Origin of the sequence: Undibacterium sp. Ji83W (assembly GCF_049340385.1) — a bacterium.
In the GTDB taxonomy this organism is placed as follows: domain Bacteria; phylum Pseudomonadota; class Gammaproteobacteria; order Burkholderiales; family Burkholderiaceae_D; genus Undibacterium.
Genome location: NZ_JBMPOZ010000016.1, coordinates 57,672 through 115,342, shown reverse-complemented (window position 1 = coordinate 115,342; position 57,671 = coordinate 57,672). Strand labels below are relative to the sequence as shown.

Here is a 57,671-nt window from a genome sequence, read left to right as displayed (position 1 = left end):
AAAAATGATTAAAATTTGCTCCTTTAGTTTCAAAGTGTTAAAAGTGAGTAACTGATTTCGAAGCTAACTAACTGAATATAAAAGCAGTATAATTAATTATAAATTGACATTTTGAAATATGGGTAAAGACACTGCAATCGAATGGACGCATCATACGTTTAACCCTTGGTGGGGTTGCGTAAGGGTCTCTGCTGCCTGTGATCATTGCTATGCGGAAACTTGGGCAAAGCGTTTGGGCGAAGATGTGTGGGGGGCTAAAACAGAACGACGATTCTTTGGTGATGCTCATTGGAAAGAACCGCACAAATGGAATGCAGATGCTGTTGCACAAGGTATTAGAAAGAGGGTTTTCTGTGCATCAATGGCTGACGTATTTGAAAATAGGCCAGATCTTATATCGCATCGACTTAGACTTCTAGAGCTTATTGCTCAGACGCCACAGTTAGATTGGCTTCTGTTAACTAAGCGTATTCACCTAGTAAAGAAGCAACTTCCGAAAGGATATACGTTTCCCTCAAACGTATGGCTCGGAACTACTGTTGAAAATCAAGCCGAAGCCGACAAGCGAATTCGGCACTTATTAGAGTTTACTACCCCTGCTGTCAGATTTTTATCCTGTGAACCATTACTTGGACCAGTTGATTTACAAAAATATCTGAAACGTAACCAAGCTGGCATCCGAGTTGACTGGGTTATTGCTGGGGGCGAGTCTGGTCACGGTTCTCGACCAATGGAGCCTCAATGGCCCGATGAATTGCGTAAACAGTGTAGTGCCGCTAAAGTGGCATTTCACTTTAAGCAGTGGGGGCACTGGGCTCCAATAGAGCTCACTACCGATGTATTGACAAAAAAGACATTAATACATATTGTTCGCCATGGTGATTCCGAGATTCAGCTTGCTGCAGTGGGGAAAGGTAAGGCTGGGAGAGTGCTTGGTGGTCGGCATTGGGATCAGTTTCCGAAACTTCAAAAGAGTAAGTGAACCGTCATCGACTGAAAGGATTTATCCTTGGCGAAAGGCAAGCATTACGACTGGAGGGATGGTCCTGCTGAACTGGATCTTCACAGCCTGACCAAACATGATGTGTTAGTTGGTTACTTGGTTCGATATTTTGAACAGCGTACGCTCAAGGCAAGAGGAATGGAGCGATTTCGTTTGACTTTGGTTGATGGATTTTGTGGTGGTGGCCTATACACAATTCGCGGTACCTCTCAACAAGTACTCGGCTCGCCCCTACGAATGCTTAAAGCTGTCGAAGAGGCTACGACCTTAATTAATCGAGATAGAACGAAGAAATTGGATTTAGATATCCAGTATGTCTTTATTGATAAAAATAAGCATGCGATCGCGTATTTAATGCAGGTGCTTAAATTGCATGGCTATGGTGCCAAGATTGGCAATTCTATACATCTTTTATGTGAGGAATTTGCATCTGCAGCTTCTGCGACTATTGCCCAGGTTGCGCGACACACGCCTCGGGCCGGACGAGCCCTTTTCTTTCTTGATCAATACGGATACACCGATGTTCCGGCGCCGTTAATTCGTCAGATTTTTACAAGTTTGCCACACAGCGAGGTGGTACTTACTTTTCATGTCTCCTCATTTGCAACATACACTAACGATGAATTCGCGGAGCATGTTGGAAAGGCGCTTGCAATTGATGTCCATGAAGCACTTGGCGGCCAAACAATTGAAGACATCAAAGGCAACGATGCAGATTGGCGTCGCTTTATTCAAGGTGCACTATATCAAGCCTTAGTGAGTAAATGTGGAGCACAATTCTTTACACCTTTTTTTATTCGTGGGCAAGGGAGTGGTCATGGCGAATATTGGCTTGTTCACTTATCTCAGCATCACCGCGCTCAGGACGTTATGAAGCAAGTCCATTGGCAGTTTCAAAATCACTTTGTGCATTACGGTGGTGCGGGACTTGATATGCTTGCACCGCACACAATGGGCTTTCGTCAAGAGTTTACTGGAGGTTTTCAGTTTGATGACGTCGCTTTGCATCAATCAAATTCGGCACTAATCCAACAATTGGCCGTAAATATCGCATCAAGAACTTCGCCAGTGACTGTGGGAGAGTTGTTTTCTTCGACTTGCAATACGTCGCCTGCGACTGCGGGGATGTATAACACTGCGTTAGAAATGCTCATTGGTGAGAAAGAAATAGCTATTAAATCTGAAGATGGTAAGTCTAAACGGTATGCGCGATATATATGCGATAGCGACCTAATTCAGCGATGCCTACAAAAGAACCTTTTTCATTCCACAACATTGAGTACGCTTCGATGAGCTTTGTACTCGCGCATGATTCAGATCCCTATGCAGATTTGCCGATTGAACACGGCAGACAAGGCGACGGAGTTGGCGATTGGGTGCCAATGCAAAAGCATACTTACTTGGCAAAATATGTGGAAGGGACACGCCAAGCACGCAAAAAATTTCGTCATCGAATTTTTATAGATCTTTTTTGCGGCCCCGGTCGAATTCAAGTAAAAGGTGAAGCTATAACACGTCACGGCGGATCTATCGTTGCGTGGCAGCATTCTTTGCTTAGTAATGCAGGGTTTACCTCATGTTTAATTGGCGATCTTGACGTAGAGCGTGTCCGCGCTTGTGAGGTTCGTTTAAAAGCCTTTGGGGCACCTGTGAGAGCGTTTGAAGGTCCTGCTGAAAGCACCGTTGACCTAGTATTGAAAACAGTTCCAACTGGAGCGCTTTGTTTGGCATACTTAGATCCGTACAATTTGCAGTATCTAAGTTTTAATGTAATTGAGAAGCTTGCCAAGCTCGAGTATATAGATTTCGCAGTTCATTTTAGCACCATGGATTTGCGTCGCAATGTTTTGATGGAACGTCATCCAGAAAGAGCAAGATTTGATCTCACTGCACCCGGTTGGCGTGAACACATCGATCCGATGGCATTTGTTCGTGGTGATGCAGATGAAGAGTTTTTCGATTATTGGTGCGGGCTTGTAAAGAGCCTGGGGTTTAATATTAGCCAGCGTATGCCGCTGGTTCGGGATAATGGCAATAGGCCACTTTATCACCTCGTTTTCTTTAGCAGACATCCGTTCCCGAATCGTATTTGGGGAGATGTGGCGCAGGGCTTAAATCGAGAGTTGGATTTTGGGTAGCTGGAACAATCTGCGCAATACTTCCTGATCGTTCACTTGATTAAACAGTGAAGTGTTCGTTTTCTAGGTCAGTTTGATCCACATGCCACTTCTTGGCGAAGGCCGTTATTGAGCCATGCCTAATCCTCAAATCCAGTTCTTTCAAATTGAGATGAAGATGCCGTTGAATTGCATTTAAAAATATTTTTAGTGAGAATCTATGAAATCAGACAAAGAAATTGCAACTCAGGCGATTGATTTACAAAGGCGTGGACGTGATTACGCGCTTATTCAGATACCAGCTTACGAATTGTGGTCTAACAAAAAATTGGTAGAAGGGGAATCTGAAGCACTAATTGCACATCTTGATGCGACAAGTATGTGGTTATTACCAGAAGAGGTTCAATCCGTCACAGAATCGGACTTTGAGGAATTATTGAGTGATTTAAAAGAGTCACTCGGTGAGTAGGGGGATTTTTGTAACTTTCAACAAAAAACCCGCTAAAGCACAAGGCTATAAGCGGGTTCTTTGCATCTTGCAGATCGCTCTGCAAGAAAATTCTGGTGGTGATAGGTGGACTTGAACCACCGACCCCAGCATTATGAGTGCTGTGCTCTAACCAACTGAGCTATATCACCAAGAAGCCTGCGATTATGTCAGTTTGGCTTTTGGCTGTCAATATGCAAAACCAGATTTTGATGGGAACTGCGGCTATTTTTGCCTAAAAAGCAAAGCATTTCTGGTTTTGTGTCTGAATTATGCTGCGTATTGTTAAAAATGAGGTTCGCACTGAGAATCCCAGCCAAGCTCGTAGTGAGCTTGGCTGGGATTTACTCTGGGCTTGCCAATGCCTGCCTGACGCTGTCCATGATCTGCGCCTGGGCGTTGGCTGCGAGGCAGTCGATGATGATGCGGTTAGGCATGGATCTTAGCCAGGTGACCTGGCGTTTGGCGAGTTGGCGGGTGGCGATGATGCCTAGCTCGCGCATTTCTGCCAGGGTGGTCACTCCATCGAGATAATCCCAAGCCTGGCGGTAGCCTACGCAGCGTATGGATGGCAGGTTGGCGTGCAGGTCTGGTCTTTGTTTTAGGACCTTGACTTCGTCGATAAAGCCTTGCTGTAGCATGGTGTCAAAGCGCAGGGCGATGCGTTGGTGGAGTACGCTGCGCTCTGATGGTTCCAGTGAGATGGCGTGCATGTCGAAGGGTGGGGCGGCGCGCTCTTGTTTGGCCAGCAAGGCGGACATGGGCTGGCCAGTGATGGCGATGATTTCCAGGGCGCGTTGTATGCGCTGGCTGTCTTGTGGTTTGAGTCTTGCTGCGGTTTCCGGGTCCAGGGTTGCCAGTCTGGCGTGCAGGCCGGGTACGCCTATGCGGGCGGCTTCTGCATCGAGTTCTGCGCGTATGGCGGGGTCTGCGCCTGGCAGGTCATCAAGGCCATCCATCAGGGCTTTGAAATACATCATGGTGCCGCCTACCAGCAGGGGCAGCTTGCCTCTGGCTTGTATCTCGCTGACCAGTCTTTGCGTATCTTTGCGAAACTGCGCTACCGAGTAGGATTCTGCCGGGTCGATGATGTCGATGAGGTGGTGCGGCACTGCGGCCAGTTCTGCTGCATTGGGTTTGGCCGTGCCTATGTTCATGTCGCGGTAGACCAGGGCAGAATCGACGGAGATGATTTCTGCCGGGTAGTGGCGCGCAATTTCCAGCGCGGCGGCGGTTTTGCCTGAGGCAGTTGGCCCCATGATGGCGATGACTTTGTTAGCTAAGATATTCATACAGGTTGTTCTGCCGGGATCAGCGCAGGGAGGGCGCGGGCGGCGATAAAAATGAGGCTGCCCATGCTGCAGGCGATGATGGCGAGTGGGTAGACCGTGCCATTATGCGTGGCACCAACGATGCTGCCGACGATAAAGGCGACCAGCATATACAGCGCCCCCATGAGGCCAGCAGCAGTGCCTGCCTGTTGCGGGAAAGGCGAGACAGAATTGGATTGCGAAATAGGGAAGTTGATGCCATGCGCACCCATGGTCATGAACATGATGGGCGGTAGCATGGCCCAGTGCTGTACGCCCGCCAGTGTCATTGCCAGAAAAGTCGAGCCCGCTGCAAAAGACAAGCTGCTGCCCATGCGCATGGTGATTTTTGTGCCAAAGCGTGCATGCAAGCGGCGGCATACCACGGTGCCACTGAGGTAACCGGATACACCAAAAGCAAAACAATAACCAAACCAGGCTGTTGGCAAAAGCAGCACCTTGATCAGTACAAAGGATGCGCCAGAGATAAACACAAAGATGGAGCCATACGACAAGGCACCGGGCAAGGCATACACCCAGAACACCGGCGCACCCAGCACGATGCGGTAATTGCGCAGCAAGCCGCTGACATTGGTGGCTTTGGCATCTTTATACAGATTGGTTTCTGGCAGGCGCAAGATAACCATGATGAGCAAGGCTGCTGCCAGCAGGGCATGCACAAAAAATGCCGCACGCCAGCCCAGATTGACTTGCAAGAATGAACCCAGGATAGGCCCAAGCAAAGGTGCGGCAGATACCCAGCTACTGGCCTTGGAAATGACCTTGATGCTGTCTTGCGGATCATAAGCGTCGCGCACTATCGCACGTGCAATGATGACGGCAGAACAGCAACCCAGGGCTTGTAAGAAGCGCGCAATGATGAGCATGCCCATGCTTTGCGATGCGCCACACAACAGGCTGGCGAGCAGGTAAAGGCTTAACCCGGCGATGACGACGGGGCGGCGGCCAAAGCGGTCAGATAGTGGGCCTATGACCAGTTGTGCACCACCAAAGCCAGCGACAAAGATGGACAGTGTCAGTTGCACAGTGGATGCAGGCACATCAAACACCGCTGCCAGGCTGGGCAGGGATGCCAGGTACAGGTCAGTCGATAGCGGTTGCAGCATCAGGAATGCGGCAATCAAAAAGAACAGCGGCGCTGTCGAGAACTGGGCGATGGCCTGGGCTGGCTGGTTCATGCTTGCTTTTGAGTTAGTCACGCTATTGATCACGTTCTTAAGCACATCACTGCCCACGCAAGAACATCTTGTCGAGATCATTCAAACCCAGTTGCACCCAGGTCGGGCGGCCATGGTTGCACTGGTCTGAGCGTTCTGTATGTTCCATCTGGCGCAGCAGGGCATTCATTTCTGGCACGGTCAGGCTGCGGTTGGCGCGCACGGCAGTGTGGCAGGCCAGGGTGCCCAGCAATTCATTACGCCTGTCTATCAGGACGCGCGAGCCACCAAATTCGCGCACTTCACGCAAGACGTCACGTGCCAGTGACTGGGCGTCGGCATTCTTCAAGAGAGCTGGCACGGCACGTACGGCCAGCGTGGTTGGCGAGATGGCGGCCATGTCAAAGCCCAGTGCCTTGAGCGTGTCCTGATGTTCTTCTACCGTGCCAACTTCTACTGCGTCGGCAAAGAAGGTGATGGGGATCAGCATGGGTTGCACCGGCATGCTGTTTTCATCAAGGGCGTTTTTTAATTGTTCGTAGAGTATGCGTTCATGGGCGGCGTGCATGTCTACCAGTACCAGGCCCTTGCTGTTTTGTGCCAGCACATACACGCCATGCAATTGGGCGAGGGCAAAGCCTAATGGGTAGTCGTCATCTGGCAGGCTGTTGGCGACCTGGTTGGCGGGTGCATAGCTGGCACCTGCTTCATTGACGCCACTACCGATACCCGGGCTGAAGAAAGCGCCATAGTTTTCCATGCTTTGGGTGACGCCGCCATTGGGCTGTGGGCGATAGGGATTCTGGTAGGCATTGCCGTAGCCGCCTCCACCAGTAGCACCTCCTCCTACAGCATAGGGGGATGGGTTGGCAAACTGCGCTGCAAACGTGGTTTGCTCGCCGGATATCCACGGCGTGCTGCCATTTGCGGGTGCGGCTATGCCAGAGCCTGCAGACATGGGGCCGGGGACAGTGCCAAAGGCGGTCGCCGATGTTTGTGCCAAGGCGCGGCTGACGGCATGGAAGACAAACTGATGCACAGAGCGGCTATCGCGGAAGCGTACTTCTATCTTCGATGGGTGCACATTCACATCGACCAGTGCCGGGTCCAGGTCCAGCCCCAATACATAGGATGGATAACGGTCACCATGCAACACGTCTTGATAGGCAGCGCGCACGGCATGCGTCAGCAGTTTGTCGCGCACGAAGCGGCCATTGACATAAAAGAACTGTGCATCGGCGCGGGCCTTGGATGCCGTGGGCAGGCCGACAAAGCCGTGTATACGCAAGGGGCCTGCGCTTTCATCGAGGGACAGGCGGGCATTCGAGAATGCTTCACCCAAAATCTGTGCGCTGCGCTTGTCGATGGCGCTGACATTCCAGTGATCAACGGCTTTGCCATTGTGGCTTAAAGAAAACGAGACGTCGGGTCTGGCCAGGGCTATGCGGCGCACGATCTCGGCGCAATGACCAAATTCTGTCTGCTCAGACTTTAAAAACTTGCGTCTGGCCGGGGTGTTGTAATACAGGTCTTGCACGTCCACCGTCGTACCTTGCGCGCCGGATGCGGGTGAGACCTTGCCGTTTTCTATCTGCCAGGCATGTGGAGCATCTGCGGTGCGGGTGGTCAGCGTCAGCAGCGATACCGAAGCGATGGAGGCTAAAGCCTCGCCACGAAAGCCCAGGGTGGCGACATGTTCGAGCTCATCCAGGCTGGCAATCTTGGATGTTGCATGGCGGGCCACGGCCAGCGTTAACTGGTCTGGCGGTATGCCGCGGCCATTGTCGGTAATGGCAATGCGCTTGACGCCGCCTTCTTCCAGGCGGATGACGACATTGCTGGCACCGGCATCGAGGGCGTTTTCCAAAACTTCCTTGACGACGGCAGATGGCCTTTCCACGACTTCGCCAGCGGCGATCTGGGAAATCAGGTTATCGGGCAAGGCCAGGATGGGGCGATGGGTAGCAGGGTTCGAATTCATCTCATGATTATACCTGTCAGGCGTCTCAGACATTGCCGTCTGGTGTATGATTGCGGCGGCTTTATGTACAGACTATCTAGACCCTGGGACAATAATGGATTTTATGCAACTCCTCGACATGATTTTACATGTCGATAAAATGCTGGGCACCGTCATTCAGCAATACGGCACGCTGGTGTATGTCGTGTTGTTTGCCATCGTGTTTTGCGAAACGGCATTTGTGATTTTCCCATTCCTGCCTGGCGATTCGTTGTTGTTCATCGCAGGTACTTTTTGCGCCACCGGGTCTATGAGCGTGACGTTGCTCATCACCTTGCTGGTGATTGCTTCAATTACTGGTAACTCCATCAATTACTGGATAGGCAGCTTGATTGGTCATAAAGTGCTGGAAAAAGACTACCGCTGGATAGACCGCAAAGCCTTGATGAAGACCCATGAATTCTATGAAAAACATGGTGGCAAGACAGTCGTGCTGGCGCGTTTCATCCCGCTGGTGCGTACTTTTGCCCCCTTTGTCGCCGGTTTTTCTGAGATGACGCACAAAACCTTTCAGTTGTATAACGTGCTGGGTGCCTTGTTATGGGTATTCAGTGTGGTATTGAGTGGTTATTTTTTTGGTAACATTCCAATTGTTCGTGACCATCTGAATACCATCGTGCTGATTGGCGTTGGTGCTGCAGTCGTGCCTATTATTTTGGGCGCTTTGTGGAAATTGTTCCGGAGACCGAAGAAGGCATCCTGAAGAACCTGAAGGTATTGTGAAAGCACAGTCAACTTCATCCCATATCATCTGGCTGCATGCCAGTGCACCGTTGAAGCCTGCCTTGGGGCAGGCTTGTAATGGTTGTGGCGTTTGTTGTGCAGCAGAACCCTGCCCGGTGGCGCGGGTGTTTTTATGGCAGTTGCGCGGCAGTTGCCGGGCGCTGGAATGGAATGGGGATGTGCAGCAATATCGTTGTGGGATGTTGATCCAGCCCGCCAGCTATGTGCGCTTGCTGCCATTTGCCTGGCAGAGCTGGTTTGCCAGGCGGGTGAAGCGGTGGATCGCGGCAGGGACTGCTTGTGATTCGGATGCTAGTGTGGTGGAGTAGGTTTTGGATAGGGTTTGGTGAAATTGCTTTTGCAAAATTCCTTTTTCTTTCAATGCCGATTGAAGCGCCACAATTTTTTGTAGGTTGGGCCGGGCCTCGCTAGAGGCTACGGGGTATCCATTCGTAGGTTGGGCTACGATTTACCAGCCCAACACTCGGCGTTTAAATAACGTATACGTTTGTTAAGGCCCAGTGTTGGGCTGATACCCCGTAGCCCAACCTACGCTCCGTTTTTGAGTTGGCATGTGAATACCGCCTCCCCACCTACCTGAATATAACCGGCAATATACTCGCGCAGAACAGGGCTGCGGCGATATTGCACACAACCAGTTTGCGGGGGGCGCTTAAATCTGGTTTCAGGTCATCTGCACGCATTTTTTCTTCCAGGGCTTTGGCGATTTTTTCTGCGGTCTCTTCGCGGCTGCCCGAGCCGGCGGCAGGATTGCTTTCCAATACCCGACCTATCACAGAAATAAAATCAAACTTTTGCAGCAGCGAGCTAACGACCAGCTTGTTGACGGCGGATTGCTCACCCATTTTATTGAGTTGTTCGGTGATTTTTTCATGGATGGCCGCGCTGGTGCTGCCAGCGTTATGGGCCTTGTCCAGCAACTGCGGATAGCTGTCGGTCAGTTTGCCAACGACAAACTGGCTCAGGTCAGTACCATGACGTTCCGCCAAAAAATGCATGGCAGCAGCGACACCCTGCTTTTTACCCATGAAGAAATACAGGATGGGCGCCAGCAAGGTCGTCACACAAAGAAATAATAATGGCAAGCCGCTGTGGCCCCTGCCAGCCCAACTGGTAAAAAACAGCAATAAAACCAGGTTCAGGAATACCCCGAATGCTGTGTAGCCTATGAGGCGGGAAGTGATTTTTACGCCAGCCAGGGCGCTTACATTCAAGATGGTTTTGATTGCCATAGGGGCAGATATTTCCTGTGAGGGGACAAATTGTTTCCGGTGCTTGGGCTATGTCGGCAAATCATAGCATACAGATAACAGCACCCCCGGAAATGCAACTGCTAGCGCGTCATCAACAACAAGCGAAGGGCCAGCAAGGACAGCACAGCCGCCAGCACATTTGCCTGCAGCCTGGCGGCCTTTGTGTGGCGCATCAGGGCATGGCGTGTGACATGGCCAAAGCTGCCCAGCAAGGCATGAAAAACAGTGCTGATGATGGTCAGTGCCAATCCCAATATCAACAACTGCTGCGTGACCATGCCTGCTTGTGCATCGACAAATTGCGGCAAGAACACCATGAAGAATAACAAGGCCTTGGGATTGAGCAGGCTGTTGAGGCAGGAACGGGCAAACACAGTGCGTAGCGGCACGGTCCGAGCTGTAGTTTGTATTGCTGAAGCAGGACTACGTAGCGCCTTGTAAGCCATCCACAGCAAATATACTGCTCCTGCATAGCGTATCAGATCAAAGGAAGGCGGCCAGGCAATGATGATGGCGCTGATGCCGCAGGCTGTCAGTATAGTCAGCAGGATATCGGCAAGCCCTATGCCCAGCGCAGCAGCAACACCGCCACGCACACCATATTGCATGCCACAAGTCATGACAAAGGCCATGTTCGGGCCGGGTGAACATAGCAAGAGCAAGACGGCAATGCTGAAGGTGGCTAGGGTACTCAAGCTGATCATGGTGGCATCCTGGTGATTGCTGAAAAGATGCAGGCAGTGTAGTCTTTTGATCTAATACAGTAAAAAAATTGTTCTAGATACTCTCTCGTTGTTATTTTATGTTGTCATCCTATGGCCCTGGCTCGCTACAAATCCATCGTTGATGATTATGCTACCCGCATCCGCAACGGTAAATTGCGTCCCGGTGCGCAGTTGCCGACCCTGCGCAAGCTTATGCAAGAGCATGGCATTGCGCTGGCGACAGCGTCGCGTGTCTACACTGAACTGGAGACGCATGGCCTGGTAGCCTGTGAGATGGGGCGCGGCACTTTTGTGCGTGATACCAGCCTGCCGCGTGGCTTGGGTCTGGAGCAACAGACCTTGCAATCTGGTGCGGTGGATTTGATCTTTAATTATCCTTGCCTGCCTGGGCAAGATGAAATGCTGCGCGAAGGCTTGCGTTGCATCGCCAGTTCCGGTGACCTGGATGCCTTGCTGCATGCCGCACCCCAAGGTGGTCGCCCGCATGAACGGCAGATCATTGCCCGACATTTACGCAACCGTGGTTTGCGCCTGCCTGCTGAGCAAGTACTCATCGTCAACGGTGCACAGCAAGCGCTGGCGGTGACGGTGCAGGCCCTGCTGGCACCGGGCGATATCCTGGTGACGGATGCGCTGACCTTCCCCGGCATGAAAACACTGGCACTATCTGCGCGGCTGGATGTGGAAGCCTTGCCGCTGGCTGATGGTAAATTGAATTTGCCAGCCCTGGCTGCGCTATGCAAACTACGGCCAGTGCGTGCCGTGTATGTCATGCCCACCATGCATAACCCCATGGGTACGGTGATGACAGATGCAGAGCGCCAGCAGCTTGCGCAACTGGCGCAAAAGCACCAATTCCTGATCATAGAAGATGGGGCTTATGCCTTCCTGGCAGAACCTGCACCCAAGCCTGTGTTCACTTATGCGCCCGCGCAGACTGTGTATATTTCTGGCCTGTCAAAAAGTGTGGCATCGGGTTTGCGCATAGGCATGCTGGCTGCACCGCATGCATTGATACCTGCGCTGGAAACAGCGATACGCGTCACTTCCGGCAATACGCCGTCATTGATGATTGCCCTGGCTTGCCTGTGGATAGAAGCGGGAATCGTCGATGAGCTGGAAGTAAGAAAGCGCAAGGATGCCAGGCAGCGGCAACGCCTGGCGCGCACAGTTTTGCAGGGCTGCGATGTCAGATCGCATCCCTCATCTTATTATGCGTGGCTGAGTCTGGGCGAAGGTGTGCGGGCTGAACAGATCACGGCAGAGCTTGCGAAACAAGGCGTCATGGTCAGCACGGCAGATGCATTTTCTGCGGGTGCAAGTGCGCCGCAAGCCTTGCGACTGGCACTGGGTTCCATCCCGCTGGATGCGCTGGCACATGCGCTGCATAAAGTGCAAAAACTTTGCAGTTACTAAATGCCTGGATAGCACATCAAGCACACCATGCACATCAAGTCATGCGGTTTTTAGCCAGCGGCGGGTTCTTGGAAAAATATTTCTTGATGCCCTTCATGACCGCATCTGCCAGTTGATCCTGATAGGCATTGTCGGTCAGCTTGGCTTCTTCTTCCGGGTTGGAGATGAAGGCTGTTTCTATCAATATGCTGGGAATGTCGGGCGCTTTTAATACCGCAAAGCCAGCCTGTTCAACCGAACCCTTGTGCAGCCTGTTGATGCCGCTTATCTCGCTAAGCACGACCTTGCCCAGCTTCAGGCTGTCATTGATTTGTGCGGTTGTCGATAAATCCAGCAAGACGCTGGCAAGCTGCTTGTCATGCGTCTTGATATTGACGCCACCGATCAGGTCGGCAGCATTTTCTTTATCTGCCAGCCAGCGGGCAGCAGTCGAGCTTGCGCCTTTTTCTGACAAGACAAATACGGACGAGCCGCGTGCGCTGGAATTGACAAAGGCGTCGGCATGCACGGACATGAACAAATCCGCCTGCACGGCGCGGGCTTTTTGTACCCTGACATTCAGCGGCACAAAGTAATCTGAATCACGGGTCAGCATGACGCGCATATTCGGGTGCTGTTCTATCTTGGCCTTGAGGCGCTTGGCAATTGCCAGCACCACGTCTTTTTCACGGCTGCCGCCACGACCTATGGCCCCGGGGTCTTCACCGCCATGACCAGGGTCGATGGCGATGGTGATCATGCGGGTCAGTTGTACCGGTTTTTCCTGTTTTTCTATGGCAGGCGCACCGGGTTTGATTTCTGGCAGGGCATCCAGCTTGACTTCAGGCTTGGGTTCAACTTTGGGCTCACTCTTGCCCGCCAATATATCGGCCGGGTTGGCGGTTGCCACTGGTGCCTGGTTGATGCTGCCAGGTTCCTTGTTCCATTCACCTTTTTCTATCAATGCAGCCAAAGGGTCAGTGGGATTGGCAGGGTAGAGGTCGAATACCAGCCTGTGCTTGTAATTGCCTACCGGCGGCAGGGTAAATACCTGCGGGCTGACTTCTTCTTTGAGATCAAACACCAGGCGCACGACGTTGGGACGGTTCTGTCCCACGCGTACCTGCTTGATGTAGGGATCATTCGACTTGATCTTGGCGACCAGTTCCTTGAGCTTGGCATTCAACTCCAGGCCCTCGATATCGACAAACAGGCGATATGGGTCTTTCAGCACGAAATGATTGGTTTTCAGCTCGCTGTCATTTTCCAGCGTGACGCGGGTATAGTCTTCTGCCGGCCAGACGCGCACGGCCAGTATCTGCGCCGCCCTGGCAGCAGGTGCCAGGACAGAGAGCAGCAGGGTGCCGCCTGCCTTGAGCAGGACGCGGCGTTTTTGGGAGCGCGCTGTACCAGTACCAGGCGTACTTTCAGGGCTTACAGATTCGGGGCGAACTTGAGTGATGCGAGACATGCGATACCTTTAGCAGACAACGCGTGCAATTCTACCTCACGACCGTTACCGGCGACGCGCAAAAATACATTCAAATCGGGTTCTGGCAGCACACCATCGGCTTTTTCTGGCCATTCAACGACGCAGATATTGCTGTCATTAAACTCTTCCCGAAAGCCTGCTTCGGCAAATTCATCTGCACTGATCATCCGATACAGGTCAAAATGCATGATGGTGACAGCCTGACCCTTGATTGTGATCTGGTAAGGTTCGGCCAGGGTATAGGTCGGGCTTTTGACATTACCGTTATGACCGGCGGCATGGATCATGGCGCGGGTCAGGGCAGTCTTGCCTGCACCCAGGTCGCCATGCAAAAAGATGCTCATGCCCGGCGTCAACGCATGTGCCAGGCATTTGCCCAGCGCCTGGGTAGCTGCTTCATCGGCGAGTGTGGTCTTATAATGTGACATTTCCTGCAAAGTTCCTATTCATGAATCTGTCTAACATAGCACAACACCCTCATTCTGTGTACTGCAGAGGGCCGGTCGCGTGAGTCTGGACAGCACAGCCCTGGCCGACCTGGCGGGGCAAATACGCCTGTGGGGCAAGGAGCTGGGCTTTGCCGAGCTGCGCATAGGTGATGTCGATCTGTCGCATATAGAAGGCAGCTTCCAGGCCTGGCTGGATGCTGGTTACCATGGCGAAATGGCCTATATGGCCAGTCACGGCAGCAAGCGCACCCGCCCGGCAGAGCTGGTGCCAGGCACGGTCAGGGTGATTTCTGCCCGTATGAACTATTTACCCAAGACTGAAAGTTGGCGCGCCGAAGAGCGGAATCAGGCTGACGATAAGGCTGTCATTTCCTTGTATGCACGCGGCCGTGACTACCATAAAGTCTTGCGCACCCGCCTGCAGCAGCTGGCTGAACGCATAGAAAAAGCCATAGGCCCGTTCGGCTACCGGGTCTTTACCGATTCTGCCCCGGTCATGGAAGTGGCGCTGGCAGCAAAGGCGGGCCTGGGCTGGCGCGGAAAACATAGTCTGTTACTCAGTCGCGAGGCTGGTTCCATGTTCTTTCTGGGTGAAATCCTGATTGATATTCCCTTGCCTGTCGATGAGGCGGTAGGCGAACATTGCGGTCAGTGCAGCGCCTGCATGGATGTCTGCCCGACCAAAGCCATTGTTGCACCCTATACCGTCGATGCCCGCTTATGCGTCTCTTACCTGACCATAGAATTGCACGGCAGCATACCGGTGGAATTGCGGCCCCTGATAGGTAATCGCGTCTATGGTTGCGATGATTGCCAGTTGGTGTGCCCCTGGAACAAATTTGCCCAGGCTGCGGCTGTGGATGATTTTTCTGTCCGCAACGGTCTCGACAATGCCCGCATGGTGCACTTGTTTGCCTGGACTGAAGAACAATTCCTGCGCATGCTGGAGGGCAGCCCGATACGGCGTATAGGGCATGAGCGCTGGTTGCGTAACATTGCGGTTGGCTTGGGGAATGCGGCGGTCAGTATGCGGGGAAATGCCGAGATTGTGGCGGCTTTACAGGCGAGGCTGGTACATCCTTCTGAGATGGTGAGGGAGCATGTGGGTTGGGCTTTGGAGCAGCATGGGGTGGAGGCTTAACACATTAATACCGGTTGAAAAACCTTATCCTTAATTTCGTCGCTCCTGCGTAGGCAGGAGCCCAGTGGCGTTCGTTGCGTACGTACGTTGTATGTAAAACGATTGCCCTTCGTAGGACCAGGCCGGGTCTCGGCCCGGCGGCCGAATTCCTTTCTTTGCGTCGCCAAAGAAAGGAATCAAAGAAAGGCGACCCAGGCGTAGCTGCCCCTGCGGGGTACCCGTTTGTGCAGTACAAAAAATGGGAAATGCCCGAAACTCGCTACGCTCAAACACGGGCATTTCTTCATCCATTTTCTGCACTGCACAAACGGCAGCTACACATGGGAAATGCAGAAAGTCAAAAACAAACCCAAAGTCAACGACAAAAGCAACGTCAACACTACCGCTCACTAAATTATGACTTTCACTTCTTGATCACTATCGCACCAAACTCAACCACACAGGCAAAGTCAGCACAGACAACACCGTGCTTGCCGAAATCAGGAAGGCCACGAAAGGCCCGTTGCCACCCATGCGTGCTGCCAGCACATAGGCACTTGATGCCGTAGGCAGGGCGCAAAAGACCACGGCGATTTGTAATTGCAATGGTGGCAGTTCCAGCCAGCGGCCCAAAAATAAAGCAATCAACGGCAGGGCCAGCAGCTTCACCGATAAAAAGTAGGTAGCAATGCCCTTGGCTTCGCGCAGGCCAGACATGCGCATGCCAGCGCCAACTGCTAACAGACCCAGGGCGATGGATGCATTGCCTAATCGCGACAGGGTGGCGGCAATGCCTTCTGGCATGGGGATCTCCAGCACGCTGAACAAGACGCCGCTGGCAGTGCCGACGACCAGCGGATTGCTGGCGATTTCTTTCATTAGCCTGCCGCTATTGTGAGCCAGTGCATAGACGGCACCCATATTGCAGAGTGGTACGAGAAAGCCTATCAGCAAGGCCATCAATGCTGTACCTTCGTCACCCGCGAGGCGCGAGGCAATCGCCAGGGCGATATATGAATTAAAGCGAAATGCTGTTTGCACACCGGATTCAAATATCCTTGGTGCAGTCGTAAACATGAATTTGGCCAGCCAGCCCAGCAACATGCCGCAGGCCGTGGTGATCAGGGCGACTTGCAGTAAATGACCAGTTGAGTGAAAGTCAAAGCGGGTTCGCGATGTCGTGTAAAACAGCAGGGCCGGGAACATGATGAAGTAGACGATCTTTTCCACCCCGGCCCAGAAATGCCCGCCCCAGTGGGCATGACGCGCCAGCAGGAAGCCGATGAGTATCAGGCTGAAGTCTGGGAAGAGCAGGGTGAAGATGGACATCGGTTTTTACTTCATTTGTCTACATTACTTATTTCAACAATCCTGCTAACTCAACCGCAGTCTTGACCTGCATCTTGTCAAAAATATGGGCGCGGTGCACTTCCACGGTGCGCATGCTGATGCCCAGTTGGTCGGCGATGACCTTGTTCATTTTGCCCAGCAAGATCAGGTCCAGCACTTCTTTTTCCCGGGCAGACAGGCTGGTCAGGCGGTCGTGCACCAGTGCAGCAGAACCTGCCTGGCGCGACACAGCCAGGGCTTCTTGCACTCTGTCCATGAGCTTGTTGTCATTGAAGGGCTTTTCAAAAAAGTCAAAGGCACCGCGTTTCAGCGTATCCACCGCCATGGGGACATCACCGTGGCCGGTCAGGAAGATCACAGGCAGGCGTTTGGTCAATTGCCTGGCCGCCAGCATTTCAAATAGGTTGATACCAGTCAGGCCGGGCATGCGTACGTCCAGCAGGATGCAGTCGCCCTGGCTGTCAAAGATCAGGGGTTTGTCGAGGGCAACCAGGAATTTTTCTGCACTTTCATAGCTGTGCGCTGCAATTTGTCTTGATCGTGCCAGCCAGGATAAAGAGTCGCGTATGACCTCTTCATCGTCGATGATATGTAACATGTTATCTCCTGTATATTGTTTGGCGCACTCATGTTGCTGCGCTCGGATAGTCTTGTGCTGGTAATGCGAATTGGAAAATAGTACCACCGGCTGGATTTTCATGATGCGAGAGCTTGCCGCCATGGAATTCGATAGCGGTGCGGCAGATATTCAAGCCCATGCCCATGCCCGCAGATTTGGTGGTGAAAAACGGTGAAAACAGCTTTTCTGCCACTTCAGCCGGTATGCCGTGGCCTCTGTCGGTCACACTGACGATAATCTGCTGGCTGCCCTCGTCCAATGTAGCCTCCACCCGCAGTATGCGTTTTTCTGGTGCGGTGGTTTGCATGGCTTCGATGGCGTTTCTGGTCAGGTTCAGCAATACTTGCTCCAGCAGGACGCGGTCTGCCAATACCAGTGGCAGCTTGGGCCGGACTTTCCATTGCAGGGCAACGTGGCTGGCCTGCGCCTGTAATTCCACCAGGGGCATGGCGCTTTGTATCAGGTCGGCAATTTGCAGGGGTTCGCGGGCGGCTTCGCGTTTTTTTACGAATTCATGCACGCTGCGTATGATCTGGCCAGCGCGCTGCGCCTGGGCATTGACTTTTTCCAAGGCACTCTGGAACAGGCTGCGGTCTATCATGCCTGCCTGCAAGAGGTTGACCGCACCGGTGGTGTAACTGGAAATGGCCGCCAGTGGCTGGTTCAATTCATGCGCCAGCATGGAGGCAATCTCGCCCATGGTCGCCAGTTTGGCGCTGGTATGCAGCTTTTCTTCCTGCTGGCGAGTCAGTTCCTGGGCCCGCCTGAGTTCAGAAATATCGAGGATGGAGCTCATCCAGCCTGCCTGCTTGCCCTGTTCATCAATCAGCGCGGATTCATAGATAAGTACCGGGATACGCTCCCCGCTGACATGCTGATAGGTAGTCTCGAAACCTTCCGAGGGCACTGAGCCTGCCAGTAATTGGGTGAAGCGCTGCTGGTATTCTTCTATGGCTTCTGGTGCCCAGTAAGGCATAGGGGGCATGCGTCCTATGATTTCTTCTGCCGGGAAGCCCACCATGCGGCAAAAAGCGGGGTTCACATAAGTCAGGCGGCCTTCCATGTCGCGGGCCCGCAAGCCGGTGACCAGGGAGTTTTCCATGGCGGTGCGGAAGGTGACTTGCTTGCGCAACGCGCCCTCAGCGGCCAGACGCCGGTTGATATCGCGCCACAGGGCCAGCAGGCTCCAGATCAGGCCTATCGACAGCAGGATGACCGACAGCACCAGCAAGTTCGACAAGAGCTTGGGCTCGGTCTTGATGCTATTGGTGCGCAAGACCAGGCTCAGGCTGGGTAATTCCCAGGCTCGGCTATGGGTATAGACGTTCTTGCCACTACCGCCAGCACTGCGTTCAGCCAGGATGCGGTCGTCGATATCGGTGATGGTGATCTGGTTGTCCTGGGCGAACCACCAGGGCACCAGCTCTTCCAGGATGGCATTCATCCGATAACTGATCATCATGCTGCCTATCCTGCGGTCGTCCCTGATCAGGGGGATCTGGCAATGCATGAGATAGGCATTCTTGGCATTGATTTCGAGCACAGGTTTGCGGCAGATGGTTTCCTCGCTGACATCAAGTTCACCAAATTCAAAATGGGGCAGGGGCAGCCTGTCATTATTGGCTGGAATGACTTCGCGGGTATCGACCAGTATCTTATTATTGGCGTCATACCAGGCTATGCGCTGGATTTCGCGGTTATTCTTGAGGATGGTACGGAAGCGCTCCAGCACTGCATCTTTTTGCAGCTTGGCCGATTTGATCTCATTGCCTATCTGGCGCAAGACTTCGTCATTGCGGTTGAGCTGAAATTGTATGGCCTGTTCCACCCATAGCGAATCAGCGATCAGTTGTTCCTGACGCTCATTGGCTTCCATGCGCTGCGCCTGCCACGGTAACCAGATCAGCGTGGACAAAAATAACAACAGTAGCAAAATCGGAATAATCCAGCGCCATTTTTGATTGGGCCAGGATTGGGAACGGTGGCGGCTTTTCATAAAAACGAGTTTATCGCAGCCTGGTAATTGCTGACAGAGTTAATTTGTGCATGCTTGAGGCTTGTTGTTACAGATCATGAGATTACTTGCAAAGATAAATGGTATCGACGTTTGTAAAGTCAAAGGGCCAGAAACATGTACATTTCTGGCCCTTTGCATTTTTACATTGTTTACATCATTCCCATGGCCCGTGGCAGCCATAGGGAGAGTCCCGGCCAATACGTGACGATGACGAGGAAGACCAGCATCGTACACAACCATGGCATGACTGCAACAGTCAGCTCGGTAATACTCATTTTTGAAATACCGCTGGCGACATACAAATTCAAGCCTACCGGTGGGTGACAGAGTCCGACTTCCATATTGGCATCGATCAAGATACCAAAGTGAACTGAATCTATACCCAGGCGTATGGCGGCTGGATGCAGGATAGGGGCCATCACCAGAATAATCGAGGACGGTTCCATGACATTACCTGCCAGCAGCAACAGGATATTGGTAAAGAACAGGAAACCAGCCCGGCCCAGTTCTTTGCCCAGTATCCAGTCAGCCATGAGTTGAGGAATATTCTCATGCGCCATCAGGAAGGAAAAAAGGACCGCATTGGTAATGATGTACAGCAGCATGGCTGACAGTGCAGCTGAATTGACAAGCACTTTTGGGGTGTTCGCTATCTTCATGTCCTTGTATACGAAGACAGAGATAAAGAAGGCGTACACCGCACTCATGGCAGCTGCTTCGGTAGCTGTGAAGATGCCGCTATAGATACCACCGATGATGATCACCACCAGCATCAGGCCCCAGATACTTTCACGGAATGCCTTCCAGCGTTCACCCCAGGTCGCTCTTTTCATGCGTGGGTAACCGTGTTTTCTGGCCAGATACCAGGTAGTTGCGCACAGCATGGCCGTCAGCAACATGCCAGGGAACAAGCCAGCGACGAACAAGGCACCGATGGAAGTATTGGTAGAAATTGCGTAAATCACCTTGGGAATCGATGGCAACATCAAAATGCCAAGAGAGCCCGCCGTGATAATGACACCAGCGCCAAACTGCTTTGGATAACCCTGCTTGACCATGGCTGGCAAGATGATGGAGCCAATCGCCACCACGGTGGCGACGCTGGAACCGCATACCAGCGCGAACATCGCACAGGAAATAATACCCGCCAGCGCCAGGCCGCCATGCCAGTGTCCCACCATGCTGGTTGCAAAATTGATCATGCGTTTGGCAACGCCGCCATGCGTCAGGAAATTACCTGCCAGGATAAAGAAAGGGATCGCCATGATCTCAAACTTTTCTATACCTGTGAACAATTTCAAGGCGACAGCTTCTATCGGTACCTGAGTGAGCAGGTACATGAACATCAGTACTGTCAGACCCAGGGCAATCGAGACCGGGATGCCAGTCAGCATCAGGGCTATCAGCAAGGCAAACACGATACCGATTTTGCCGACCATGCACATGGCGCCAAGAGCCAGCACGATGCCACACAAGACGATGGTGGCACGCTGTTTTGACATCTGTTTGATGCCCAGTGTATCAATGGCGGCACTCATTACGCGCCTCCTTTCGCTGCTGTTGCTGGTTGCAATTGAATTTCGTTTTCTTCATCGCTCAAGCCCTCTACATGGGCATGGTCATGCACCGGCAACTCACCAGTACGCTTGAAGATAAGGGCAACCTGGATAAAGCGGAAGCACATTAAATACGAACCCATCCAGACTGCGGAATAGACTATCCAGGTTGGCCATTCAAGATCGGGGGTGGTCGGGCCTTCAGTCAGCTCACCGATAGACAGGCCCAGCGTATTGAAAATTGCATAGTGCATGCCGTTTTCCCAGACAAAGGCCAAGCCCAGTGTGCCGATGATGCCGGTAAAAATCATGCCGCATACCAGCGCGGTATACACGGTGGCGTTGCGCCATTCTGCAGGCAGGCGGGTAACCAGTACGTCGACACCTACATGCACGCCGGCTCTTACGCCATAGGCGGCACCAAACTTGGCCATCCAGACGAACATGATGATGCAGAGTTCCTGAGCCCAGCTAAAGTGCAGGGACAGTAACCAGTCCTGTACCACCGGAATGCTGAAGCCGGTACCGTAACGGTGCAGAACGGATATGAAGATGATGAGCGTTGCGCCACCCATAAGGGCAGCGATAATCCACTCTTCCAGATGATCGAGAAATTTCATGACAGGATCCCTTTGGAAAAAATAACGCGATTGTGAAAAGACAGGCAGTATCTTGTTTAAATATATGCCTTGAAAATATGGCTTGGTAATATGCCTTATTGCATACCTTGGTGCCGATCAGGATAGATGCAGACTTGCAGTTCACTGTGATGCAGCGGTCGTCACAAGCTACAATATTGCAATCCGTATCGATGCCGCTAGTCAGGATGACCAGCGGACTTCAGCTAAGCAATGTGGATTTTTGCTTCATAAGGTCCCCGTATTGTAAAAATTAATTTTTATTTTGCTTCTTATTCTCAGTGAGCAATGCAACTGCCACAACTGTGGTTTTCCACATTGTGCAGCCGATCAAACCAAGATGACTTTTCAGTCGCACTTCATATTTCATGAATGGATGAAGTGCAAGTATAGTAATGTTTTTACTGAAATGCTTGGGTAAGTCTTAATTCTGCATAGCTGCAGTCGTACTTGTGGTTTTCCACAGTTGGCAGATAATGCAGCCATTGCAATAATCTGTGCAAGAATATATACAATCCATAAAAACGTCCGGAGACAAATATGAAACTGAAGTCAGTGCTGTTTTCCCTATTGACCGCTTCCCTCGTCAGCGGCGCTGCATTTGCGCAAGCACCTATTGTCATTAAATTCAGTCATGTGGTTTCCAACGATACGCCTAAAGGCAAAGCAGCTGAGCGTTTCAAGGAACTGGCTGAAAAAGCTACCAAGGGCCGCGTCAAGGTTGAAGTTTATGCCAACAGCACCTTGTACAAAGATAAAGAAGAACTGGAAGCCCTGCAATTAGGTGCCGTACAAATGCTGGCACCTTCACTGGCCAAGTTTGGCCCGTTAGGCGTAAAAGAATTTGAAGTTTTTGATCTGCCCTATATTTTCCCATCCAAAGATGTGTTGTACGCAGTGACCGAAGGTCAAATTGGTAAAGACCTCATGAAGAAGCTGGAACCCAAGGGCATCATCGGCCTTGGCTTCTGGGACAATGGCTTCAAGATCATGTCCGCCAACAAGCCCATGCATCTGCCTGCAGACTTGAAGGGACAAAAGCTGCGCATACAATCATCCAAAGTGCTGGATGCACAAATGCGTGCCCTGGGTGCTAATCCTCAGGTGCTGGCATTCTCTGAAGTTTATCAAGCCTTGCAAACTGGCGTTGTCGATGGCACAGAAAATCCGCCATCCAATCTGTACACACAAAAAATGCATGAAGTGCAAAAGCATGTCACCGTGACCAATCACGGTTATCTTGGCTATGCCGTCATCGTCAACAAAAAATTCTGGGACGGCTTACCTGCAGACATACGTGCCCAGTTGGATGAAGCGATGAAATCTGCAACCAAGTATGCGAACGCGATTGCCCAGCAAGAAAATGACAATGCACTTGAGGCTGTTAAAAAATCCGGTAAAACCACGGTCTATGTGCTGACCGACAAAGAAAAAGCTGAATGGCGCAAAGCTTTGTTACCAGTGCAAAAAGAAATGGAAGGACGTATAGGTAAAGACCTGATTGCCAACGTCAACAAGGAAGGCGCTAAACTGGGTTTCAAGTAATCATCTGAAAACCCTCAAAAAAACCGTCATGGCTTTGTCATGGCGGTTTTTTCATATGCAAGTTCCTGCGTTGATCACTGTGCTTATTGACGAGCTTTGCCTGGCGTTTGGCTAGGTGTACAGGCCATCCATTTTTAGAATCACCAAATTGGTGAATGAGCTGACTAGCTATGGCTGTTTTGCTATGCTTATTGATGCGAGTAGCCTGGCTTTTGCTGATTACTTATGCAACGTCTGTCATCATGTACTTGTCAAATTCACTCTGTGAATAAGTTAAACAAAGTAAACTGACCAAAGTTTAAAAGAAATTGCCGTGTTTCCCGCAAGGAAATACGGCAATTTTTATTTTGGCAGAATTTAAATTGGTGTTGCCTAGCACATTTTTTAGGTTTATGATCGATTTTCACATATCTGCAACAATGCACCGTTTTGTATCATTTTTATTTTGAAAGCCAAAACTTGTCATGCTATATTCACGGCAGTTCAGAATTCTGCAAGACAAAAAGTAAGAATAAAAAGGCACACAGGTTTAAAAGGCGGTAGTGCAAAATAACGGTAACGATACCGTACACACTGAGGAGACGCGCGTTTTTACTACAAGCTGAGCGGATGTGATAAATTTAAAAAAATCGCATACGCTAAACAGCCGAAAACGCGAAAGATGTTTTAAGGGCGCATCGGATGATGCGCCTTTTTTCTTTTTGTCAAAAAGGAACTCATGTTGAACAAAGAATCGAAAGAATCCAAGGAAGCAGGTTTTTTCTCTGCCATCGTCGAAGCGCCTTTTGGTGCCGTCGGCATACGTTGTGAAGACCAAAAGGTCAGTGAGCTGGTGTACCTGCCGCCGCGCTTCCAGGAAAAGGCACCCACTGACAAGATCGCTGAAAAAGCTGCCAGGCAAATCTCTGCCTATTTGCAAAATCCGGACTTTCAATTCAGCCTGCCCCTGAAAGAGGCGGGTACCCTGTTTCAGGGCAAGGTCTGGCAAGCCATTTCTTCCATACCGCGTGGCCAGGTACTGACTTATGGACAAATTGCCAAGCACATACGCTCGGCACCACGTGCAGTTGGCCAGGCTTGTGGTGCGAACTGGTACCCGCTGGTGATCCCTTGTCATCGGGTCACTGCTGCTGGCGGCCTGGGTGGTTTTGCCCACCATGACGATGAAACCGGATTCCACCTTGGTGTGAAACGCTGGTTGCTGACACATGAAGGTGTGGCAGGCTTTACCCAGGAAGCACTGTGGAAGTAAAACCCTTACCTGTGGTATTGCCCGTAAAATTGACGGCGCAAATCGACCAGTTTTGTGATGCACTGTGGCTGGAAGATGGACTGGCAAAAAATACCATAGAGGCTTATCGCCGTGACATGCGTTTGTTTGCTGAATATTTGCATAAAGAACAAGGCAAGCATTTATATGAAGTTGACCATGCTGACATAGGCAATTATATTGCGGTCAAACATGGGACATCCAAAGCCAGCTCTGCCAACCGGCGCATGAGCGTACTCAAGCGCTTTTATTTACTGGCGTTTCGGCAAAATCTGGTCAGTGAAAATCCCTGCACCAAATTACGCTCTGCCAAACAGGGACAGCGTTTACCGAAAACCCTGAGCGAAGCACAAGTCGTCGCTTTGTTACAGGCACCGGATGACACAAATCCACATGGCTTGCGCGATAAAACCATGCTGGAATTATTGTATGCCTGCGGCTTGCGTGTCAGCGAACTGGTAGGTTTGCGTTCGATAGAAGTAGGGTTGAATGAGGGCGTGCTGCGCATCACCGGCAAAGGCGATAAAACCAGGCTGGTACCGTTTGGCGAAGTAGCTCGTGCCTGGCTGGAGCGCTACCTGCGAGAGGGCAGGCCAGCTATCTTGAATGGCCAGATTGACGATGCCCTGTTTGTTACTGCGCGCGGTGCTGCCATGACCCGGCAAATGTTTTGGATACTCATCAAAAAATATGCGACGCAGGCTAATATCGCTAGTCATTTGTCACCCCATACCCTGCGCCATGCCTTTGCCACCCATCTGTTAAATCATGGTGCCGATTTGCGGGTTGTGCAATTATTGCTGGGACATGCTGATATTTCAACGACACAAATTTATACGCATGTGGCACGCGAACGCTTGAAAAAACTGCATGCTTTGCATCATCCGCGTGGTTGATTTACTTGATCGGGGACAAAAAAAATCCACGCATTCAGCGTGGATTTTTTATTGAGGCAAGCAGATTATTTTACAGCCGTATTTTCTTCCAGGAATTTTTCTACCCTGGTCCAGAAGTCGACATTGTTTTTCAACAAACGCCAGCCATGTGCTTCTTCCGGATACGTGATCCACTCTATTTTTGCATCTGCTGGTGCGGCCTTTTTAAACTTTTCACCATGTACTAATGGAACTCGTCTGTCAGCGGCACCATAGGCAAGTATCAATGGCTTGGTTAGTCTCTGGGCCTGTTCAACAGGGGACGTCGCTTTTAGTTGAGCAGCATCTTTTTGTTGATCGCCGATTAGTATTGGCATACCAAAACGTTGCCATGCAGAGCCTTCCTGGTCACTCCAGGTGATGTCATATAGTAAATTGATGTCTGATACGCCTACCCAGCTAATACCGCAACGGTACAGATCGGGTTCCTTGATCAGTCCCATTAAGACTGCATAGCCTCCGTAGCTGGCACCCGCTATACAAATCCGCTTTGGATCTGCATATCCTTTTTCGATCGCCCACTTGGTTGCGTCGGTAACGTCGTCTTGCATGCCCAGGCCCCATTGCTTCCAGCCTGATTTGAACAAATGTTTACCATAGCCTTGGCTGCCGCGGAAATCTGGCTCTAATACGGCATAGCCACGGGAAGCCAGGAATTGTGTTTGAGGATTCCAGCCCCAATGACCTCCTCTGACATAAGGGCCGCCATGAACCATCACGACCATAGGTAGATTCTTACCCGTACTATTTCGTGGTAATGTCAGGTATGCAGGAATTTCCATGCCATCACGAACCTTAATCCGTATGAAATCCTGATAAGACATTTTTTTAGAGTCTACCTCTGGGAAGCTGTCGCCGATAGGTGTGAATTTCTCGGTGTTAGTGTTATATAGCAATACTGACCCAGGATGAATATCCGAGAATGAATTGACCACTAACACATCACTGTCGGCATTTTCCGCAACGCTCAGTAAATTCACAGTATTGGGAAGCACTGCATCAATCTTCTTTTGTATTATCTTATACTTATCGTCTAGCCACATTGTTGCAGGAGCGTCTGTTTCATACTGTATACCTAAAAGTTTATTTTGCTTTTGGTTGAAAATGAAGCGACCAGAGAAGTCAAATCCTTTGGCGGAAACAATTGGCTTACTTTCAATTTTATTTTTTTCAAGATCGTAGCGATAAACAGACTGCGTATCCTGTCCATTATTTGAGGTTACGTATAGTTGCCCGTCAGGAGCAATAAATGAGGGGCTGAAGCCATCCTCTTTCTTACTGTCATAGTCGGTAAGCTTACGCCATGGTTTTTCATTTGCGTCTTTGTAGTAAATAGCAGTTTTGTCATCCACACTGGTTATTGCAATGCGAACCTCGCCAGACATATCTGCCAGGAACCCGACAGAATTTGGCGGAGTCTGAATGGACTCGTTATAACCGGTCAGTGTATTTAATTTCAGGATGGTTTCAGATGGGTTTTGTTTTGTACCTGTGCCACGTCCGACAAATACGTCTTCAGAATTTTCCAGTCCAGTGGTGCTTATAAAGTAATGACGTGAAGTGAGGATACGGAATTTGCCTGAATTCCCCATTGTTTCTATGAGCTGGCGGAATTCTGAGCCATCTTTATTGACTGCGAACAAACCACTACCTTTGAATACCTCGCCCGCACCAATTTTCCGATCACCGATACCGAAGACCAGTCTATTATTGTTCACCCAAGAGAAGAACGTGACGTCATTTTTTTCATAGCGCGCCAGGATTTTGGGTGTCAGGCTCGTTAGGTCCATGACTACCAGACCCAGCCTATCATTTTCACCTGCCGTGATCATCGCCAAATTCTTGCCGTCTGGTGAAAACCGGACTCCATTGATTTGCGAGTTCTTAAAAAACTTTTCGACCGGTATTTTTTCTTGTGCTGGCGTCTGCGCATAGACAGGCAGCGTCAAACTGAAAGCGAGGGCTGTGCAGATCGAGAGTTGCCTGCACATGGTAGTGAGTACCTGTTTCATTCTTTTTCCTATGTAATTTTTTTTGAAAAATAAGAAGCACTAAAAATAAACGCCCCGGGTTACGAGGCGTTTATTCATTACACTACGTCACCAAATCAACGGAAAACGTATCTTGCTGACAATGTGAAATAACGACCGAGGTTGTTATGCAAAGTCGAGTTGTAACCTTGCTGAACAGTTGCCAGAGTAGTTGTTGGATTGTAAGGTGCTTTGGAATCAGTGATATTTCTGATGTTGATGCCCAAAGTCAGGTCTTTAAATCCAGTGTAGGTGTAGCCTACGTCCAGAGTAGTCCAGCTTGAGATTTGGCAATCTGGGAAATACTTGGTGTAGTTAGGTTGATTTGCAAAAGTCGCGCTGACACCCGCTGGCACACCGCTACCGTAGTAGCAATATGGTGTGGAGTAGGTCGTGGCATTGTCGTAACGACGCCATTGCGAAACGCTGTCGGTGAAGTTGACTGAACCGTATGCTGTATGAGGACCTTTTTCCCAAACGGTACGCAGTGTTGCGCGCAGACGTGGGATTGGGCCAACGGATGTTGTCCAGTCATTGATACCACCTGTAGTACCGACTGCATTTCTTTCAACGTCACCTGGAGATTCAGCACGACGATAAGAGAAGAGGTATGTGGATTTGAATGATGTAGACAACTTGCCATTTTCACCCAGGTTATTGCGCATTTTCAGCTCAACATCCATACCAGAAACTTCAGTACTACCTTGGTTAACCCAAGGAGTTTTGACAGCCAGCAACGGACCTGTATTTGGGATAGGATTACCAGCGGCATCTTTCAATTGATTCAGTGGATTAGTATCACGAATGATGTAATCAGCTGGGAATTGACTTGGATGGTCCAGCAAGTAAGTAGAGCTACTCAGGGCAACTTCACCTTCTTGACGCAGTTTGTATGCATCTACAACAACGTCAAAATTAGCTGTTGGAGAGTAGATCATCCCCAGAGCATAACTCTTGGATTTTTCTGGTTTCAGATCAGGGTTGGCACCACCTACTCCAGAGATACTCTTGGCACAATCTACTTGCTCAGCACCCGCTACTGGATTTGCACCGTTAGGGCAGCGAACTGGGTCAACCGTATTGTTCAGGAAGAACTGCGCACCACCAGCAGCAACCTGGGACAAAGCTGGAGCACGGAAGCCTTCAGCATAAGTACCACGGAATGCCAGACCGTCAACGACTGTCCATTTCGCGCCGACTTTAGGTACGAAATTACCTTTGAAAGAAGGATATTTATCGTAACGGCCTGCGAAATCCATTTCGAAGTTTTTCAGGAATGGAGTCCGGAACTCAAAGAATGCGGAAGAAACATTACGTTGAGAATCGATTGCAGTCGTTGCCAGACCCAGAATATCACCACGTGCATTGATAGGATCTGGAGCAATAGACAGTTTTTCTTGACGGAATTCAACACCTGCTGCAAAGCCGATCGCACCACCACCAAGAGCACCAAACTCTGTCGTTGCTTTGGCATCCCACTGAGAAATTTCAGCGGTAGCGTTGTTGGTCAGGTTCGGGCTGATAGTTGGATCGGCTGCGAGGGACGCCAGTGAACGGTTATCAGTAACTAGCTTACGCAATGTAGGCAGGTACAGGAAGCCATACGCTGTTTCTTCACGTTTGGAACGGTTCCACAATACTGCACTTTCCCAATCCCAGGTAGAGACTGTGCCTTTCAAGCCAGCAACCAGACGGGCACTCTTATTATCAAGATCAGTGCCTGTTTTCAGGTTTTCAAAGCGATATGACACTGCAGAACGTGCATCTGGATTTGGATTGTCTGGATGGCCAATTGGCAAAATTGCCTGGAATGGCGTAGCCAAACCACCAACCAGGAAGTTGGTCGTTGGAGACGTGCCGCTGATTGTACGTGGTGAGGAGCGATAAACACGCTTGGAATCTGTGTAAGCAAACTCACCAAAAGCGGACAGTTTATCGTTAATCTTCAGATTGCCGACTGTCATGAAATTGACGTCGTCACCCTTGGTTTGTGCATCAACGTCTGCATCTTGATTGTAGTTACAGAACGTACGTCCAAACAATACGCTGGTTGTAGCGATATTGTGGACGGCGCCACCAACCAGTTTGCGTGAAGCGTCGCAATTGGTTTGGTTAATTACTGTTGCGCCTGTCGTGAAGAAAGACAGTGAACCAGGAGTACGTTCCTTGAAGAAGAAAGCCTGATTGGATACGCTGCTGCTGAATGGATTGGCGCGGAAGTTAATATCTGCGTACGCTTGGGCATTGATGTCGTTCGAACCATTTGCCATGGTCGTAGCGTTTTGTTTTCTGTAATCCAAAGCAAACAAAGCGTTGTAACCCTGGCTGGCGTAGTCGCCGAAGCCTATCGTTCCATTGACATTTTGACGACCGAATTCGCGATCATCATTAGCTGCAGCGGATACAGAAACTTCGCCACCTTGATAATCACGTTTGGTGATGAAATTGATAACGCCAGCTACCGCATCAGAACCATATACTGCTGACGCGCCATCTTTGAAAATTTCTACTTTTTCAATGGCAGACAGAGGAATGCTATTCAGATCGTACAGTGTGGATTGACCATTGTTTGGATTTGCATACGCAGATGGCGTCATGCGGCGACCATTCAACAGGATCAGAGTAGAAGTTGAGCCCAAGCCGCGCAAGGATGCTGTAGCAACGCCGCGGGAGAAACCATTTTGATCTGGAGTATCGTTATAACCACCGGTACCCATGGATGGGACACTCTTCAACAGTTCAAGAACTGTTGTCGCACCACTTTGCTTGATTTCTTTAGCTGTGATGGTTTGAATCGGTGATGTACCTTCTTTATCAGCACGCTTGATGTTCGAGCCGGTAATCTCAATACGTTGTGGTGCTTCAGTCTGGGCGTGGGCATAGCCCCCGATCAGCATGGAGCCAGCAAATACGCTGAGCGCCAGGCGCACTGACTGCACGCCTATTTTTTCTTTAAATATCATTATTGTTCCCTCTTTGTTGATAGACCAGATGCAATCGGGTGCCGGATCCGTATTGGCAGTTAGGTTTACTTCAAAAATTTTGTAAATTTTCAAACTTTCCTGTACTGCTGTCTGATGAAATGCTGCCGAATCCGTCCTCTTTATAAAAGCGTGCGGGAAGTGAAAGGCAATGAATCAAACAGAACTTTATTATGTAAATAAAATACCTTTCGGGGAAAGCATTTGTTACTTTTTTTTGCTGGCTTGTTGTTTGACGACGACAAGAAATGAAAATTTAATTTCTAATTTTTCATGAAATTGGAATTTCGTGATCTTTTTGGAAATGCATTTAATTTGATATGAATTTTGGTTATATGCATATAAAACCCCGGAAAATGAACCACTTACAAGGAGTTTTGATTAAATTAATGTCGTTTATTAGCGCAATTCAAAATTTGAAAATGCGAAAAAATTTTCAAATTTCCTGATTTCTGTAAAAATTGAGCCTGATAATAAGTTCCTGCGATATGTAAGAACTTGTAACCAAAAATGCGGTCTATGCACTTAGCAAATTAGTGCTCAGTGATTAGTTTGCGGTCAATTCAATTAACCAGGGGAAAATATGAAACTGCCAAAAGAAGTACATTTTAAAAAGAAAACAATGCTCCTTTTGCTTTGTGCATTGAGTGAAGTTGCTCTTGCGCAAACACCTCCTGTGCCTCCAGTAACTCCTGCCGCCGCACCTGCGGCAAACGGTACCCCCGCAGTTGCGCCTGCTGCAGTCCCTGCTCCTGTCGCAACGCCACCAGTCGGATTGCGTCCTTTTAAGGATGTTATCAAGGACGCCAAAGAGCTCAAGGGATTTTTTAATCTGTATCAGAAAGACGACAAAGTTTGGCTGGAAATCCGCCCTGAGCAGTTCGATAAGCCTTTCTTGTTTACTTACAATATCCCTAACAGCATAGGTGAACGCGGACTATATGGCAGTCAGATGGGGCGTGGTTATCAGGCTGTGTTCAAGAAGATAGGTAATCAGGTACAACTGCTGGCCAAGAATACTGAATTCTTTGCCACACCCGGTACGCCCCAGGCACATGCAGTTGCCCAGGCTTTCTCGGACAGTTTGCTGAGCAGTACAAATGTATTGAGTACTCCTCATTCAGAATCAAAGGGCATCTTGGTAGATGCCAGTGCCTTATTGTTTAATGATATCCCGGCATATTCGACCAGGCTGGAATATGCTTACCGTACCTTGTATGTAATGGACAAGGCCAATACCAGTTTCGGCAAATTGAATGTGGATGAGTCACTGGCCGGTTTTTTTGTGAATGCCCATTTTACAACTCCCCGCATTGCGGCTACACCGCTGGTGCCACCCCCTGTTGCCATTCCTACTCCGCCACAAACAACACCTGATCCGCGCAGTTTCTTTGTCGGCTTTTACTTCAACTTCTCTGCATTGCCATCAGAAGTCATGCGCCCACGTCTGGCAGATGACAGGGTAGGGCATTTTGTCACGACCAGCTATGACTTTACCGATGACGTCAAACCCAAGACTTCACGTCATTTTGTCAATCGCTGGCGCCTGGAAAAGCAAGATCCGACGGCAAGTTTGTCAGAACCAAAACAGCCTATCGTGTATTGGCTGGACAAGAACGTGCCAGAAAAATACCGTCAATCCATTACTGAAGGTGTATTGGAATGGAATAAGGCTTTTGAAAAGATAGGTTTCAAAAACGCAGTGGTCGTCAAACAGCAAACTGAAAAAGACGCTTTTGATACCATGGATTCACGTCATGCCTCGATACGCTGGTTTGTCGGTGCCGATGTTGGCTTCGCCATTGGCCCGTCACGTGTGGATGAACGTAGTGGCGAAATTCTGGATGCTGATATCGGTATGTCGGACGTGTTTGCCCGTGGTGCCCGCCGCATGATAGGTGAAGATGCGCAGCCTCAAGCACATGTACAGCACGCACAGGGCGATTGCGACTTTGCCCATGAAGCTTCAATGGAAATGGGTTTTGCCCTGGATTTGCTGGACGCCCGTGGTGAAATGGACATGGATAGCCCGAAAGCAGAAGCACTGGCACAAGCCTATGTGAAAGACGTCATCATGCATGAAGTTGGTCACACTCTGGGTCTGCGCCATAACTTCCGTTCTTCTACTATTTATACATTGAAGCAATTGCAGGATCCTGCATTTACCAAGGTCAATGGCCTGGCGGGATCCGTCATGGACTATATACCTTTCAATTTGTCGACCAAAGGCGAACCTCAGGGCGAATACGTCATGTCCTCCCTTGGACCTTATGATTACTGGGCAATTGAATATGCTTACAAACCTATCGAGGCGGATAAGGAAAAAGAAGAGCTGACTCGCATTGCCTCTCGCTCCACTGAGCCTTTATTGGCCTTTGGTACGGATGAAGATTCCATGGGAACCCTGGTATCTGATCCTGACGTTAACGTTTTCGATCTGGGATCAGACCCGCTGACCTATATACAAAAACGTTTGACGATTTCGCGCGAGTTGTGGGACAGATTGCAAACGCGCCAGTTGAAAGCTGGCGACAGTTATGAAACCTTGCGCCGCAGTTTTGAATATGGCTTTGGTCAATTTGCCCGTACCGTCCCATTGGCGACCAAGTTTGTCGGTGGTACGACCTTCTTGCGTGATCATGCAGGCACAGGCCGTGCAACTTTCACGCCTATCGCTGCCGAACGTCAACGTCAGGCTTTGAAGCTGGTTTCTGACAGTCTGTTCACGGCCAAGAGCTTTGTCTTCTCACCTGAGTTGTTGAGTCGTCTTGGCGTTGATCATTTCCAGCGTGGCAACCGTAACGACATTTCCATTTCTGCACGTTTGTTAAGTTTGCAAACAGCAGCTCTGGATCAATTGATGTCTGATCTGGTGGCGCAACGCATGCTCAATGCAGCAGAAAAACTGCGTGATCCCAAGAAAGTGCTGTCACTGCACGAGTTGTATGGCAGTTTGCAGTCCAGCATCTGGAGCGAGCTGTCCACTGGCGCTGACATCAACTCGGCCCGCCGCAATTTGCAACGTGAACATCTGAAGCGTTTGTCGAATGCCCTGCTGAAACCATCTGCAACTACCCCGGCAGATGCCCGCAGTTTGCAACGAGAACAGGCAAATCAGTTGTTGGTGTCAATTCGTGGTGCAGTTGGCAAGCCTATGAGTGCAGAATCCCGCGCGCATTTGTCTGAAAGCCTGGCAACTTTGAATGAAGTACTCAAGGCCTCATTGGTAAGGGCAGGGGTGTAATTCTCCATTCTTTTCATGAGGCCATAAAACTGATTGCTTGTCGCTGATCAGTTTCAAGTAGTAATAAAAACCCGTGCCTTGGCGCGGGTTTTTTGTTTGTAGCGGCAGTAAAGCGAAGTTTGAATGGGAAATGCATGATTTTGTTATTGCATCTAAGCAATAAATCCTGCAGTGAGTCAAAAAAACAACAAGCCTAAATATATTTTAAAAATTATTTAAATATTAATTTTTAAAAACATAATTTTGGTAAACAGGAAAATTCCATAAAAAACACACTAATTGGCGGTGAATCGAAAACAATATTCCCAAATGCATGAAAACATGTTGTTTTAGACATGCTAGTCATAATGAAAAACTAAGTAAGTCACATAATGTAACAGTCCATAATCAACGTTCTTTCCAAGAACCTTATGTTTTTGCAAGCAAATTTAATCGGTGAAGTAAGGGGACTATCATTTTCCAGAGGAGAAACTGATAGCTGTACCGAATTAAATTTGAGTAAAAATGAAGCATGTCTGGTTTGGGAAAGTACGCGCTTGCACTGAAAATTAAAAAATAGAAAGGTAATTCATGAAGCTGAGTCGTCTCGCATTTGCATTGTCCAGCATCGGTCTGTTCTCCATCGCCACAGGCGTATTGGCACAGGTCACCACCCCTCAAGAGGATGAAAAGAAAGTAGAAAAAATCCAGAAGGTGGAAGTGACTGGTTCAAAAATTAAACGTATCAACTACGAAACAGCGTCGCCGGTACAAGTTATCAGCCGCGATGAAATCGTACGTGGTGGTGCAACCTCTTTGACCGATGTACTCAAAACCATCTCTGCCAATACTGGTGGTATCGATGAAAATCGTACCAATGGCTTTACCGCTGGTGCATCTGGACTGAATCTGCGTGGCATTGGTAGCCAGGCTACGCTGGTACTGATCAATGGCCGTCGTCTGGCTGCCTATGCGCAACCAGAGTATCAAACCACGTTTGTGGATTTGAATTCTGTACCTATTGGTGCGGTAGAGCGTATTGAGATATTGAAAGATGGCGCATCGGCGATCTATGGTTCAGAAGCGATGGCTGGTGTGGTCAACATTATTTTGCGCGACAATTATCAGGGCGCAGAGATCACAGGTTCGCTTGGACAGTCGCAAAGACATGATGGTGAAGAGGTCCGCACTTCCTTGAGCTATGGTTTCGGTAGCCTGGTGGAAGACCACTACAACATCTACGCTACTCTGGATATCCGTCAGCGCAAGCCTATGTTCATCAGCAAGCGCGATAGCTACCTGAGTACGGAAGACTTGCGTCCGTATGGCTACAAGGACAACCGCTCCCTGTATACCTTCCCGGGCAATATTTACTGGACTGACAAAGCAACCGGTAAATTTGTGTCCCAGACTCTGGACAAAAATTGCCCGGCCAATAGCCTGGTTCCAGCCGACACCTTCTTTGGTGCCGGTACACTGGGTACCGCCTGCGTATTTGATGATTTTAAAGATGCATCGGTTAACTCTGGCGGCAAAACTGACCGCGTTGGTCTGACCAGCCGTGGTACATGGCAAATCAATGCTGACACGACTGCATTTGCTGAAATCATGTACAACCAGAATAAAGCAACTGTTACTGGTTTGCCGCACTGGTTTGCAGGTCAGAATGGTCTGGACACAGGTCCTTTGCCAATCACGCATCCACAATACCCTAAAGAATTGATTGACCCTGTTACAGGCAAAACGCTGGCCGGTGGTAACGGTACAGTGCGTGTCCGTGCATCGCTGAAAGACTTTCCAGGACAAGGCCTGGAAAACACGACTGATTTTGGTCGTTACCTGGCAGGCTTGAAAGGTACTTATGCCAACTGGGACTGGGAATCTGCGCTGATGTTCAACACCAGCAAGGTTGAATCCAAAGCCACTGCTGGTTTGCTGGCCAAGCCATTTATTGCTGCTTATAACAACGGTACTTTCCTGTTTGGTAGCTCGGCCCAAAACGCTGACCTGTACAAGAAAATCGTGACAGACTCTGCCGACAGTTTTAAATCCGGCATGTATATGTGGGATGGCAAAGTCTCTGGCGAATTGATGCAATTGCCAGCCGGGCCATTGTCTATCGCTGTTGGCGTTGAAGCACGTCGTGAAACACTGGAAGTCAACCCTTCCCAATTGTCCATTGACGGCGAGTTGTACCACCGCGCCCAGTCACAGCCTGGCTACAAACGTGGCCGCAATATTGCATCCACCTATGCTGAGCTGTCCATCCCTATCTTCAAAACACTCGAAGGTCAGGTCGCTGCACGTTATGACCGTTACTCTGATTATGGTAACTCCACTACACCTAAGGTTGGTCTGAAGTGGAATGCCCTTCCTACATTGATGGTCCGTGGTACTTATGCAACTGGTTTCCGTGCGCCAACTCTGGTAGAAAACTCTACTCAGATTTTGAAGGCTTTCTTGTCTTATCGTGATCCAGAGCGTTGTAACGATCAATTCAAAAATGGCTGCCAATGGAGTAGTGCATATGAAAGTGGTTCCAATCCTAATCTGAAGCCAGAAACAGCAAACAGCTTTACTCTGGGTCTGGTGTGGGAACCAACGACATGGTTGAATGCAAGTCTGGACTTCTGGCAAATCAAACGCAAGGATGAAATTTCTACATTTGATCTGACCACAGTTCTGGCAAATCCTGGCCGCTATGCAGGTAACTCAGCTGCCGTCATCACTCGCGATCCTTTGTCTGCAGCAGACAAAGCCGCTGGTGCGACAGCCGGTGAAATTACTAACCTGAGATTGTTACTGACTAATGTGGCAACCACAGAAGTCCGTGGTATTGATCTGGACGTCAATGGTAACTTTAACCTGGGTGAATATGGTCGTATAAATCCTAACTTCAAAGTGACTTATAACCACTCCTACAAATCTGCACCTTCACCAGAAACAGAAGCGATTGAGTATGCTGGTTCCCGCAATCAGCCACGCGTGCAGGCAACTGCAGGTGTAGCATGGGAAAAAGCAGCATGGAAATTGTCTCTGGATGCGGTGCATATTGGCCACATGTCTTCCAACGGTGACTTCACTCAGCCATGCGTATTTGCAACCCAGGGTTATGCCAACCTGTGTAAAGATATCCCATCTTTCACAACGTTCAATCTGGGCGGCAGCTATTCTGGTTTGATGAAAGACTTGAAACTGAGTTTTGCAGTCAGGAACCTATTTGACCGCATGCCTCCGTTTGCACCAAGTGCCACATCAACACAAGCGGTTGCAGCAATTACCAGCTTGCATGATGTCGTTGGTCGTTACTTCCAAATCTCTGCGTCTTACAAGTTCAAGTAATCTTATGAGCTGATAAATGCCGGAATCTTTGATTCCGGCATTTATTTTTTCCAAGCGTTATTTTTTGACGCTTAACGATAAAAAAACAAAGTGATAAAAACAAATTCTTCTGAGGGAGATAAATCGTGAAGAAACAATTTTGTAAGACTGTACTTGCCAGCATATTGTGCGTGGCAGGTGCAATGAGTTTGCCTGCCTACGCAGATAAATCCATTCCGGTGGCGGATTTTTTTAAGAAAGCACAGTTCAGTGGACGTCCTGTCCTCTCTCCCGATGGTCAGACTATGGCTGTCCTGGTGCCGCGCAATGGTCGCTTTGCCCTGGCGGTTATTCCACTGAGTTCACGTCAGCCCAAGGTAGTTGCTGCTGATGTGGACTGGGACATTGTCAGCCCACGTTGGGTTAATAATCAACGCCTGGTGTTCAGCCTTAGTCGCGGTAGCGACGTGGTGATGGAAGATAATGATGGTGGTGGCCTGTTCGCAGTGAACGTGGATGGTTCTGCGTTCAGAAAGCTGGTCCCTACCTTGAAAGACGCCAGAAGTGGACATATTGCCTACAAACCTTATTCCATATTGAGCCGCGTTGATGATGTAAGTAACGATCTCATTGTGGTGAATAATCAGCGTGGCCGCGATGCGCAATTAGGTGCGTCAGACGTGTTACGCCTGGATACTACAACTGGTAAAACCAAGCTCCTGACTTTTGATAATCCGGGCAAAATAGGTGGCTGGTTGCTTGATCATAATAATGTTATCCGGGTTGGCGTATCGAATAGTGTTGATCCAGACAACAAGCGTATCAAGCAGACCGTGTATTACCGCGATGGTGAAGGCAGTGCCTGGAAAACGATACATCAGGCTTACCTCGACGAAGGCAAAGAAATGCATCCTCTGGGATTTGATTTCGATAATAAAACTTTGCTGGTAGCGGGGCGCTTCAATGGCCGTGACAAATCTGCTGTGTATATCTGGGACTTTGCCAAGCAGACAGTCGGTGAAATGGTCGCCGATCACCCTGATGCGGACGTGTCAGACCTGGAACTGGATTTGCAACGCAAGAAGCTGATTGGTGTCAATGTCGAGGCAATGACACCGGAGAGCATCTATTTTGACGAGGACTACGCCAAACTGGATGCCAGTTTGCGTGCAAGTTTCCCCGGCCAAAGAGTGTTTTTTGAATGGAGAGGAAAAAACGTCGTTGTTGTTGTACGCGGCGATAATAATGTTGGTTCCGTCTATTTCTATGACACTGAAAAGAAGGCACTCGAACCCATCTACGTTGCAAAGCCAGAATTTGAAGGCAAGAAATTGTCTGCTCAAAAAGTCATTAACTATACAGCCAGGGATGGTTTGAACATACCTGCTTACCTGACTTTGCCAGAAGGCACGCCTGCGAAAAACCTGCCATTGGTTGCTTACATCCACGGTGGTCCGCATGCGCGCGATAGCTATGGTTATGATCCTATGACACAGTTGCTGGCATCGCGTGGATATGTGGTATTCCAGCCGCAGTTCCGCATGTCTACCGGCTTTGGCTGGAAGCACCATACCGCCGGCTGGAAGCAATGGGGTCTGACCATGCAGGATGATATTACTGATGGCATTGAAAACCTGGTCAAGCAAGGCATCGTAGACAAGAACCGGGTCTGTATTATCGGTGCCAGCTATGGTGGTTATGCCACCATGTATGGCCTGGTAAAAGATCCGGATCTGTATAAGTGTGGTGTTAACTGGGTGGGTGTGACCGACGTCAAAATGCTATTTACCGTCAACTGGTCGGATATGTCTGGTCCGTATATGGATAACATAGGGACGAAAATGCATGGCGATCCAAAAACCGACGATGCCTATTTCCATAAAGTGTCAGCGATAGAAAACGCCAGTAAGATCAAGGCACCTGTACTTATGGCCTATGGTAGTGAAGACATACGTGTACCTTTGATCCATGGTGAAAAAATGCGCGACAAGCTGCGCTCACAAGGAAATACTGTTGATTGGATGGTGTTTACTGGCGAGGGGCATGGCTGGGCGAAAGAAAGTAACCGCATCCTGTGGGGTGAATCTGTTCTAAACTTCATAGACAAATATATTGGCGACAATTCTCCTGCCGCAAAAAAATAATGGCTGGCTTTAGACTGCAGTAAATTTTGCAGTAAGTTAAAAACCGACAAGTTCGCTTGTCGGTTTTTTTTCTTTCCATCTTGATGCGTAAATTATGCAAGTTTGCAATCGAAGGCTATAATTTGCGGCGGTATTACAGCTGCATATTTTCGCAAATCCTGTTTTTGAGAGTGTAATTTGGCCAAGAAAGAACATGTATCGGTAACTCAAGCTACCCAATTGCTGCGCAAGCACAAAGCAGAGTTTACTGAGCATCCCTATGCATATGAAGAGCATGGTGGCACCTCTGTGTCCGCACGTGAGTTGGGCGTGGATGAGCACCATGTCGTAAAAACACTGGTGATGCAGGACGAAGCTGCCAAGCCCATGATCGTGCTCATGCACGGCGACAAAAAAGTGTCTACCAAAAATCTGGCCAGGCAGATTGGTTGCAAGTCAGTTGAACCCTGCAAGCCTGAAAATGCGCAAAAGCATTCGGGCTACCTGGTTGGCGGCACCTCACCCTTTGGCACTAAAAAGGCCATGCCCGTATATGTGGAGCGCAGCATACTGGCGCTGCCAAAAATTTATATCAATGGTGGCCAGCGTGGCTATCTGATAGGCATAGTCCCTGGCTTGCTGGAAAATCTGTTGCAGGCGCGCCCTGTTGATTGTGCGTTGGACGAGTAGCCCTGGAACCCAATTCCAAGAATTTCGCCTGAGTAGCCATTTCTGCTACCTGCCTGGCTTATACTTGCGAAGCATTGATGAATGAAGGAATAAGATGAATACAATTCTGGCTGCAGTCGCAGCTTATCTGATCGGTTCGCTGTCGTTTGCGGTGGTGGTCAGCAAATTATTTGGTTTGGCTGATCCGCGCACCTATGGCTCAAAAAATCCTGGAGCGACCAATGTACTGCGTAGCGGGAACAAGGCTGCAGCCGTGCTGACCTTGTTGGGCGATGCGTTCAAAGGCTGGCTGGCGGTGTGGCTGGCGATCCGGTTTCAGGATCAGTTTGATCTTGGTGACAGTGGCGTCGCTATCGTTGCAATCGCCGTGTTTATCGGCCACTTGTGGCCAGTGTTTTTCAAGTTTGTTGGCGGCAAGGGCGTGGCCACCGCAGCCGGTGTATTGATCGGTATCGATATCTGGCTGGGTGTGGCAACGCTGGTGAGCTGGATGATGGTCGCGTTTGCCTTTCGTTATTCATCACTTGCAGCTTTGGTTGCGGCGATTTTTGCGCCTTTTTATTACGGCCTGCTGTTCGGCCCTGATGTCAAAATGCTGTCCATCGCCATCATGAGTGCCTTATTGGTATATCGCCACAGCCAGAATATCGCCAATCTGATTGCTGGCAAGGAAAGCCGCCTTGGCAGCAAAAAGACGGTAGCAAAAGAGGCCAAGAAAAGATAAGTCTTAAAGATTGTAAATAAATCTAGATTATTCTCTGCCCCTCATTTATGCTTAAAAAGCTCCATGCTTTTTATCCATCAATGAGGGGTTTGCTTATGCTGACGCGATTCGTGAAACTTTGGATGGCTGGATTTTTATCCCTGAGTCTGATGAGCTTTTCGGCCTTTGCGGCGGAACATGGCAGTGCCAACGAGGCCAAAGCCATGGTGCAAAAGGCCATCGATGCAATGAAAAAACATGGTGTCGAGGCAACCATCACAGAAGTCAATAAGCGCGATGGTCAGTATCAGGACCGCGACTTGTACGTGGTCGTGTATGACATGAATGGTAAAAATCTCGCCCACCTGAATCCCAAAATGGTCGGCAAAGAGATGATGGACCTGACCGACGTCGATGGCAAATTCTTTATACGCGAGCGTATAGAATTAGTTAAAGCCAAGGGTAAGGCCTGGCAGGATTATAAATTCGTCAATCCCACCACGAAACAAATAGAGCCCAAATCCATGTATGTGGAAAAATTCGAGAATGTTATCGTTGGCTGTGGCATCTATAAATAGTCTTGCTTGGTCTTGGATAAGATCAAGCCGCAATCAATTCTTGCAAAGGCCAGCGTGGTTTGACATTAAAGCCATAATCCCGCGTTGCCAGGCCGGGATTGTTTTTCAGGCGCATGGCTCCTGCAAAGGCGATCATTGCACCATTGTCGGTACAGAATTCCAGCTCCGGGTAATACACCTGAAAACGTTTCTTTGCGGCTGCGGCGTTCAAGGAGGCGCGCAACTGCAGGTTGGCACCGACGCCACCAGCGATCACCAGACGCTTCAAACCACTTTCCTTCATTGCAGTCATGCATTTGGCCGTTAGTACCGCGACGATGGCATCAACAAAGCCGCGTGCAATATTGGCTTTATCTTGTTCGCAGATATTCGCAGGGTGATTTTTCACGACCGTCAATACCGCTGTCTTCAAGCCAGAAAAGCTGAAGTTCAAGTCTTTGGAATGCAGCATGGGGCGTGGGAATTGATAAGCAGCAGGGTCACCAAATTCTGCCATGCGTGAAATTGCCGGGCCACCTGGATAAGACAAGCCCAGCAATTTGGCTGACTTGTCAAAGGCTTCACCGGCAGCATCGTCCAGAGTTTCACCCAGTAACTGGTAACGGCCAACGCCGTCAACACGCATCAATTGCGTGTGTCCGCCAGATACCAGCAAGGCGATAAAGGGAAACTCCGGTGGCTGGCTGGCCAGCAATGGTGACAGCAGGTGACCTTCCAGATGATGCACACCCAGTACAGGCTTATCCAGCGCCATAGCCAGGCCGCAAGCAACCGAGGCACCAACCAGCAAGGCACCGGCAAGGCCGGGCCCCTGGGTATAGGCAATTGCATCGATGGATTGTTTGTCTACGTTAGCCTTGCTCAATACTTCAGTCAACAAGGGCAGGGCACGGCGTATGTGATCGCGTGAAGCCAGTTCCGGCACGACTCCACCATATTCCTGATGCATGGCGATTTGTGAATGCAGGGCATGGGCAAGCAGACCACGCTCTGTGTCATACAGGGCAAGACCGGTTTCGTCACAGGAGGATTCAACGCCGAGAACTATCATGTTTGTTTCTAAGTGGGGAGAGAATTAAGCCATTGCCAATGCCTGCAAGAACGCAATACGCTGCTTGTTTTCATTGCATGCCAGAGATTGGTGCGATTCTTGCTATGACTCATAGAACGTAATTATATCTGGCATGGGCCACAAATGCGCGGCAAAGCAAATAATGACGATGCGACAACACTGACCTCACCCAGCCTGCGGATCGTGGTGGTGAATACTGTTATCCAGCGTGAAGACGAATTGCAAGAGCATGCTCAGGCGCAGCTGGCGCGTTCACGTGCCTTGCGCATAGGCTTGCTGCAAGCGGGTTACAACATCATTGCCGTTATTCCTGGCGATATTTATATGAGTGAGCGTATCGCCCAGTTGCAGCCCGACATGATCATCATTGACGCCGAATCTGATTCGCGCGATGTACTCGAGCACATGGTCATGCTGACCCGCGATGCCCCACGCCCCATCGTCTTGTTCACCGAAGATGGTAGCCAAACCAATATGGCCGCCGCCATGGAAGCGGGTGTGTCTGCCTATGTGGTCGCAGGTTTGCAGTCTGAGCGCATCAAGCCTGTGCTGGATGTTGCGATGGCTCGCTTCAATGCGGATCAAAAGCTGCGTAGTGAATTATCTGATACCAAGGCCAAGTTGCATGAGCGCAAAACCATAGAGCGGGCCAAGGGTTTGTTGATGGAGCGTCATCATCTGTCGGAAAACGAGGCTTATCAAAAAATGCGCAAACAGGCGATGGAAAAAAACCTCAAACTGGTTGACCTGGCGCAACGCATGCTAGATGTGGCGGATTTGCTAGGAGGGTAAGTCCAGATTTGTGCGTGTAAATGGTGCGTTGCGTCATTTAGGTGCGAATCCGATGTGGATTTTTAAGGAAGTTTTGTTTTGCAGGGATGGTCTGAGGATATAAATCCTTGTGTTTAAGCTGGCACGGCAATTGCTGTATCAAAAGAAAGCGCCAAAGCTGGTGCTTAAGAAAAAATGTGAGTCTGACTAACGGCGGTCACCTCACAAGACAAAGGTGTCTTTCCACACGGTTTTCCGTGGTGGAACGACACCTTTTTTCATTATAGAAATTACTTTAGCTGGAGTGCAGACATGTCGAATCAGGAAACTTCTATCAATCTCATCAAGACGCAGGAAGAAAATGAACCGAATTTCAAACGTCGCAGTTTCTTGCAAACTGCTGCACTGGCAAGTGGGGCAGGCATCATGGGCTTGAGTACAGGTGGAGTATGGGCCGCGGGATCCGATAAACCAGAAAAAGAAGAAGTACATATCGGCTTCATTCCGCTCACTGATTGCGCTTCGGTGGTGATGGCATCAGTACTGGGTTTTGATAAAAAATACGGTATCAAGATTATCCCCAGTAAAGAATCTTCCTGGGCCAGCGTGCGTGACAAACTGGTCAATGGTGAACTCGATGCAGCCCATGTGTTGTATGGCCTGATCTATGGTGTGCAACTGGGCGTAGGCGGAAATAAAAAAGACATGGCCGTGTTGATGACGCTGAACAATAACGGCCAGGCAATTACCCTGTCAAAAAAACTGGCAGAGAAGGGCGCGGTTGATGGTGCAGGTTTGGCCAAGCTCATGCAAACCGACAAACGTGAATATACCTTCGCCCAGACTTTCCCCACAGGTACCCACGCCATGTGGTTGTATTACTGGCTGGCTGCACATGGCATCAACCCCATGAAAGACGCCAAGGTTATTACCGTGCCACCACCACAAATGGTGGCTAATATGCGGGTTGGTAATATGGATGGTTATTGCGTAGGTGAGCCCTGGAATCACCGCGCAATTGCGGATGGCATAGGCATCACGGCAGCAACTACACAAGACATCTGGAAAGACCACCCTGAAAAAGTATTGGGCACTACGTCAGAATTCGTACAGAAATATCCCAACACTGCACGTGCAGTTGTCGCCGCGATCCTGGATGCCAGCCGCTGGATCGATGCATCCTTGTCCAACAAGACCAAGATGGCAGAAACCATTGCCGACAAGTCTTATGTAAATACCTCGGTTGATGTCATCAATCAACGGATTTTGGGACGCTATCAAAATGGTCTGGGCAAGACCTGGGACGACCCTAACTACATGAAATTCTTTAACGATGGTGCGGTGAATTTCCCTTATCTGTCGGACGGCATGTGGTTCCTGACCCAGCATAAGCGCTGGGGTTTGCTCAAGGCTGACCCTGATTACCTGGCAGTAGCGAAAGCAGTCAACCGCATCGATGTGTACAAGGACGCGGCGGCCATGGCCAAGGTATCTGTTCCCAGGGATGTCATGCGCAGCAGCAAACTCATGGATGGTACGGTCTGGGACGGCAAGAACCCCGCTGCCTATGCAGCTTCTTTCAAAATCAAGGCTTAAGGAGTCGCTATGAATACCTTGGTACATGGCGCAATGCCTGCGGAAGACACGGCAGCCAGCGCAGCAACAACAGTGACGGAAGTTAAAGTGGCGAAAAAAATAAAACCCAAAGCAGAAAAAAAACCACGCTCGTTCCGACCTTTTTTCCTGAGTGTGTTGCCGCCTTTATTTGGCATAGGCATGCTGATACTGATATGGGAAATCATCGCGGTGAAGAACACGACTTTTCCTTCACCATGGGTGACTTTGCAGGAAGCCATCAAGGTATTCTCCGACCCCTTTTATCAAAAAGGACCAAATGACCAGGGCATAGGCTGGAATATTTATGCTTCGCTGAAACGTGTGGCGGTGGGCTTTGGCCTGGCTGCGGCAGTGGGGATACCGCTGGGGTTTTTGATAGGCCGTTTCAAGTTTTTGTCCGGCATGTTTAATCCCATTATCAGCCTGTTGAAACCAGTCTCACCGCTGGCATGGCTACCCATAGGTTTGCTGGTATTCAAGTCGGCTCATCCTGCGGCAATCTGGTCTATTTTTATTTGTTCAATCTGGCCCATGATCATCAATACGGCGATCGGTGTGCAGCGTGTGCCGCAAGATTATATGAATGTCGCCCGCGTGCTGAATTTGTCTGAATGGAAAATCATTACCCGCATCCTCTTGCCTTCAGTGTTGCCATATATGCTGACTGGTGTCAGGCTGGCGATAGGTACGGCCTGGCTGGTCATCGTCGCTGCAGAAATGTTGACGGGTGGTGTGGGCATAGGTTTCTGGGTCTGGGATGAATGGAATAATCTGAACGTACCGCATATCATCATTGCCATCGTCGTCATCGGCATGGTGGGGCTGATACTTGAACAAATTCTGGTGGCAATAGCACGCGCCTTTACGTACGAAGATGTGGGGACATGATCATGAATGAAATCGACAACAAGTACATACAGATCAATCAGGTTGAAATGGTCTTCAATACCAAGAAAGGCAGTTTCCATGCACTGCGCGATATCAATCTGAATGTCAAAAAAGGCGAGTTCATTACATTGATCGGCCATTCTGGTTGCGGCAAATCGACGCTGTTGAATCTGATTGCCGGTTTGACCAATGCCAGTTCCGGTACTCTGCTGTGCGCCAACAGGGAAATTTCTGGTCCCTCACCGGAACGCGGTGTGGTGTTCCAGAATCATTCTCTGTTGCCCTGGCTGACGTGTTATGAAAATGTCTTTCTGGCAGTGGAACGCGTGTTTGGGGCGACCGAGAACGGCACGAAATTGCAAAAACGTACCATGCAAGCCTTGTCACTGGTGGGCCTGACGCATGCGGAAAGAAAACGCCCGAATGAAATTTCTGGTGGCATGAAGCAGCGCGTAGGCATCGCCCGTGCGCTGGCGATAGAACCAAAAGTCTTGCTGATGGATGAACCCTTCGGCGCCCTCGATGCCCTGACGCGCGCGCATCTGCAAGATGAATTGCTGAAGATCGTCGCCAAGACCCAATCAACCGTGGTCATGGTCACCCATGATGTGGATGAGGCGGTATTGTTGTCAGACCGCATTGTCATGTTGACCAATGGCCCGGCTGCGACCATAGGTGAAGTTTTGCAAGTGAATCTGGAAAGGCCGCGTGACCGGGTGGCATTGGCACAAAATCCACAATATGCTGCATACCGTACTGAAGTGCTGGAATTTTTATATCATCGCCAGTCACATCCGGTGCATGACGCTGCCTGATTTTCTGAGCAATGTTACTGCCCCGCAAGCCAGGTGGGGCAGTAATTTCACAAATAATCCACAAATAATCCACAAAGAAATTGAGCTTAATTATTTAAGCTCATTTGATAAACCGGGATGAGTTCCAGTCCAGGTTATTACTCGCCATCGCAGCTGCTTATATTTCACTTTTGCAATATAAGCAATGCTCTGTATTTCATTACCGATAGTATAAGGATTGCCAAAAGAGTACTAATGAAATGCCTAGTATTTAAGCAGGTATACAATATGAAATATAAATATCTGCCCAATTTACCAAATGAAAAATAGTTTTCATTTTTAATGCGGCTAATTGTGACAATATGTGCGGAAATAAACTGAATCTATGAGAGAATGCCTAATCCTTTTGGAAACATTTTTTTACAGATTCATAGGGGTTTGTTGATGTGAATGTGGTTAATAAATGCTTGATGGTAAATAATTGTTTTGCCGCAAGCATTTAGATATTCCCTCTTATTCTGACAACAGGCTCTGGCTTCTTATATTGATTGCATGACATGTTTCGCTGGCTTTTTCTTAATGAAAGTGCATTAACGCCTGCCGAGCACGCTGCATGGAAATTAAGTGCACTACGTATCATTTTGATGTCTGGCTTTGTGCTGGAGGCGGCAGTAGCGATTCACAGTTCCCTGGACGCAATCGCAGTTGGTGCTTATCAGGTGTTGTGGGTGGTAGGCTTTTTCTATGCGGTGCTGGCATTGGGGCTGTACTATTCATCCCGTCATCTGCGCGCCGGTGCCGCTATACTGATAGGCACGGTGTATGCGTCTGCATTTGCCATCGTTTGCCTCATTGATCAATTCGAAATAGCCAAGTTTGGCTATATCTTCATCTATACCACGCCGATTATTGCCAGGTTGTTCTTTGGTACCCGTCTGGCCATAGGCTTGATGGCATTCAATGTCTTGCCCTTTCTTTTGCTGTTATTGAACCGGCCTTTATTTAATGTGCCTGGTTTTGATGTCACGCTGCCTGCGAGTAATACTTACATTCAGTCGCTGTTGTTTCTGTTCTTTAATACCTGTGTGCCATTGGCCGTGTTCAGGGTCTTGCATGAACTGGATGTATCTGCACTGCGTTATCGCCAGGCCAGTGCTGCACTGGAAGTCAGTCATGCACAATATGAAGAAGTGTTCCAGAATGCCGGAACAGCCTTGCTGTTGACCGACGCCAGCGGACAAATCTTGCAGGCGAATCAGCTGGCCAATAGTTTGCTCGGGCGTGAGGCTGATGATGACAGCGACCGTGCCTTGTTTGGCTGGTTATCGCTGGATAATAGCGTTCGCCTGAAGAGCCCGAATGCGGAAGAGTCAGAAAACATGCGCATGTCAGCTTATCGAACGCGAGATGGAAAACTGGTTGCACTGGAAAATATTTCACAGACTTCTACCGATCACTACATAGTCGCCCTGCGCGACGTCTCTGGCCTGCATTCCATGCATCATGCATTGCAACTTAGTTTGCAACGTGAAGATTATCTGAGTCGCCATGATGCATTGACCAATTTACCCAACCGCGATATGTTGCGCAGTCACTTGCAAGGCGTTCTTGCCGGCATTGACGAGAGCAAGGTCACCGCCCTGGTGTCTTTCCGTTTGAATAGCATACGCCATGCAAATCAACAGTTTGGCGCACATACCGGCGATATTCTGTTGCGCCGTTTTGCTGAGGAATTGTCTCGTGCCTTACCCAAGAATTGTTTCTGTGCCCGCTTGCGTAGCATCGTGTTTTCATTTGTGGTCGAGAATTCGCGCACGCCTGGTGAAATCATCAAGCTGGTAGAAAAAGTCAGAAACAATCTACCCAAGGAATTGGAAGTCAATGGTGAGAATTTGTTGATACAGTTCTCAGCTGGTATAGCCCTCGTCAGGCCAGAAGATGTTGATCCTGATGATCTGATACGCCGTAGTGAAGTGGCTTTGGATACGGCGCGCCGTTCCAGTGATCAAAGCGTCACATTGTTTGATGAAGAAGACGCGCTGCAAATACGCCGCAGTGTCGAAATTGAAGTCGGCATCGTCAATGGTCTCAAGCAAAATGAATTCCGTCTGGTATATCAACCCAAGGTAGACAGGGATGGCAAGATTGCCGGCCTGGAAGCCTTGTTGCGCTGGGAATCACCCAGCCTTGGTAATGTCGCACCGGCAGAATTTATCCCGATTGCTGAACGCGCTGGTTTGATAAGACTGATCAGCAACTATGTCATGAACCAGGTGTGTTGCCAGGTCAGGGACTGGTTGAACCGCTTTGCTGATTGTCCGGTGATTGCCCTGAACTTGTCCGCAACCGATATCGCCCGCAATGATTTGTTACAACTGATAGACGGTTGCTGCAACCGCTATGATATCGCCCCTTCATACATCGAGTTTGAGATCACAGAGACGGGCCTGATTGCGAATGAAGCGTTGACCATACATCATCTCGATGAACTCAAGGCACGTGGTTTTAATATTGCGATCGATGACTTTGGTACTGGTTATTCATCGCTGTCCAAGCTTAGCCATTTCCCGGCACAGAGCGTCAAGATCGATCGCTCCTTTGTTGCACAGATAGGCAATAACAAGAAAAGCGAAATGATCATCAAGGCGATTATTTCACTTGCCAATATCTTGTCTTGCCACACAGTGGCTGAAGGTGTGGAAAACGAAGAGCAGGAGAGTTTTCTCAAAGAGATAGGCTGTGATTATTTCCAGGGATATTATTATTACAGACCGCTGGAAGTCTCAGCGCTGGAATTATTGCTCACAGAAATGCCCCCCAAAGAAGCAGCGCCAACTTACAAATTCAAGCTCGCCTGACATTCTTCTTGTCACATTTCCTGCATATGCATAAATGAATTGCGAGGAAATGCGCAGAAAAATTTGTGCATCTGCGGCATTACTCACAGAAATTAACATTCGCTGTCAACGCCTTTCACTGAATCCCGTTGGATAGTGTAGATTGTCTCTTTGTGTGTTGTCATGTTTGACGTAATTTGTTTGGCTTTTTTCGTTTTGCTTATTTCCAACATTTTGCACAGAGTAACAATTTCGTCTGCACGTTTTGATAATTTCAACTACACTAAAGTTGTAGTGTGCTGGCTGGCAATAATTTGAGTTGATTCAAATTGATTTGAAATCGCCGCCAGACCGGTTCGGTATTTGCAAGTTTTCTGCTTATCCATGGAGGTCGGGATGAATATCTTTGACAACTACACCGCGCGGTATGAACGGACTCGTGAAGAAGAGTATTCCATGCAGGAATACCTTGATCTTTGTAAAAAGGACAGACTGGTGTATGCCAGTGCTTCAGAACGCATGCTGGCTGCCATCGGTGAGCCAGAGTTGGTTGATACCCGGCATGACTCGCGGCTATCACGCATTTTTTCAAATAAAGTGATCAAGATCTATCCTGCTTTCCGTGAGTTTTATGGCATGGAAGAAGTGATAGAACAGGTCGTTTCCTACTTCCGCCATGCTGCACAAGGACTGGAAGAACGTAAACAAATCCTGTATTTGCTGGGCCCTGTCGGTGGTGGCAAATCTTCCATCGCCGAAAGGTTGAAATTCTTGATGGAAAAAATCCCTTTTTATTGCATCAAGGGTTCGCCCATCAACGAATCGCCTCTGGGTTTATTCAACGAAGATGAGGACGGGGTTTTACTGGAAGAAGATTTCGGTATCCCACGTCGTTATCTTAAAAACATACCCAGTCCTTGGGCCGTCAAGCGCCTGCATGAATTTAATGGCGACATCAATCAGTTCCGTGTGGTGCGGCGTTATCCTTCGGTATTGAAACAGATTGCGGTTTCCAAAACTGAACCAGGGGATGAAAATAACCAGGATATTTCTTCACTGGTGGGGAAGGTTGATATCCGCAAGCTCGAAGAGTATGCGCAGGATGATCCTGACGCCTACAGTTATTCAGGTGGCTTGTGCCTGGCAAATCAGGGGCTGATGGAGTTCGTCGAAATGTTCAAGGCTCCCATCAAGGTCTTGCACCCTTTATTGACAGCCACGCAGGAAGGTAATTTCAAGGGCACTGAAGGTTTTGGCGCAATACCGTTTGAAGGCATCATACTGGCTCACTCCAACGAGTCTGAATGGAAAACCTTTAAGAACAATAAAAACAACGAAGCCTTCCTTGACCGTATTTACATCGTCAAAGTGCCGTATTGCCTGCGCGTCAATGATGAAATAAAAATTTACGAAAAACTGGTACGCACTTCTTCGCTGGCAGCCGCACCATGTGCCCCTGGTACCTTGAAAATGATGGCGCAATTTGCCGTGCTGTCGCGTCTGAAAGAGCCAGAAAATTCCAGCATCTTTAGCAAAATGCAAGTGTACGACGGTGAAAACCTCAAGGACACAGATCCCAAGGCCAAGTCGCGTCAGGAATATGCTGATTATGCTGGTGTTGATGAAGGCATGAATGGCCTGTCTACCCGCTTTGCCTTCAAGATTTTGTCCAAGGTATTCAACTTCGATAACACCGAGGTTGCCGCCAATCCTGTGCATTTGTTATATGTACTGGAACAGCAAATAGAGCGTGAGCAGTTTGCTCCAGAAATTGAGCAAAAATATGTTTCCTTCATCAAGGAATACATGGCGCAACGCTATGCTGAATTCATAGGCAAAGAGATTCAGACTGCCTATCTGGAAAGCTATTCAGAATATGGTCAGAATATTTTCGATCGCTATGTCACCTTTGCTGATTTCTGGATACAGGATCAGGAATTCCGTGACCCTGATACAGGCGAAAGTTTTGACCGTGATGCGCTGAATAATGAACTGGAAAAAATAGAAAAACCGGCAGGCATTTCCAATCCTAAAGACTTCCGCAACGAGATTGTCAATTTCGTGCTGAGGGCCAGGGCGCAGAATGCGGGTAAAAATCCGGCCTGGACCAGTTATGAAAAACTGCGTACGGTGATCGAGAAAAAAATGTTCTCGAATACTGAAGAATTATTACCTGTCATTTCATTTAATGCCAAAGCCAGTGCAGATGACTCTAACAAACACCAGGAATTTGTTGAGCGTATGGTCGCCAAAGGCTATACCGCCAAACAGGTACGCCTGCTGTGTGAATGGTATCTGCGTGTCAGGAAATCTTCATAAAGAAGCATGGATAGCAGAACGGTGCAGGAAATTTCAGGGCAAACGGGAGAGCATTTTGGTTCATCTGATTGACCGGCGTGTCCAGGGTAAAAATAAATCTGCCCCGAATCGCGAACGCTTTTTGCGTCGCTATAAAGGGCAGATTAAAGATGCTGTTGCCAGAGCAGTCAAAGGCCGCTCTATCACTGATATAGAAAGTGGCGAGCGCATCTCCATTCCCGTCAAGGATGTCAGTGAACCAAGTTTTGGTCATGCCCATGGCGGTGTATGGGAAGGTGTGCAGCCAGGTAATGAGCAATACCAGCGCGGTGACCAGGTTGCCAGGCCAAAAGGTGGCGGCGGCGGATCAGGCAAAGGCCAGGGTGGTAATAGTGAAGATCCTAGCGAGGACGATTTCGTTTTTCAATTGTCTCGCGAAGAATTCATGAATTACTTCTTCGAGGACCTGGAATTGCCAAACATGGTCAAGACACAACTGACCTCGACTACAGATTTCAAAAGCCAGCGTGCCGGTTATAAAACTTCAGGTACAGCATCGAGCCTGCATGTACTGCGCTCCTTGCGTGGTGCCATGGGCAGGCGGATTGCAGTGGGTGGCAAATCTGCGCGCAGATTGAAAGATGCTGAAGCTGAAATGACAGTCTTGCTGGAAGTGGGGATGGATCCCAAAGATCCCTACTTTGTCGCCCTGAAGGAGGAAATACATCATCTGCGCATGCGTCTGCTGGCCATTCCCTTCCTTGATCCTTTTGATCTGCGCTATAGCAATCGTGTCAAGGTGCCCAAACCAGCCAGTCAGTGCGTAATGTTTTGCTTGCTGGATGTGTCTGGTTCCATGGATGAACAAAAAAAAGATACGGCGAAACGCTTCTTTATCTTGCTATATCTGTTCTTGACACGCGCCTATGAAAAAATAGAAGTAGTCTTCATACGTCATCACACGACCGCACTGGAAGTTGATGAAGAGGCTTTTTTCCATTCCCGCGAATCGGGTGGCACTATCGTTTCTTCTGCCTTGAATCTGTTGGCACAAATTGTCCGTGAACGTTATGCCGCATCAGACTGGAATGTGTATGTGGCGCAGGCGTCGGATGGCGATAACTGGGACAATGATTCTGCCACTTGCAAGCAATTACTGATTAATAACATCATGCCTTTGGTACAGTATTATGCCTATGTAGAAATTACTGATGGACAGCCGCAAAACCTGTGGCTGGAATATGAAAAAGTCGCCGAGCACCAAGCCCACTTTGCGATGCAAAAAATAGAAACACCGGCGGATATTTATCCGGTCTTTCGGGAACTGTTCAAGAAGCAGCCGAAATGAGGTAATCCATGGAAAACGACCATGTCAGCCCCAGGAAAAAACATGCGCGCGCCTTGCCCGAGCAGTCGGAATGGACTTTCGAACTGATCGAGCAAGCCCACGAAGAAATTCGCCGGGTGGCAGAACAATTTGGCCTTGATACCTACCCAAATCAGTTGGAGATCATTACCGCCGAGCAGATGATGGATGCCTACGCTTCGGTAGGCATGCCGGTATCCTATAACCACTGGTCTTTCGGCAAGCATTTTTTATCTACCGAAAAAAGTTACAAGCGTGGGCAAATGGGCCTGGCCTATGAGATAGTCATCAATTCCAATCCCTGCATTTCTTACCTCATGGAAGAAAACAGCCTGACCATGCAGGCCCTGGTGATAGCGCATGCAGCCTACGGACATAATTCCTTTTTCAAAGGGAACTACCTGTTCCGTACCTGGACTGATGCCGAGGCCATCATCGATTACATGCTATTCGCCAAAAATTATATTGCTGATTGTGAGCAGCGCCATGGCATGGAGGCGGTAGAGTTGATTATTGATTCTTGCCATGCCTTGCAAAATTACGGCGTGGACAGGTATAAGCGCCCAGCCCGCATTTCTCTTGCTGAAGAACGGGAACGGCAGGAAGAGCGTGAAAAATACATGCAGTCCCAGGTCAATGACTTGTGGCGTACTATTCCACGCCGCAATGAAGCGCCAGAGAGTCTGGCCAAACAACGTTTTCCGGCAGAACCACAAGAAAACCTCTTGTATTTCATCGAAAAATATTCACCCTTGCTGGAACCGTGGCAGCGAGAAGTGGTACGTATCATCCGCAAGGTGTCGCAGTATTTTTATCCGCAGCGCCAGACCCAGGTCATGAATGAAGGCTGGGCAACGTTCTGGCATTACACCATCCTGCATCAGCTATATGAAGAAGGTGTGGTGGGCGACGGCTTCATGATGGAGTTTTTACAAAGCCATACCAATGTCGTGTATCAGCCACCTGTGGGTAGCCGCTACTTCAGCGGTATCAATCCCTATGCCCTGGGCTTTGCCATGATGCGCGATATCCGTCGCATCTGTGAAGACCCGACGCCAGAAGACCGCGAATGGTTCCCAGACTTTGCTGGTGCGGACTGGCAAAAGACCTTGCAATTTGCCATGCGTAATTTCAAGGATGAGAGCTTTATAGCCCAATATTTGTCACCCAAACTCATGCGTGATTTTCATTTCTTTTCCATCCTCGATGATGACAGCAAGGACAAGTTGTTGATTTCTGCGATTCATGATGAGCATGGCTATCGCTATCTGCGTGAGCAGTTGGCAGGACAATACAATCTTGGTAATCGTGAGCCGAATATTCAGGTATGGTCGGTTGATATGCAGGGAGACAGGGCTTTGACCCTGCGCCATACTCAGTATCTGCGCCGCCCCTTGAACCCTCAGACTGGGGAAATGCTCAAGCATGTGGCCCGATTATGGGGCTTTGATGTTTATCTGGAAACGGTTGATCCTGAATCAAAAGTGTTGGCCAAACAGGAGTGCAAATGGGAAAAACGCAACAGACCCTGAGTTTTTCAAGCTGCTGGAGTAGTGCGGCTAAATCCCGATAGCGACTGTGCTGTCTATCAGTTAGAATGAAAAACGATCATCAGAAGACGGAGACGCACCATGTATCTGGACCACCCAAAAATTTCTGCTACCAATAGCGAAACCGAACCAGACCGCATAGAGCGACTGAGTCGTGTGTATGGTTATGCGATGGGCCTGGCAGATATTGATGGCAATACTGCATGTATTACCAAACTGGCCAAGATACATGATCATAAAGGTACTCTGATGGTGATCTGGTACGACGCACCGACTGCTGCTGAGAAGAGTTATTTCGTGCGCGCCTGGAATAGCCGTATCGGGGATGAAACTGAAATTGTCGAGCATGCCCTGATGCTCAACGAACCGGTATCCAACGCAGAATAAGTAGTTTCTGCTCTCTGCGCAGGGGTGAAGCGGCTTTCATCCCTTGCTGTCCATCCTCATTATTTTTGCAACTGCACATGAACAGGCTTATGCCTGCCATGCGCAGATAATAGTACTGAGCGTACTGAGTTTTACCGCCTAGTGCTTCAAATCCCCCAGCAAATCAGAAATGCCCGCCCAGCCAATTTCTATGCCTATGCATAACAAAATAAAGGCAGACAAGCGCAGCAAGACTATCGCACCGACATCACCCAGTATTCTTTCCATATTGCGGGCAAAGCGATAGCACAGGTAAATCACCAGACTGGTCAGCAGTACACCCACTAAAGAAGCAATGCCGGTAATGATCCAGTCCACGGGTTTGTGCGGCATTTGTGTACCCAGCGTGACAGAAGCGGCAATGGTGCCCGGCCCCACGGTCAGGGGGAAACTGAAAGGGTAAAAACTGCGTCTGCGCAATTCTTCCTTGGTCCAGCTGCCACCATGGGAGGCTGCTACAGAGTTGCGCAAACTATCCTGACCCTGGTCATTCAATAATTTCCAGCCTGCCATGGCAACCACGATGCCGCCGGCAACCCGCACGATGGGCAGGGAAATGCCAAAGAAATCCAGCACATAAGAGCCTATGAAGATGGCGCCCATGAGCAGGAAAAAACAATTCAGGGCGATGCGTTTAGCCAGGCGGTTGGCCAATGTCGGCTCTATCGGCCCTGTCATGGACAAGAAGATAGGAGCAATGGCGATGGGGTTCAATATGGGCAGCAAGGTGATCGGTACTACGATCAGGGCCTTGAAAAAAATGATCATCGTGATGCTCATGAATACTCCTTGAATATGGGCTAATGATTATGCATCAGAAATTCAGCTACGGCGACTGCCTGTGAGGAGTTCTGCGTACAAATTGATACTTTCAGTGGCTAGATGATTTTATATGCATGTTATACAATTAATTTGCAATTTAAGAAACTTATCCATCGAAACAGGAGGATGTATGAAGTCTTTGGTAAAAGTACTTGTGGTTTCAAGCTTGAGTGTGGCCGTGCTTGGCGGGTGCCAAATGGCTCCGCTCTCCTATTTGAATGGTAATCCTGACCGCCCCTTGCTTAACCATGAATATCCTGTCCGCATCGTTGCAGTAGATCAGACATATTATCTGACCGGACCTGTACAGGTCACACCGGGTAAACATCTGGTTACGGTTCAACTCAGCCACTCCACTTCCCACGTACCAACCCAGAAGACCCTGGCCCTGGATGTGCAGCCATGCACCCGTTACTACATTACTGCCAAAAAAGAATCCCTCATGGAAAGCAAATGGGAGCCCAGGATTTTCGACACTGAAAATGTCGGCGGCTGCAATGCTGAAGAAGAGTTAAAGAAGGCCAGTAGTTCTGCTGTGGTGGTCGCATCCAAATCATAGACTTAGAGCTGGCGTGTGATGTTTTGCACGAGACTCAGTATTTGCTTAGAATAGCAAAACATATTGACTCGGCAAACTCATGAGTTTAAGTTTCTTTCCCATACTTCCTGAACATCAGGACTTGCTCTGGAATTTTCTGCATATCGCCTTGTGGGATCCCCCGCCTGCAGGCTTGCGGCCGCTGGAAACCCTGCAACTGCCACCTGTGCGCATCTATGCCGAAAACTGGGGGCGTGCCAGCGATATCGGCGTCATTGCCAATATGGAGGGCGAAGATGCTCCCATAGGCGCATGCTGGATGCGTCTCGTGCCAGATGGTATGAGGCTGGCGTATATCGATGAACAGACACCCCAACTGGGCATTGCGCTCTTACCCGCGTATCAGCACAAGGGTCATGGCAAAGCCATGATGCTGGCTGCTCTGGATGCAGCACGTCAGCGCGGCATTGAGCAAGTTTCACTTACAGTACACCCACAAAACCCGGCGGCTGGCATGTACAGCTCTTGCGGCTTTGTGCAAACTGATATCAGGAATTCTTACCTGCTCATGCAGGTCAAGTTATAAACACAGCGACATTTCTCTAAAAACTGAAAGAAAAGCATGCCTCATCTGACCGTCGAATATTCCAGCAATCTACCCCTGCAAGCGAAAGAATTGCTCTTGCAAATCAATGCTTCTTTAGCAGAAACGAATCATTTCAAGGAAATCGATATCAAGAGCCGGGCTATCCGCTTTGATGATGTAGTTATTGGCATAGCACCTGCTGCGCGCGCTTTTTTGCATGCCAAGCTGGTGATATTGAAAGGGCGCAGCACTGAAGTAAAGCGTGAGTTGTCAGAGCGTGTGCTGGCTGTCATCCAGGCTGCACACGCCTGGCCGCAAGGGCTGGATGTGCAGCTTTGTGTCGAGGTACTGGAAATCGATAAGGAAACTTATGCGAAGGCGCATTTGGCGAGCTAAAAAGAAACTGCCAAAGTACGGCTTCACCGTCACCTTCACATCAGTTTAAAAATCAAACTTCAATTCACCTACTACACTGCGTTGTGTGTAGGGGTGAAAGGCCCAGTATTTTTTATTGTTCAGATTGTCTATGCCGACAGAGGCAACCCATTGTCTGGCCAATTGATAACGCACGCGTACATCGGCCACCACAAAGCTGGAAAAGCCCTGATAAGTAAAGGCATTGCTGTCGCTGTTATCGAGTGAGCCATATTGCTTGCCGCTGTAACGCAAACCCAGACTGGTACTGAGTTTGTCATCCGGGCGGTAGCTGATCACAAAATTGGCGCGCCATGCAGGGACACGAGGCTGCCATTTACCGACACTGGCCGGGAATTTGTCGTTCCTTGTGATAACAGAGTCGGCATAAGTCAGGCTGGCGATCAGATCTAATCCACGGGTGAATACATCATTGGCCTGATAGGCGAGTTCCAGTCCTGTCGTATGGATTTCATCGACGTTCTGGATGTTTGTCACATTCGGTGTCACCAAAGTATTCACTTGTGAATACAGCGCGTCTTTGGTTCTTTCATGGAACAGGGTAGTACGCAAAAAACCCTTACCTTCATTCAGTGTCCGCTCTGCCGTCCATTCCGTGGTCCAGGATTTTTCTGGTTTCAGGTTGGGGTCATTGTTGACGATGGCGGTGGTGGAAATACTGCCCTGGTAAAGTTCAGACACCGTAGGCATGCGCACCGCACGTCCTGCTGATGCTTTCAAAGTCCAGTCTTCATTGGCCTTGAAGGCGATTGCTGCTTTGGGCGAGAAATAATTTTCCTTGCGTTCTGCAAAGGGCATA

46 protein-coding genes and 1 tRNA gene (1 of these 47 only partly in view) are annotated in these 57,671 nt (G+C 49.3%); 29 read left to right on the top strand and 18 right to left on the bottom strand.

Translation table 11 applies throughout. From position 1 onward, the window contains the following. The first annotated feature begins 118 nt into the window (after nucleotides 1–118). The 4 genes from ACO0LD_RS22725 (at nucleotide 119) to ACO0LD_RS22710 (ending at nucleotide 3,589) form a co-directional block, all read left to right on the top strand. A complete protein-coding gene (locus tag ACO0LD_RS22725; protein ID WP_423010450.1) occupies nucleotides 119–982 on the top strand; it encodes a DUF5131 family protein in 864 nt (287 codons plus the stop codon). Nucleotides 983–1,009: 27 nt separating this feature from the next. Beyond that, nucleotides 1,010–2,296 (top strand): three-Cys-motif partner protein TcmP, encoded by a 1,287-nt coding sequence (locus ACO0LD_RS22720; RefSeq protein ID WP_423010449.1) that lies wholly within the window; start codon nucleotides 1,010–1,012, stop codon nucleotides 2,294–2,296. Then, on the top strand, nucleotides 2,293–3,141 hold the full coding sequence (locus ACO0LD_RS22715) for a three-Cys-motif partner protein TcmP (protein ID WP_423010448.1): 849 nt from the start codon (nucleotides 2,293–2,295) through the stop codon (nucleotides 3,139–3,141). Before ACO0LD_RS22720 ends, ACO0LD_RS22715 begins: the two co-directional genes overlap by 4 nt. Nucleotides 3,142–3,340: 199 nt before the next feature. Beyond that, complete coding sequence (locus tag ACO0LD_RS22710) at nucleotides 3,341–3,589, top strand: hypothetical protein (RefSeq protein ID WP_423010447.1); 249 nt, start codon at nucleotides 3,341–3,343, stop codon at nucleotides 3,587–3,589. A 93-nt stretch (nucleotides 3,590–3,682) separates the two neighbouring features. Here the strand turns inward: ACO0LD_RS22710 and ACO0LD_RS22705 are convergent. The 4 genes from ACO0LD_RS22705 to mutL all read right to left on the bottom strand — a co-directional run bounded on the left by ACO0LD_RS22705 (nucleotide 3,683) and on the right by mutL (nucleotide 8,076). Next, a tRNA-Met gene (locus tag ACO0LD_RS22705) sits at nucleotides 3,683–3,759 on the bottom strand. A 192-nt stretch (nucleotides 3,760–3,951) separates the two neighbouring features. Further along, on the bottom strand, nucleotides 3,952–4,899 hold the full coding sequence (gene miaA / locus ACO0LD_RS22700; RefSeq protein ID WP_423010446.1) for a tRNA (adenosine(37)-N6)-dimethylallyltransferase MiaA: 948 nt from the start codon (nucleotides 4,897–4,899) through the stop codon (nucleotides 3,952–3,954). Next, a complete protein-coding gene (locus ACO0LD_RS22695; protein ID WP_423010445.1) occupies nucleotides 4,896–6,116 on the bottom strand; it encodes a multidrug effflux MFS transporter in 1,221 nt (406 codons plus the stop codon). The genes miaA and ACO0LD_RS22695 overlap by 4 nt, the downstream gene beginning before the upstream one ends. A gap of 46 nt (nucleotides 6,117–6,162) precedes the next feature. Further along, nucleotides 6,163–8,076 carry a DNA mismatch repair endonuclease MutL gene (gene mutL, locus ACO0LD_RS22690; protein ID WP_423010444.1) on the bottom strand — a complete coding sequence of 638 codons (1,914 nt, stop codon included), beginning with the start codon at nucleotides 8,074–8,076 and terminating at the stop codon, nucleotides 6,163–6,165. 94 nt (nucleotides 8,077–8,170) lie between these two features. Between mutL and ACO0LD_RS22685 the strand changes: the two genes are divergently transcribed. Together ACO0LD_RS22685 and ACO0LD_RS22680 are read left to right on the top strand one after the other, a co-directional pair. Next, nucleotides 8,171–8,818, top strand: coding sequence for a VTT domain-containing protein (locus ACO0LD_RS22685; RefSeq protein WP_423010443.1), 648 nt, complete (start codon nucleotides 8,171–8,173; stop codon nucleotides 8,816–8,818). Nucleotides 8,819–8,834: 16 nt separating this feature from the next. Further along, nucleotides 8,835–9,167 (top strand): hypothetical protein, encoded by a 333-nt coding sequence (locus ACO0LD_RS22680; protein ID WP_423010442.1) that lies wholly within the window; start codon nucleotides 8,835–8,837, stop codon nucleotides 9,165–9,167. Nucleotides 9,168–9,431: 264 nt separating this feature from the next. On the opposite strand, the gene ACO0LD_RS22675 is transcribed toward ACO0LD_RS22680, so the two are convergent. Continuing rightward, nucleotides 9,432–10,091: a hypothetical protein gene (locus ACO0LD_RS22675; RefSeq protein WP_423010441.1), complete on the bottom strand. Its 660-nt coding sequence runs from the start codon at nucleotides 10,089–10,091 to the stop codon at nucleotides 9,432–9,434. Between the two features lie 101 nt (nucleotides 10,092–10,192). Further along, the gene (locus ACO0LD_RS22670) at nucleotides 10,193–10,816 is read right to left on the bottom strand and encodes a LysE family translocator (RefSeq protein ID WP_423010440.1); all 624 of its coding nucleotides are present in this window, start codon (nucleotides 10,814–10,816) and stop codon (nucleotides 10,193–10,195) included. A 111-nt stretch (nucleotides 10,817–10,927) separates the two neighbouring features. Between ACO0LD_RS22670 and ACO0LD_RS22665 the strand changes: the two genes are divergently transcribed. Beyond that, the gene (locus tag ACO0LD_RS22665) at nucleotides 10,928–12,253 is read left to right on the top strand and encodes a PLP-dependent aminotransferase family protein (RefSeq protein ID WP_423010439.1); all 1,326 of its coding nucleotides are present in this window, start codon (nucleotides 10,928–10,930) and stop codon (nucleotides 12,251–12,253) included. Nucleotides 12,254–12,287: 34 nt separating this feature from the next. On the opposite strand, the gene ACO0LD_RS22660 is transcribed toward ACO0LD_RS22665, so the two are convergent. Further along, complete coding sequence (locus ACO0LD_RS22660) at nucleotides 12,288–13,703, bottom strand: N-acetylmuramoyl-L-alanine amidase (protein WP_423010438.1); 1,416 nt, start codon at nucleotides 13,701–13,703, stop codon at nucleotides 12,288–12,290. Next, nucleotides 13,667–14,152 carry a tRNA (adenosine(37)-N6)-threonylcarbamoyltransferase complex ATPase subunit type 1 TsaE gene (gene tsaE / locus ACO0LD_RS22655; RefSeq protein ID WP_423010437.1) on the bottom strand — a complete coding sequence of 162 codons (486 nt, stop codon included), beginning with the start codon at nucleotides 14,150–14,152 and terminating at the stop codon, nucleotides 13,667–13,669. Before tsaE ends, ACO0LD_RS22660 begins: the two co-directional genes overlap by 37 nt. 79 nt (nucleotides 14,153–14,231) lie before the next feature. On the opposite strand from tsaE, the gene queG reads away from it, so the two are divergent. After that, nucleotides 14,232–15,314, top strand: a complete 1,083-nt coding sequence (gene queG, locus ACO0LD_RS22650) for a tRNA epoxyqueuosine(34) reductase QueG (protein ID WP_423010436.1) — start codon at nucleotides 14,232–14,234, stop codon at nucleotides 15,312–15,314. 417 nt (nucleotides 15,315–15,731) lie between these two features. Here the strand turns inward: queG and ACO0LD_RS22645 are convergent, their stop codons facing one another. The 5 genes from ACO0LD_RS22645 to ACO0LD_RS22625 form a co-directional block, all read right to left on the bottom strand. Continuing rightward, complete coding sequence (locus ACO0LD_RS22645) at nucleotides 15,732–16,622, bottom strand: AEC family transporter (protein ID WP_423010435.1); 891 nt, start codon at nucleotides 16,620–16,622, stop codon at nucleotides 15,732–15,734. 28 nt (nucleotides 16,623–16,650) lie between these two features. Further along, entirely contained in the window at nucleotides 16,651–17,241 is a 591-nt protein-coding gene (locus ACO0LD_RS22640) for a response regulator transcription factor (protein ID WP_423010434.1), read from the bottom strand. A 28-nt stretch (nucleotides 17,242–17,269) separates the two neighbouring features. After that, nucleotides 17,270–19,258 carry a sensor histidine kinase gene (locus ACO0LD_RS22635; protein ID WP_423010433.1) on the bottom strand — a complete coding sequence of 663 codons (1,989 nt, stop codon included), beginning with the start codon at nucleotides 19,256–19,258 and terminating at the stop codon, nucleotides 17,270–17,272. 170 nt (nucleotides 19,259–19,428) lie between these two features. Further along, on the bottom strand, nucleotides 19,429–20,718 hold the full coding sequence (locus ACO0LD_RS22630) for a TRAP transporter large permease (RefSeq protein ID WP_423010490.1): 1,290 nt from the start codon (nucleotides 20,716–20,718) through the stop codon (nucleotides 19,429–19,431). A gap of 98 nt (nucleotides 20,719–20,816) precedes the next feature. Continuing rightward, a complete protein-coding gene (locus ACO0LD_RS22625; protein WP_423010432.1) occupies nucleotides 20,817–21,455 on the bottom strand; it encodes a TRAP transporter small permease in 639 nt (212 codons plus the stop codon). 558 nt (nucleotides 21,456–22,013) lie between these two features. Here ACO0LD_RS22625 and ACO0LD_RS22620 point away from each other — a divergent pair. The 3 genes from ACO0LD_RS22620 to xerD all read left to right on the top strand — a co-directional run bounded on the left by ACO0LD_RS22620 (nucleotide 22,014) and on the right by xerD (nucleotide 25,184). Beyond that, nucleotides 22,014–23,018, top strand: a complete 1,005-nt coding sequence (locus ACO0LD_RS22620) for a TRAP transporter substrate-binding protein (RefSeq protein ID WP_423010431.1) — start codon at nucleotides 22,014–22,016, stop codon at nucleotides 23,016–23,018. 718 nt (nucleotides 23,019–23,736) lie between these two features. After that, nucleotides 23,737–24,270 (top strand): methylated-DNA--[protein]-cysteine S-methyltransferase, encoded by a 534-nt coding sequence (locus tag ACO0LD_RS22615; protein ID WP_423010430.1) that lies wholly within the window; start codon nucleotides 23,737–23,739, stop codon nucleotides 24,268–24,270. After that, nucleotides 24,261–25,184, top strand: a complete 924-nt coding sequence (gene xerD, locus ACO0LD_RS22610; RefSeq protein ID WP_423010429.1) for a site-specific tyrosine recombinase XerD — start codon at nucleotides 24,261–24,263, stop codon at nucleotides 25,182–25,184. Before ACO0LD_RS22615 ends, xerD begins: the two co-directional genes overlap by 10 nt. Nucleotides 25,185–25,249: 65 nt before the next feature. Here the strand turns inward: xerD and ACO0LD_RS22605 are convergent, their stop codons facing one another. Further along, nucleotides 25,250–27,235: an alpha/beta hydrolase family protein gene (locus ACO0LD_RS22605; protein WP_423010428.1), complete on the bottom strand. Its 1,986-nt coding sequence runs from the start codon at nucleotides 27,233–27,235 to the stop codon at nucleotides 25,250–25,252. 95 nt (nucleotides 27,236–27,330) lie between these two features. Then, nucleotides 27,331–30,216, bottom strand: a complete 2,886-nt coding sequence (locus ACO0LD_RS22600) for a TonB-dependent receptor plug domain-containing protein (protein ID WP_423010427.1) — start codon at nucleotides 30,214–30,216, stop codon at nucleotides 27,331–27,333. Nucleotides 30,217–30,817: 601 nt separating this feature from the next. Here ACO0LD_RS22600 and ACO0LD_RS22595 point away from each other — a divergent pair. The 6 genes from ACO0LD_RS22595 (at nucleotide 30,818) to ACO0LD_RS22570 (ending at nucleotide 40,872) form a co-directional block, all read left to right on the top strand. Further along, a complete protein-coding gene (locus ACO0LD_RS22595; RefSeq protein ID WP_423010426.1) occupies nucleotides 30,818–33,478 on the top strand; it encodes a zinc-dependent metalloprotease in 2,661 nt (886 codons plus the stop codon). A 570-nt stretch (nucleotides 33,479–34,048) separates the two neighbouring features. Next, nucleotides 34,049–36,799, top strand: coding sequence for a TonB-dependent receptor (locus ACO0LD_RS22590; protein WP_423010425.1), 2,751 nt, complete (start codon nucleotides 34,049–34,051; stop codon nucleotides 36,797–36,799). A 125-nt stretch (nucleotides 36,800–36,924) separates the two neighbouring features. After that, the gene (locus tag ACO0LD_RS22585; RefSeq protein ID WP_423010424.1) at nucleotides 36,925–38,922 is read left to right on the top strand and encodes a S9 family peptidase; all 1,998 of its coding nucleotides are present in this window, start codon (nucleotides 36,925–36,927) and stop codon (nucleotides 38,920–38,922) included. A 177-nt stretch (nucleotides 38,923–39,099) separates the two neighbouring features. Beyond that, a complete protein-coding gene (ybaK, locus tag ACO0LD_RS22580) occupies nucleotides 39,100–39,591 on the top strand; it encodes a Cys-tRNA(Pro) deacylase (RefSeq protein WP_423010423.1) in 492 nt (163 codons plus the stop codon). Nucleotides 39,592–39,685: 94 nt separating this feature from the next. Then, nucleotides 39,686–40,315 carry a glycerol-3-phosphate 1-O-acyltransferase PlsY gene (plsY, locus tag ACO0LD_RS22575; protein WP_423010422.1) on the top strand — a complete coding sequence of 210 codons (630 nt, stop codon included), beginning with the start codon at nucleotides 39,686–39,688 and terminating at the stop codon, nucleotides 40,313–40,315. A gap of 95 nt (nucleotides 40,316–40,410) precedes the next feature. Further along, a complete protein-coding gene (locus ACO0LD_RS22570) occupies nucleotides 40,411–40,872 on the top strand; it encodes a cache domain-containing protein (protein ID WP_423010421.1) in 462 nt (153 codons plus the stop codon). Nucleotides 40,873–40,894: 22 nt separating this feature from the next. On the opposite strand, the gene tsaD is transcribed toward ACO0LD_RS22570, so the two are convergent. Beyond that, complete coding sequence (gene tsaD / locus ACO0LD_RS22565; RefSeq protein ID WP_423010420.1) at nucleotides 40,895–41,923, bottom strand: tRNA (adenosine(37)-N6)-threonylcarbamoyltransferase complex transferase subunit TsaD; 1,029 nt, start codon at nucleotides 41,921–41,923, stop codon at nucleotides 40,895–40,897. 144 nt (nucleotides 41,924–42,067) lie between these two features. Here tsaD and ACO0LD_RS22560 point away from each other — a divergent pair, with 144 nt between their 5' ends. The 9 genes from ACO0LD_RS22560 to ACO0LD_RS22520 all read left to right on the top strand — a co-directional run bounded on the left by ACO0LD_RS22560 (nucleotide 42,068) and on the right by ACO0LD_RS22520 (nucleotide 54,452). Beyond that, a complete protein-coding gene (locus tag ACO0LD_RS22560; protein WP_423010419.1) occupies nucleotides 42,068–42,736 on the top strand; it encodes an ANTAR domain-containing response regulator in 669 nt (222 codons plus the stop codon). Nucleotides 42,737–43,027: 291 nt separating this feature from the next. Further along, nucleotides 43,028–44,311, top strand: coding sequence for a CmpA/NrtA family ABC transporter substrate-binding protein (locus tag ACO0LD_RS22555; protein ID WP_423010418.1), 1,284 nt, complete (start codon nucleotides 43,028–43,030; stop codon nucleotides 44,309–44,311). 9 nt (nucleotides 44,312–44,320) lie between these two features. After that, a complete protein-coding gene (gene ntrB / locus ACO0LD_RS22550) occupies nucleotides 44,321–45,220 on the top strand; it encodes a nitrate ABC transporter permease (protein ID WP_423010417.1) in 900 nt (299 codons plus the stop codon). Nucleotides 45,221–45,222: 2 nt separating this feature from the next. Further along, entirely contained in the window at nucleotides 45,223–46,035 is an 813-nt protein-coding gene (locus ACO0LD_RS22545) for an ABC transporter ATP-binding protein (protein WP_423010416.1), read from the top strand. A 536-nt stretch (nucleotides 46,036–46,571) separates the two neighbouring features. After that, nucleotides 46,572–48,872, top strand: a complete 2,301-nt coding sequence (locus tag ACO0LD_RS22540) for a putative bifunctional diguanylate cyclase/phosphodiesterase (protein ID WP_423010415.1) — start codon at nucleotides 46,572–46,574, stop codon at nucleotides 48,870–48,872. Nucleotides 48,873–49,247: 375 nt separating this feature from the next. Beyond that, complete coding sequence (locus ACO0LD_RS22535) at nucleotides 49,248–51,170, top strand: PrkA family serine protein kinase (protein WP_423010414.1); 1,923 nt, start codon at nucleotides 49,248–49,250, stop codon at nucleotides 51,168–51,170. A 55-nt stretch (nucleotides 51,171–51,225) separates the two neighbouring features. Beyond that, nucleotides 51,226–52,497 (top strand): YeaH/YhbH family protein, encoded by a 1,272-nt coding sequence (locus tag ACO0LD_RS22530; protein ID WP_423010413.1) that lies wholly within the window; start codon nucleotides 51,226–51,228, stop codon nucleotides 52,495–52,497. A gap of 8 nt (nucleotides 52,498–52,505) precedes the next feature. Further along, entirely contained in the window at nucleotides 52,506–54,047 is a 1,542-nt protein-coding gene (locus ACO0LD_RS22525) for a SpoVR family protein (protein WP_423010412.1), read from the top strand. A 99-nt stretch (nucleotides 54,048–54,146) separates the two neighbouring features. Then, complete coding sequence (locus ACO0LD_RS22520; protein WP_423010411.1) at nucleotides 54,147–54,452, top strand: hypothetical protein; 306 nt, start codon at nucleotides 54,147–54,149, stop codon at nucleotides 54,450–54,452. Between the two features lie 138 nt (nucleotides 54,453–54,590). Here ACO0LD_RS22520 and ACO0LD_RS22515 read toward each other — a convergent pair whose 3' ends face one another. Then, complete coding sequence (locus ACO0LD_RS22515) at nucleotides 54,591–55,271, bottom strand: MarC family protein (protein WP_423010410.1); 681 nt, start codon at nucleotides 55,269–55,271, stop codon at nucleotides 54,591–54,593. 238 nt (nucleotides 55,272–55,509) lie between these two features. On the opposite strand from ACO0LD_RS22515, the gene ACO0LD_RS22510 reads away from it, so the two are divergent. The 3 genes from ACO0LD_RS22510 (at nucleotide 55,510) to ACO0LD_RS22500 (ending at nucleotide 56,833) form a co-directional block, all read left to right on the top strand. Then, nucleotides 55,510–55,872 (top strand): hypothetical protein, encoded by a 363-nt coding sequence (locus ACO0LD_RS22510; RefSeq protein WP_423010409.1) that lies wholly within the window; start codon nucleotides 55,510–55,512, stop codon nucleotides 55,870–55,872. Between the two features lie 79 nt (nucleotides 55,873–55,951). After that, a complete protein-coding gene (locus tag ACO0LD_RS22505; RefSeq protein WP_423010408.1) occupies nucleotides 55,952–56,437 on the top strand; it encodes a GNAT family N-acetyltransferase in 486 nt (161 codons plus the stop codon). A 36-nt stretch (nucleotides 56,438–56,473) separates the two neighbouring features. After that, nucleotides 56,474–56,833, top strand: coding sequence for a 5-carboxymethyl-2-hydroxymuconate Delta-isomerase (locus ACO0LD_RS22500; protein ID WP_423010407.1), 360 nt, complete (start codon nucleotides 56,474–56,476; stop codon nucleotides 56,831–56,833). 45 nt (nucleotides 56,834–56,878) lie between these two features. Here ACO0LD_RS22500 and ACO0LD_RS22495 read toward each other — a convergent pair whose 3' ends face one another. Then, on the bottom strand, nucleotides 56,879–57,671 hold the 3' portion of the coding sequence (locus ACO0LD_RS22495; RefSeq protein WP_423010406.1) for a TonB-dependent receptor. The gene runs 1,511 nt beyond the window's last position; only the last 793 of its 2,304 coding nucleotides appear in the window; its start codon lies off the right edge, out of view — the gene reads right to left on this strand; the stop codon is at nucleotides 56,879–56,881.

What these genes read in the sequence shown, in the direction of transcription:
- ACO0LD_RS22725 (WP_423010450.1), top strand. Translation starts at nt 119, where the DNA reads ATGGGTAAAGACACTGCAATCGAATGGACGCATCATACGTTTAACCCT.
- ACO0LD_RS22715 (WP_423010448.1), top strand. Translation starts at nt 2,293, where the DNA reads ATGAGCTTTGTACTCGCGCATGATTCAGATCCCTATGCAGATTTGCCG.
- ACO0LD_RS22710 (WP_423010447.1), top strand. Translation starts at nt 3,341, where the DNA reads ATGAAATCAGACAAAGAAATTGCAACTCAGGCGATTGATTTACAAAGG.
- miaA (WP_423010446.1), bottom strand. Translation starts at nt 4,899, where the DNA reads ATGAATATCTTAGCTAACAAAGTCATCGCCATCATGGGGCCAACTGCC.
- ACO0LD_RS22695 (WP_423010445.1), bottom strand. Translation starts at nt 6,116, where the DNA reads ATGAACCAGCCAGCCCAGGCCATCGCCCAGTTCTCGACAGCGCCGCTG.
- mutL (WP_423010444.1), bottom strand. Translation starts at nt 8,076, where the DNA reads ATGAATTCGAACCCTGCTACCCATCGCCCCATCCTGGCCTTGCCCGAT.
- ACO0LD_RS22685 (WP_423010443.1), top strand. Translation starts at nt 8,171, where the DNA reads ATGGATTTTATGCAACTCCTCGACATGATTTTACATGTCGATAAAATG.
- ACO0LD_RS22675 (WP_423010441.1), bottom strand. Translation starts at nt 10,091, where the DNA reads ATGGCAATCAAAACCATCTTGAATGTAAGCGCCCTGGCTGGCGTAAAA.
- ACO0LD_RS22670 (WP_423010440.1), bottom strand. Translation starts at nt 10,816, where the DNA reads ATGATCAGCTTGAGTACCCTAGCCACCTTCAGCATTGCCGTCTTGCTC.
- ACO0LD_RS22665 (WP_423010439.1), top strand. Translation starts at nt 10,928, where the DNA reads ATGGCCCTGGCTCGCTACAAATCCATCGTTGATGATTATGCTACCCGC.
- ACO0LD_RS22660 (WP_423010438.1), bottom strand. Translation starts at nt 13,703, where the DNA reads ATGTCTCGCATCACTCAAGTTCGCCCCGAATCTGTAAGCCCTGAAAGT.
- tsaE (WP_423010437.1), bottom strand. Translation starts at nt 14,152, where the DNA reads ATGTCACATTATAAGACCACACTCGCCGATGAAGCAGCTACCCAGGCG.
- ACO0LD_RS22645 (WP_423010435.1), bottom strand. Translation starts at nt 16,622, where the DNA reads ATGTCCATCTTCACCCTGCTCTTCCCAGACTTCAGCCTGATACTCATC.
- ACO0LD_RS22640 (WP_423010434.1), bottom strand. Translation starts at nt 17,241, where the DNA reads ATGTTACATATCATCGACGATGAAGAGGTCATACGCGACTCTTTATCC.
- ACO0LD_RS22635 (WP_423010433.1), bottom strand. Translation starts at nt 19,258, where the DNA reads ATGAAAAGCCGCCACCGTTCCCAATCCTGGCCCAATCAAAAATGGCGC.
- ACO0LD_RS22630 (WP_423010490.1), bottom strand. Translation starts at nt 20,718, where the DNA reads ATGGTCGGCAAAATCGGTATCGTGTTTGCCTTGCTGATAGCCCTGATG.
- ACO0LD_RS22625 (WP_423010432.1), bottom strand. Translation starts at nt 21,455, where the DNA reads ATGAAATTTCTCGATCATCTGGAAGAGTGGATTATCGCTGCCCTTATG.
- ACO0LD_RS22620 (WP_423010431.1), top strand. Translation starts at nt 22,014, where the DNA reads ATGAAACTGAAGTCAGTGCTGTTTTCCCTATTGACCGCTTCCCTCGTC.
- ACO0LD_RS22615 (WP_423010430.1), top strand. Translation starts at nt 23,737, where the DNA reads ATGTTGAACAAAGAATCGAAAGAATCCAAGGAAGCAGGTTTTTTCTCT.
- ACO0LD_RS22605 (WP_423010428.1), bottom strand. Translation starts at nt 27,235, where the DNA reads ATGAAACAGGTACTCACTACCATGTGCAGGCAACTCTCGATCTGCACA.
- ACO0LD_RS22600 (WP_423010427.1), bottom strand. Translation starts at nt 30,216, where the DNA reads ATGATATTTAAAGAAAAAATAGGCGTGCAGTCAGTGCGCCTGGCGCTC.
- ACO0LD_RS22595 (WP_423010426.1), top strand. Translation starts at nt 30,818, where the DNA reads ATGAAACTGCCAAAAGAAGTACATTTTAAAAAGAAAACAATGCTCCTT.
- ACO0LD_RS22590 (WP_423010425.1), top strand. Translation starts at nt 34,049, where the DNA reads ATGAAGCTGAGTCGTCTCGCATTTGCATTGTCCAGCATCGGTCTGTTC.
- plsY (WP_423010422.1), top strand. Translation starts at nt 39,686, where the DNA reads ATGAATACAATTCTGGCTGCAGTCGCAGCTTATCTGATCGGTTCGCTG.
- ACO0LD_RS22570 (WP_423010421.1), top strand. Translation starts at nt 40,411, where the DNA reads ATGCTGACGCGATTCGTGAAACTTTGGATGGCTGGATTTTTATCCCTG.
- tsaD (WP_423010420.1), bottom strand. Translation starts at nt 41,923, where the DNA reads ATGATAGTTCTCGGCGTTGAATCCTCCTGTGACGAAACCGGTCTTGCC.
- ACO0LD_RS22560 (WP_423010419.1), top strand. Translation starts at nt 42,068, where the DNA reads ATGCGCGGCAAAGCAAATAATGACGATGCGACAACACTGACCTCACCC.
- ACO0LD_RS22555 (WP_423010418.1), top strand. Translation starts at nt 43,028, where the DNA reads ATGTCGAATCAGGAAACTTCTATCAATCTCATCAAGACGCAGGAAGAA.
- ntrB (WP_423010417.1), top strand. Translation starts at nt 44,321, where the DNA reads ATGAATACCTTGGTACATGGCGCAATGCCTGCGGAAGACACGGCAGCC.
- ACO0LD_RS22545 (WP_423010416.1), top strand. Translation starts at nt 45,223, where the DNA reads ATGAATGAAATCGACAACAAGTACATACAGATCAATCAGGTTGAAATG.
- ACO0LD_RS22540 (WP_423010415.1), top strand. Translation starts at nt 46,572, where the DNA reads ATGTTTCGCTGGCTTTTTCTTAATGAAAGTGCATTAACGCCTGCCGAG.
- ACO0LD_RS22535 (WP_423010414.1), top strand. Translation starts at nt 49,248, where the DNA reads ATGAATATCTTTGACAACTACACCGCGCGGTATGAACGGACTCGTGAA.
- ACO0LD_RS22525 (WP_423010412.1), top strand. Translation starts at nt 52,506, where the DNA reads ATGGAAAACGACCATGTCAGCCCCAGGAAAAAACATGCGCGCGCCTTG.
- ACO0LD_RS22520 (WP_423010411.1), top strand. Translation starts at nt 54,147, where the DNA reads ATGTATCTGGACCACCCAAAAATTTCTGCTACCAATAGCGAAACCGAA.
- ACO0LD_RS22515 (WP_423010410.1), bottom strand. Translation starts at nt 55,271, where the DNA reads ATGAGCATCACGATGATCATTTTTTTCAAGGCCCTGATCGTAGTACCG.
- ACO0LD_RS22510 (WP_423010409.1), top strand. Translation starts at nt 55,510, where the DNA reads ATGGCTCCGCTCTCCTATTTGAATGGTAATCCTGACCGCCCCTTGCTT.
- ACO0LD_RS22505 (WP_423010408.1), top strand. Translation starts at nt 55,952, where the DNA reads ATGAGTTTAAGTTTCTTTCCCATACTTCCTGAACATCAGGACTTGCTC.
- ACO0LD_RS22500 (WP_423010407.1), top strand. Translation starts at nt 56,474, where the DNA reads ATGCCTCATCTGACCGTCGAATATTCCAGCAATCTACCCCTGCAAGCG.